This window comes from Granulicella sibirica, from assembly GCF_004115155.1.
Taxonomy (GTDB): Bacteria; Acidobacteriota; Terriglobia; order Terriglobales; family Acidobacteriaceae; genus Edaphobacter; species Edaphobacter sibiricus.
In genome coordinates, this window is the sequence record NZ_RDSM01000003.1 from 230,686 (window position 1) to 288,356 (window position 57,671).

Sequence of the window (57,671 nt, forward strand, 5' to 3'; positions counted from 1 at the left end):
CTAAGTAGCGCTGAAGCTTCCTAGATGGCTGCGTCGACTGCGATCTTCGGGATGGTGCGCTCGGGATTGAGGTAGAGCCAGCACAGGGCGGAGATGGTGGCTGCGCCAATCATGAGGTAGATGAGCGGGTTCCAGTTGCCGGCGGTTCGCTGGAGGATGAGGCCGCCGATGACCGGTGCGATGAAACCGGCGAGGTTGCCGAGCATGTTCATGGCGGCGGCTACGGTGGCCGTGTAAGCGCCGCCGATCTCGACGCAGGCGTTCCATGAGATGGGCATGGTGAGGTCGCTGCAGAAGCTGGCGAAGGCCATGCAGATCATGGCCGGAACGACGGCCTGAATGCGCGTGAAGACGAAGAGCAGGATGGCGGTTCCGAGGAAACCGAAGAAGGCCACGGCACGGCGCGGTATTCGCAGCGGCATGAGGCCCGAGATGAGGGAGCCGAAGCCTCCGAAGAGAAGAGGCAGGACGGACAGCGCGGCGGCGCGGGACGGGGACTGGCCGCGCGCTTCGCGCAGATAGGTTGGAAGCCAGGTGATGTAGAAGTACCAGACGAAGGAGAAGCAGAAGTACTGCGTGACGAGGATCAGGACTTGCGGTGTGAGGAGGAGAGACGGCCAGCCGGGGGCTGCTTCCTGATGCCGGGTGAGTACGCGTGAGGATTCGAGTAACTCGAGTTCGGCTGCGTTGACGGATGGGTGCTGGGCTGGGTCATCCTTGAACCAGAACATGAAGATCGCGCACCAGACGAGGCCGAGTGCGGCGAAGGCGACGAAGGCCCAACGCCATCCGCAGAGGGATATAGCGGCGAGGACGAGCGGTGGAGTTGCCGCTCCGCCCCACCGGGTGCAGGCCCACATGAGCGATTGGGCGGTGACGCGTTCGCGCTTCGGAAGCCAGGCGCTGAGCATGCGGGTGAGGTTGGGGAAGCAGCCTGCTTCGCCTGCGCCGAAGGCGAAACGGATGACGCAGAGGGAGACGATGTTCCAGGCCGCGCCGGTGAGGGCTGTGAAGATGGACCACGCCATGACGATCCGTAACAGGACGCGGCGCACACCGAGGCGGTCGCCGAGGATGCCCGCGGGTAATTCGAAGAGCGCGTACGAGAGGGCGAAGGCGCCGAAGACGAGGCCCATCTGCGCCTTGTTGAGGTGCAGGTCGCGAGAGATGGGACCGGCGGCCTGGGAGATGGCGACTCGTTGAATGTAAGAGAGGACGGCCAGACCGATGGCGAGGGCGACGACGTTGTATCGGGCTCGACTTGCCTGCATTCGGTATGCCTTTGGCGCATCCTCTTCAGGATGAGATGTCACTGGCTATGATGCTTGTTTGGATTTCGAGCTGATGGGAACATCGCGACTACTGTGGTTTGCGCGCGGGTGGCGGCGGAGCCTTGTAGTCGACGAGCTCGTTGATTGGTTTCTTTCCTGCCCATGCGATGCCGCGTAGGAGCATGTCCTGTAGCTGCGGGTTGGCAAAGTTGGCGTAAATGTGGCCCTGCATCCAGACGAAGGCTCGTGCGGGTTCACCGCCGGGAAGCGTGTGTTCGTAGGTCCAGATCTGCGGGGCGACCTCGCCCTTATGCGCGCCTGCACTTGGCGTTCCTGGGATGATCGCGGTCGCGAGGATATGGGGTGCGGGATCCCTGGCCCAGGTCATGTTGTAGAAGGCCTCGTCCTTAATGGTGAGGTCGGTCATGCCCTGCATGATGGGGTTCGACTTATCGACGATGGTGTAGGGGATGTCGGCGTCAAGGGTGTAGTTGACTTCGCCGTGCTTCTTCGCGCCGCCGACGAGGGTGGCGAAGTAGGCTGGGTCGGGGCCGCAGAGAACATCGTGAAGGCTGACGATGCCACCGCCGCGTTTGACGAAGGCTTCGAGCGCGGCCTTCTCGGTGTCGGTCATGTAGCCGGCGTCGCCCTTGTACATGACGATGACGTCGGTGTGTTCGAGCTCAGCGGCTGTGGGTGCATGCAGAGAGCCGTCGACGACCGCGCCGTGAGCGGTGAGGACCTTGCTCCAGTCGGCGAGGAACTGCGGGTAGTCATGCTGGCCGGCGAGATGGGACTTGAGCCCGGCGCGGATGTAGATGTGCATGCCGTCGGGGTTCTGTCCGGGAGCACGTGGCGCCCCCGGTGGTGAGGTCTGTCCCTGGGCTGATAAGACGGACATGCAGAGCATCGTGCCGACAGCGAGAGAGAGAGACCGCAACCACGGGGACGTCATAGTGTTCCTTTGATCCGTTTCAGAGGCACCGCTAGAGCCGGCCTCTGAGCAAGAAGGGTTATTCACCGCCTACCGCGTTCGTTTTCACGCTTGCGGCTGCGGGCGGGGCACTGGGTGTTGGTGGAGGAGCCAGGTTGGTGGAGAGGTAGGTGAGGATCTTGTCGTATTCGTCATCCGTGACGACGAGACCCTTGTCCTGCATCTTGGCGATGGTCTCGTCCCACGACTTTTGTGTGCGGCGCTGCGAAGCCCATACGGCGACGCTGTGGCACTGGGTGCACTTCTTCACGACGAGTGCCTTGTTAGGTGCTTCGGGAAGATCGTCCGCGGCGGCTTGCGCGTGGACGTGGGTGAGATCGAGGAGACGCGGTGCGATGGAGACTTCGAGCGCCATCATGGTTGCCGCCATCAGGATGCCCTGGATCGCCCGCTTTGTCTTGGTGTTCGCCTGGAATGCCATAAATGTGTCAGCCCCTTTTCGGGTTAATGGTACTACCAGCTCAACGCAGGACGAAGGCGTAGAGGGTATCTCCCGCCGCCGCAAGGAGATACTGCTTGCCATCGAGTTCGTAGGTGATGGGGCCGTTGTTGACGGACGCCTGGAGACCGGCGTGCCAGACGATGTCTCCATTGGCGGCGTCGAAGGCGACGAGGTTCGTGCTTGGATCGCCGACAAAGAGGAGGCCTCCGGCGGTGGTGAGGATGCCGGAGCGTGCGCCGGTGGTGGCCCAGTCGTGCGCCCACTTGATCTTGCCGGTCTGGTAGTCGATGGCGCGGAGGGCGGATTTGGCCCATCCGCCGCGATCGTTGCCGGCCCAGCCTTCGGGCTTCTCGCTATCGTCGAAGAGGTAGTAGACGCTGTAGGCGTCCTCGGCTTCGACGTAAAAGAGGCCGGTCTGGGGGTCGAAGCTTGGCGGGAACCAGTTGGCTGCGCCGCCCTGGTTGGGCGCGACGAGGGCACCGTTGACCTGGCCCATCTTGGCGGGCGACGGGATGGGCTGGCCCTTGGCGTCGACGCCGGAGGTCCAGTTCTGCTTGGCGAAGGGTGCGCTCACGAGAGCTTTGCCGTTGGTGCGGTCGAGGACGAAGAACCATCCGTTGCGGCTGGCCTGGGCGACGAGCTTGCGCTTCTGGCCCTTGAAGACGGCGTCGAAGAGGACGGGGGTTTCGACGGCGTCCCAGTCGTGGGTGTCGTGCGGGTTGGGTTGGAAGTACCAGACTAGCTTGCCGGTGTCGGGGTTTAGCGCGACGATGGTGGAGGCATAGAGGTTATTGCCGAGGCGGCCCTTGCCGTTGATGACGGGCTGCACGTTGCCGGTGCCGAGGATGTAGAGGTTCTGCTCGGGGTCGTAGGTGCCCGGGATCCAGGTGCTTCCGCCGCCATGCATCATGGCCTCGGTGTTGGGCCAGGTGGCGGCTTCGGGCGTGCCGGGTTCGGGATAGGCGTACCAGCGCCACTCGAGCTTGCCGGTGGTGGCGTCGTGCGATTCAAGGTAGCCGGGGACGTCGAGGTCGTCGCCGCCGATGCCGATGAGCACGTGGTTCCGCACGACGACGGGAGCGCCGGTGCCGAAGTTGAGGAAGTCCATGTTGCCAATGCTGCTGTGCCACTTCTCCTTGCCGGTGGTGATGTCGATCGCTACGAGATTGCAGTCGGTGGTCGCGAAGTAGAGCGTGCTGCCGGAGATGCCGGCGCCGCGGTTGCCAAGGGCCGAGCCGCCCTTGCTCTCCCAGTCGTAGACCCAGATCTCCGTGCCGGTACGGGCGTCGACGGCCCAGGCGCGGTTGGGCACGGTGAAGTAGAGGACGCCATTGACCTGGATCGGCGTGGCCGAGAGCCGCAAACGGCCCATCTGTCCGGTCGAGCCTTCGACGCGATACATCCAGGCAGGAGCGAGGGAGTTGACGGTGTTCTTGTTGATCTTGGTGAGCGGGCTGAAGCGGCGGCCGGAGTAGTCGCCGTTGTAAGTCGGCCAGGTGTCGGTGGGCTGCTGGAGAAGCTTGGCGGGATCGAGGGGAGTCTGCGCCGAGAGAGCCCCGGAGAGGGAGGCACACGCGATGAGGGTCGCGAGGATCTTGGTACCGATCATTTCAAGGTCTCCAGGTAGGTGGTCATGTTGTGGATGTCGTCGTCGGTGTAGTGGTCGAGGAGATCGACATGGCCCTGGTAGGGATCGATCGTCTTGACGATGACGCCCTTGCCGCGCGAGAAGGTCTGGGTGACGCCATCCTTGTCGCGCAGAGAGACGTTGAAGTCGTCGATGCGGCCGAGCTCGCCGCTGAAGGACTTGCCGTCGGGAAGGGTGACGGTGACCTGCATCTTCTTGACACGTGGGGCAGTGCGGGCGCCGCGTGGGCCGCTATTCGGGAAGATGAACTTCTGCTGCAGCGTGGCAGGGTCGTAGCGCTTGCCGACCCCGGCGAGGTCGCCCGTGGTGGAGTGGCACGTGGCGCAGGATGCCTGGAAGAAGGCTTCGCCGGCCTTCTTGTCGCCACTGAGCAGGTTGGTCGGCTCGTTCGAGTAACCGCTGCGCAGGGTCTTGTTCACATTCGTGACGAGGTACGCCGAAAGCTCGGTGAGCTGGTCCTTGTCGAACGTGAAGTGGTGCGTTGGGCCGGTCGAGAGATAGGGGCCGAGCTCGGAGCCGTGCAGGGCGTTCATGCGGTCGTGGAGGACGAGGGCTGAGCGGATGAGGTCGGGCGCGGTGTCGGTGCCGCGGCCCACCTTGCCGTGGCACGAGGCGCAGGACGAGGAGAAGATGGTTGCGCCACGAGTGACCGCGGTGGGGTCGATCGCTTGTGTCTGCCTGCCCTGACCGTTTGTGACGGTCGCTGCCACAAGCGTGAGAGCAGAGGCCGCAAGGGCGAAGCCTATAGGTCGACTCGACCATTTTGAAGATCCCATCCTGTCTCCTTCACCTCTTCGGGTGGTGTGTGGCGCGGGTCTAGACATCGCAGAGATTGGCTGCCTGCAGGAGCGAGGCTTTGGGATCACCCTTGGGGGAGTATTCGTGAGCGACGTAGCCCTGGTAGTTCGTGGCTGCGATGCCGCGCATGACGCCATCCCACTGGACTTCCTGGGTTCCGTCGAGGTCATGCCGGCCAGGGACGCCGCCAGTGTGGAAGTGGCCGATGTAGTCGATGTTGGCCTGGATGGTGGCGATGAGGTCACCTTCCATGATTTGCATATGGTAGATGTCGTAGAGCAGCTTGATGTTCGGGGATCCTACTTGCTTCATGACCTCGACACCCCACGCGGTGTGGTCGGCCATGTAGTCCTTGTGGTTGACCTTGCTGTTGAGGAGTTCGAGGACGAGAACGACCTTGTTGTCCTCGGCGACCTTCTTGAGGCGGTTGAGGCCGATGACGGTGTTCTTCGCGCCCTCTTCGTCCGACATTCCCATGCGGTTGCCGGAGAAGGTGATGACGTTGGGGACGCCCATCTTGGCGGCGATGGGGATATTCTTGCTGAGGCCTGCGACGATCTTGTCGTGATTTTCGACGCGGTTGAGGCCGTCCTTGATGCTTCCGCCCTCGGCGTAGCCCATGGTGCAGATGATGCCGTATTTGTGGGGGATCTCCCACTCAGTGGGCTGGAGGAGATCGACGCCCTTGAGGCCGATCGAGGCGGCGTAGGCGCAGAGTTCGTCGACGGTCATCTTGGGGTACTCCCAACGGCAGACGGACTGCTTGATGCGTCCTTTGCGCGGCATGGGCGTGGTGGAGTCGGCAGGCTTATCCTGCGCCCAGGTGGTGGGCGAGGCGGACGCGAGCGCCGCACCGGCGAGGGCTCCCTGAAGCATGCTTCGACGCGAGATGGCAGACATAATCGAACTCCGATCGTGGTGGAACCAGGAGAAGGGTTTCGTGGTCTTCAGAAGCCGGATGATGGTCGTTCGACAAACGCTTGCCGGCTGGCGAGCCGCTTGGGTGGCTCGTGCGCCGGCGTGTTTGCCGATGTGAAAAACAAGCGCTTCAGAGAGAACGTTTACGAAAGCGGAAAGCTCAACGCGGTGGACGAGGCTGCTGGTCGGTCCAAAGTTCGCGTTCCGTAAAAGAGTGATCTGTGAGGCGTATGTTCTTCTAGGCGTTGAGGGTTGCCGATGTCAAGGGCAATGTTCTAAGTGTTGCAATCGCTTACATTTGGCCATTTTTTCAGAATGGGTGAGTCCTGTTTCGCGGCTTCGCGCGGGAGAGGCGGGGTTCGTTGGGACCCGGTGCGATGTTCGCCGCGGATACTTGACAGTGACAGGTCGGACCGCTACCGTTGGTCTTCTTTATGATCTCTTGCGGTTTATAGCTGGGAAACCCGATGTTGGATGGAGCTTCATGCGAATGTTCGAAGGAAAATGTGCACGTTTTGCTGCTGCCTCGATGGCTGCTGTCTGCCTGATCGCAATGCCCAGCCTGGCGCAGACGCCCGCTGCGACTCCGCCGGCGCGTCCTGCTCCGGAACCGTATAACGGCAACCGGCCGCAGAGCATCAAGGACGGCGTGCAGATCCAGAAGGCTTATCGCGAGGACATGGTCGCAATGGAAGACGCGATTCCGACCAAGGCTCCGGCGACCCCGAAGCAGCCGCGCAAGGTTCTGGTGCTGTGCAAGGCGGCGGGGTTTGTCCATTCCTCGATTCCACTGGCGGCCGAGACCGTGAAGGCCATGGGCGAGAAGACCGGAGCGTATGCGACCACGATCAGCTACGACTCTGCCGACATTACGGCGGCGAACCTGGCGCAATATGACGCGATCTTCCTCGACAGCACCACGCTTGCTTTTCTTGATGATGCGAACGACGCCGCGGCTACCGAAGCGCGGCGCAAGGCTCTGATGGATTTCGTGCGTGGTGGCAAGGGGCTGGTCGGTATTCACGCTGCTGTCGATACGTACCATACCTCGTCCCGATCGGAAGACTCGGCGCCGACGGGGACGTGGCCTGAGTTCAACACCATGATTGGTGGCTACTTCAAGTTTCACTGGGTGTATCCGCAGGCGCTGACGGTGAAGATCGACGATCCGAAGAGCCCGCTGACGGCGATGTTCCATGGTCAGGAGTTTCAGATTCACGATGAGACCTACACCATGGTGCAGGACTCGTTCTCACGCAAGCGAGTGCATGTGCTGACGAGCATCGACTACTCGAAGATGAGCGATGAGGATAAGGCGAAGGAGAAGTTCAAGCGCACCGACGGCGACTATGCGCTGAGCTGGATCCGGCATGAGGGCAAGGGCCGAGTGTTCGTCGAGGTGCTTGGGCATAGTGAGCATATCTATGCCAACACACCGATGATGGAGCACGTGCTGGCCGGAATCCAGTATGCGCTTGGCGATCTGAAGGCGGACGACTCCCCGAGCGCGAAGTAACGGCGTTTGGTTAGCCGACTTCGGCTGGATCGTAGTTCAGGTTGGGGCCGAGCCATCGTTCGGCCTCTACCAAGCTCATTCCCTTGCGCTCACAGTAGTCTTCGACCTGGTCCAGGGCGATCTTGCCGAGCGAGAAGTAGCGCGAATTCGGATGGGCAAAGTAGATTCCGCTGATGCTTGAACCGGGCCACATGGCGAAGGATTCGGTGATCTGGATGCCGGCGTTCGCCTCGACGTCGAGTAGCTTCCAGATAGTGCCCTTTTCGGTGTGATCGGGGCATCCGGGATAGCCGGGTGCGGGGCGGATGCCGCGATATTTTTCCTGGATGAGATCGCCTGGAGCAAGGTTCTCGTCGAGGCCGTAACCCCATTCATCGCGGACGAGCTTATGGAGGCACTCGGCGAAGGCTTCGGCGAGACGGTCGGCGATCGCTTCGGCCATGATGGCGTTGTAGTCGTCGTTCTCGGCGCGATAGCGATCGCTGAGTTCCTTCATCCCGATGCCGGTGGTGACGGCGAAGCAGCCGATGTGATCAGGCAGGCCGGTTTCCTTCGGAGCGACGAAGTCGGCGAGCGAACGGCATGGCTCGCTGCCCTCGCGGTTTACCTGCTGGCGCAGGAAGTGGAAGCGGTTGAGAACTTCGCTGCGTGAGTCGGCGGTGTAGAGCTCGATGTCGTCGCCGACTGCTGAAGCGGGAAAGAAGCCGTAGACCGCGCGTGCGGTGAGCAGCTTCTGCTCGATGATGTGCTCGAGAAGCTTCTGGCCGTCGTTGTAGACCTTGGTGGCCTCTGCGCCCTGGCGCTCGTCGTCGAGGATGCGCGGGAAGATGCCTTTGAGGCCCCAGGTGTGGAAGAAGGGGCTCCAGTCGATGTAGTCGCGGAGGGTGGCGAGAGGGAAGTCGTCTAGTACGCGGACACCGGTGAAGGCGGGTGTGGGGATGTCGTCCGCGGTCCACTCGATGGGTGTGCGGCGGGCGCGTGCCGTCTCGATGGGGATGGCCTTCATGCGCGGGGCGAGGTGGGCCTTGCGCAGGGCTTCGTACTCGGCGTGATACTGCCCGACGAACTCTTCGCGGCCGTCTTCGCTGAGGAGGCTTGTGGTGACCGGAACGGCGCGGCTTGCGTCGAGGATGTGGATGACGGGTTCGCTGTAGTGCGGGGCGATCTTGATGGCGGTGTGGGCGCGGCTCGTGGTGGCTCCGCCGATCAGCAGCGGAAGCTTGAAGCCCTGGCGCTCCATCTCCTTGGCGACGTGGACCATCTCGTCGAGCGAGGGCGTGATCAGGCCGCTGAGGCCGATCATGTCGGCCTTTTCTTCGCGGGCTCGGGCGAGAATTTTTTCCGACGAGACCATGACGCCGAGGTCGATCACGTCGTAGTTGTTGCAGGAGAGTACGACGCCGACGATGTTCTTGCCGATGTCGTGGACGTCGCCTTTGACGGTGGCGAGGATGATCTTGCCCTGCGCCTTGACGATCTCACCGGCGGCTTCGAGGGCGGCCTTCTCGGCTTCCATGTAGGGCGTGAGGTGGGCGACGGCCTTCTTCATCACGCGGGCGGATTTGACCACCTGCGGGAGGAACATCTTGCCAGCGCCGAAGAGGTCGCCGACGACGCTCATGCCGGCCATCAGCGGGCCTTCGATGACGAGAAGGGGACGGCCGAGTTTGACGCGGGCCTCTTCGGTGTCGATTTCGATGTAGGCGTCGACGCCGCGGACGAGGGCGTGCGAGAGGCGCTCTTCGACCGTGCCGTGCCGCCACTCTTCGGCCTGCTTCTCGGTGACGACGACGCCCACGTTCTTGAGCTTCTCGCCGAGTTCGACGAGGCGTTCGGTCGAGTCGGGGCGGCGGTTGAGGAGGACGTCTTCAACTAGCACTTTAAGTTCGGGCTCGATCTCCTCGTAAAGCTCGAGCATGCCGGCGTTGACGATGCCCATGTCCATGCCGGCGGCGATCGCGTGGTAGAGGAACGCGGAGTGCATGGCCTCGCGGACCTTGTTGTTGCCGCGAAAGCTGAACGAGATGTTCGAGACGCCGCCGCTGACCTTGGCGTGGGGGAGGTTCTGCTTGATCCAGCGCGTCGCATTGATGAAGTCGACGGCGTAGTTGTTGTGCTCCTCCATGCCGGTGGCGACGGTGAGGATGTTGGGGTCGAAGATGATGTCTTCGGGAGGGAAGCCGACCTCGTCGACGAGGATCCGGTAGGCGCGCTCGCAGATGCGGATCTTCTCTTCGAAGGTGGCGGCCTGGCCCTGCTCGTCGAAGGCCATGACAACGACGGCGGCGCCGTACTTGAGGACCTTGCGGGCGTTCAGCCGGAACTTGTCTTCGCCTTCCTTGAGCGAGATGGAGTTGACGATGCCCTTGCCCTGCAGGCATTTGAGACCGGCCTCGATCACCTCCCACTTCGAGGAGTCCACCATGAAGGGGACCTTGGCGACCTCGGGCTCGCTGGCGAGGAGTTGCAGGTAGCGGGACATGGCGGCGACGCCGTCGATCATGCCCTCGTCCATGCAGATGTCAATGATGTTGGCGCCGTTTTCGACCTGCTGGCGGGCTACGCTGACGGCGTCTTCGTACTTGCCTTCTTTGACCAGCCTGGCGAACTTCGGCGATCCGGCGACGTTGGTGCGCTCGCCGATCATGATGTACACGCCGGGCTGCTGGGTGAAGGGCTGGGAGCCGGAGAGGCGGAGAGGCTTCGTTTCTACGACGCTCAAGCTGCTACCCCGACCTGTGTCCCGTTCGGTCCGAGCACGCGCGGAGCCTTGCCTTCCAGAGCCTTGGCGATCGCGGCGATGTGCTCGGGCGTGTTGCCGCAGCATCCTCCGGCGATGTTGATGAGGCCGCCCTTGGCGAAGTCGCCGAGGTAGCGGGCCATGTCGGGCGGGCCGAGGTCGAAGCCGGTCTCGGAGAGCGGGTTGGGCAAGCCGGCGTTTGGGTAGCAGGAGATGGCGACGTCAGCCTTGGCCGAGAGCTCTTCGAGGAAGGGGTACATGAGGTCCGGACCGAGCGAGCAGTTGAGGCCGACGGAGAGTGGCTTGACGTGCTTGACGGCGTTCCAAAAGGCTTCGGTGGTCTGGGCGGAGATGAGCGTCTCGCCGCCACGGCCTACGGCTGCCGAGATCATGACGGGAAGCTCGGTGCTGTCTTCGTCGAAGACGTCACGGATGGCGACGAGGGCGGCCTTCGCGTTGAGCGAGTCGAAGATGGTCTCGACGAGCAGGAGGTCGGAGCCGCCGGCGATGAGGGCGCGGATCTGCTCCATGTAGGCGATGCGGACTTGGTCGAAGGTGACAACGCGGAAGCCTGCGTCGTCGGCGTCGGGGGAGTTCGAGAGGGATACGGTCAGCGGGCCGATGGCACCGGCGACGAAGCGCTGGCGGCCGGTCAGGTTGGCGACGCGGTCGGCCTCCGCGCGGCACTGGCGGGCGGAGGTCTCGTTGATGTCCCAGGCGAGCTGCTGGAGGAACTTGTCTTCGATGATCGCCTGGTAGAAGGCCGGGTCCTTACGGCCGCCGTGCTCGCGGGGGTCTTCGACGAAGAACTCGCTCTGCGTGATGGTGGTCGCGCCGAAGGTGTTGGTCTCGATGATGTCCGCGCCGGCCTCGAGGAAGCGGCGATGGATGTCGGTGATCATCTTCGGCTGCGTGAGCGAGAAGAGGTCGCCGTTATTCAGCAGATCCTTGGTGGAGTCCTTGAACCGTTCTCCGCGGATGTCCGCTTCCTTCATGCCGTAGGTGCGGATGGTGGTGCCCATCGCGCCGTCGATGATGGCGATCCGGTTGGCGAGAATCTTCTGCAGAGGATGTTGGCTGGCTGTGGTCATGTCTCCCCGAGGTCGCTTTCCGCCGGGCGATTTGGCATCGCGGGCGCGCCGCTCCGAGGGGTGGCTGATTGCTCAGCAGTGGAGTGGCCACGCTGAGAGGCGCCTCGGGCGCAACCTCCATTATAGCGATTCGGCGGGCACGGAGTTACTGGATGGTCGGGGTGAGCGGGATATGCCGGGCTCCCTGCATTGGAGAACGACGTGAGATAGTGCTACGAGAGACTCAAGCACAGTATCGAGACATCCGAAATCTATGGAGATGCTGCCCCATGCCTGACGGAACGCCGTCGCAGCCCGTTTCCGGGAACCGCTTGCCTTTGCGCAGGGTTTTGCCTGCCGCGCTGGCGCTTGTCGCCTGTGCCCTAAGCGGCGATTCGGCCTTCGCGCAGACGGCCTCTGCGCATACGACTTGGCGGGAGTATGGCGGGTCGGCGGATGGGTCGCAGTATTCGGCACTGAAGGAGGTCGACCGCTCGAACGTGAGCAAGCTGCAGGTTGCCTGGACCTACCGGACCGGAGATGAGCGGAAGTACTCGTTCAATCCGCTGGTCGTCGATGGGGTCATGTACGTGCTCGCGAAGAGCAACACGATCGTCGCGCTCGATGCCGGGACCGGCAAGGAGATCTGGGTCCATGAGACGGATCCGAAGACGACCTTGATCACGAATCGGGGGATCAACTATTGGGAGAGTTCGGACCGGTCGGACCGGAGGCTTCTGTTTGCGGTCCGCAACGAGTTGCAGGCGATCGACGCGCGGACGGGTAAGTCGATTGCGACGTTCGGGACCAATGGGCGGGTGGATGTGCGTGAGGGGCTGGGGCGCGCGCCGAAGAGCCTGACGCTGGTGCAGTCGTACAACCCAGGGCGCGTGTTTGGCGACCTGCTGATCCTTGGGTCGGCGACGAATGAGGAGTACGACTCTGGCCCGGGCGACATTCGCGCCTATAACGTCATTACCGGCAAGCTGGCGTGGACGTTTCACACTATTCCGCACCCGGGCGAGATTGGCTATGAGACGTGGCCGAAGGATGCCTGGAAGACCGTGGGCGGGGCGAACGACTGGGCCGGGATGGCGCTCGATGAGAAGCGTGGGATTGTCTACATCCCGACAGCTAGCCCCAAGTACAACTTCTACGGCGGCAACCGGGCGGGCGCGAACCTCTTTGGCGACTGCCTGATTGCGCTGAACGCGCGCACGGGAAAGTTGGTGTGGTATTTCCAGATGGTGCATCACGATATCTGGGATTACGACAACGGGACGACTCCGATGCTGGCTACCGTCCGGCATAACGGGAAGATGGTCGATGTCGTGGCGCAGGCCGGCAAGGTGGGGTTTGTGTGGGTCTTCGATCGGGAGACCGGTAAGCCGTTGTGGCCTGTCGAGGAGCGACCGGAGCCGAAGTCGGATGTTCCGGGCGAGCAGACCTGGCCGACGCAGCCGTTTCCGACCAAACCTCCGCCGTTTGCACGGCAGACGTTCACGGCCGACGACCTGAGTCCATTTCTCGAGGCGGACGAGCGAGAGCAGATTACGAAGCAGATGCAGGCTGCCAGGAATCATGGGCTGTTTACGCCGCCGGGGCTCGGCGATACCGTCGAAATGCCGGGAAATAATGGCGGCGCGAACTTTGGCGGCGCGGCTGTCGATCCGACGAACGGCAACATGTACGTCATCTCAAAGGATCTTCCGGCGATGCTGAAACTTGAGCTGGCGACGGCAGTCTCGCATGCCGGGTCTCCCGAGGCGCAGGGGCGTTCGATCTTCGCAGCGAACTGCAGCATCTGCCATGGAGCCGATCGCGCGGGGAAGCCACCAGCGATTCCGTCGCTGGTCGATGTAGATTCGAGGCTGGGCAAGGACCGGATTGAGAGCGTTGTGAGGCATGGGCAGGGTCCGATGCCGGCGTTTGCGAAGCTGTCGGACGCGGACCTGCATTCGCTGCTGGCGTACCTGGCGAAACCCGATCTTGCGCCAGCCACGGAGGCTCCGGTGCAAGCTGCTCCTGCGGATGCGGCTCCGGGCAGCGCGCACTATAAAAGTGGCTTCGGCTTCATGTTCGCGAGAAGCGGGCTGCCCGTGATCGCGCCGCCCTGGACGACACTCACAGCCTACGACCTGAACACAGGGACGATCCGCTGGCAGGAGCCGCTTGGAGTGGTTCCTGAGCTTGCGGCCAAGGGCTTCACCGACACGGGCTCGCAGTTCCCGAAAGTCAACCCGGTCGTAACGGCCGGGGGCTTGATCTTCACCGGGACGCGCGACCGCAAGGTGCGGGCCCTCGACTCATCCACGGGGAAGGTGCTTTGGGAGGCCGAGGTGCCCGCCGCGCTCGAAGGGATGCCCGCGATCTACGAGGTCGGCGGGAAGCAGTTCATTGTCTTCTGTGCAGCGGCACAGGCAACCACGTACACTCACAACGTTCCTGGACATGCAGCTTCCACGGACCCTATTCCGGGCGCGTACGTTGCGTTTGCTTTACCCGGCACGTCAACCAATTAGAACGGCTTTCACCATGGGACATCGCTCATGAACATGCAGATCAAAGTTCGTCTTGGCATCATGATGTTTCTGGAGTACTTCATCTGGGGCGCGTGGTACGTCACGGTCGGCACCTGGCTCTCGACGACGCTTCACTTCACCGGGCAGCAGGTGGGCCTCATCGCGGGCAGCACGGCTGTCGGTGCCATCGTTGCCCCGTTCTTCGTGGGGCTGATCGCGGACAAGCTCTTCTCGACCGAAAAAGTTCTTGCCACGTTGCATATCGGGGGAGCGGTATTGCTGTTCTTTGCCTCGCGGCAACTGAGCTTTACCTCCATCTACGCGGTGATTCTGCTGTACTGTCTTTGCTTCATGCCGACGCTGGCGCTGACTAATTCGCTGTCGTTCCGCCTGATGAGCGACCCCAAGATCGAGTTCGGCCCGATCCGGGTGCTCGGGACGGCTGGATGGATCGTCGCCGGACTTGGTATCGGCGCGATGAAACTCGAAGCGACGACGCACCCGCTTGAGATCGCTGCTGCCGTTTCAGCGTTGATGGGCGTCTACTGCCTGTCGCTTCCGCACACGCCGCCTCTGGCGCGGGACGGCAAGTTCTCTATCGGCAGTCTGTTTCCGCGCGAGGCGATCGCTCTTCTAAAAGAGCGGTCGATGGCCGTCTTCGCGATCGCCTCGTTCTTGATCTGCATTCCACTGCAGTTCTACTACGCCTTCACGAACCTCTTTCTCAACAAGACGGGAGTCGTGAACGCGGCCGGCAAGATGACCGGCGGGCAGATGTCGGAGCTCTTCTGCATGCTCCTGATCCCGTGGTTCTTCCGCAGGCTCGGCGTGAAGTACATGCTGGCGGCCGGCATGTTTGCCTGGGTGCTGCGGTACCTGCTATTCGCGTACGGCAACGCGGGACCGGGTGTGTGGATGTTCTGGCTCGGCATCCTGCTGCACGGCATCTGCTATGACTTCTTTTTTGTCACCGGCCAGATTTATATCGATCGCAAGGCATCGTTGGCGCTTCGTGCGGCGGCACAGGGACTTATCTCGTTCATCACGTATGGCCTCGGGATGTTCGTTGGCTCGTGGCTCTCCGGTCTCGTGGTCGATCACTACGCGCAGCAGGGCGCGGACGGAGTGGTGACGTACGACTGGCGGTCAATCTGGATCTTTGCCGCGGCGACGTCAGCAGTGGTTCTTGTGCTGTTCCTTGTTACTTTCTTCGAGCGCGAGTCGGGTGAGGTGCGCTCGCCGGCGGCGGAGGGCATGGAAGGGGTTCCGCTATAAGGCAGGCAACGCGGGCCGGTTGTTGAACGCAGGACAACAGGATGAGAACAGGATACGGAGAGCGTGCATATGACCTCAGGCGACGGAGTGCGCGGCAGTCTCGACCGACGGAAATTCCTACGGGATGCCGGCGGGAGCCTGGCGGCGGGCCTCCTAGTGGCATCCTCCACGACACCCGCCGGTGCGCAGATTGCTTCCGAGCCCATCACGCATGGCGGGGCCGCGCGTCCTCTGACCGACCAGGAGAAGGTCAAACGCATCGCATCCAACAGCTACCCCATCCGCTGGATCTTCAAAACGCACAGCAATGTGGGCGATAAAGCAACTGTCGCCGACATGAAGAAGAAGTATGGCGAGATCACCATGCTCGACTACCCGGAGTTCACGAAGAAGACCTTCCCGGGTGTCACAAAGATGGATCTGTGGTCCAGTCTCTTCGGCGACCCGACAGACGACAGCCAGTATGTGAAGAGCACCATCCTTGGCTATGACGGCAAGCCGCGCGAGATCTCCGAGTTCGACCCTTCGACCATGTCAGGCAGGAAATGGCTGGAGACGATGGCGAACAAGCAGATGACGACCGGGACGCAGTGTCATCACATCTCGAACAACGCTCCACGGGATATCTGCGAACTCGATCCAGCCAAGCGGAAGGCAGGTGTCGAGGTGGCGAAGAAATGGCTCGACGGCGCTGCCTTGCTGGGTGCGAAGTCCATGCGTGTGAATAGCGGCGGCCGGCGCATCGCACCGAGCCCGGTTGCCGACCCGACAAGCTATCCGAAGAACCCCGACCTCGAGGTCTATCTCACGAACTGCATCGAGTCGTTCAAGGAGATGGCGGACTACGGTGGAAAGGTCGGCGTGAAGGTAACGCTCGAGAACCACTGGGGGCTGACGGCTAACCCGATCAACATCAAGATCATTATTGAAGAGGTGAACAATCCCTTCTGCGAGGCGTCTCCCGACTTCTGCAACTGGGAGCACAAGTACCTGATGTACCACGCACTCAACGATCTCGCGCCCTATGCCCACACCACCGTGCATGCCAAGTACTGGAATCGCTGGCAGGAGCCGGATGTGCAGCGGAATGTGCGGATTATGCTGAACAACAACTACACCGGCATCTTCGCGCTGGAGTACGAGGAAGGTCCCTGGGATGGGATCGAGGGCGCGAAGAGACTGTATCAAGAGGTCCTGGCGGCGCTCTAGCACGAACCCGCGGTTGATAGCGGTCCATGGCCCGTTTTCGCTTCGGCTCGATCCAGTTACACTGAAATCTCAAGACACTGGAGGCTCATGCGCGTGAAGACGAGATGGGTAGCCGCTGCCCTGTCGGGGTTGTTGGCCGGCTCGGCGTTCTGGACATCAGCTCAGCAGCCTGCACCCGCGGCCCCGCCACAACCGAAGCCCGCGCTGCAGCCGCAGCAGGAAGCTCCGCCGTTGCAGCCGACGACCGGTGGTTTCGCCCGGGGCCAGAAGCGCGCACCCATCGATCCTGCCCTGGCGGCACACGGGAAAGCGCTCTACGCGGTGAGTTGCCAAGCCTGCCACGGGCCAGACCTGCGTGGAGGCGATCTGGGTGGACCCAACCTCCTGCGCTCACAGGTCACGCTGGCCGACCAGGACGGCGAGCTGATCACGCCCATCATTCAAGGCTCACGTCAGGCGATGGGCATGCCAAATATCGGCCTGAATCCTGAGGATTCGAAGGCGGTTGCTGCGTATATTCGCAGCGTGATCGGCCAGATCGGGAGCCAGGGAAAACCGCCGGGCCAGGCGAAGCCACTCAACATCCTCACTGGCGACGCGTCTGCCGGTCACGCTTATTTTGATGCCACCTGCGCGAAATGCCACACGAGCGCCATGAGCCTCAGCGGGATTGCTTCGAAGATCACCGAACCGAAGGCGATGCAGCAGGCGTGGCTCACGGGGGGCGTTCGTGGTGAAAATAGCAGTGCCTCGATCCCGAAGGCTACGGTTATGGCCTCATCGGGTGTGGTTACAACAGGCGCGTTGGTCCACGTCGACGACTTCCTCGTGACACTGAAGCTCAGCGACGGCAGCGTACGAAGTTTTGGACGGCTCGGCGACATGCCGAAGGTGACGATCGACGATCCGCTGCAGGCGCACAAGAATCTGCTTCCGATGCTGACCGATAAACAAATTCATGATGTGACGGCATACCTGGTGACCTTGAAATGATTCGAACGAGATTGCTTCCAAGATTGTCTCTAGGAGCCGCATTTTTATTGTCGCCCGTTTTGCTGATGGGGCAGGGAACCGGGGTTGCGCCGGATGAGTTACTGAAGCCGCTCAAAGACTCGTGGCCGACCTATAACGGCGACTACACAGGCCAGCGCTACAGCGCGCTTGCACAAGTCGACAAGACGACCGTGAAGCACCTGACGCTCGGGTGGATGTCGCAGATGACGCCGGGCGAAGATAAGCCAACTCCGTCCGGCCCGGGCGGTGGGCGGCGCGCGAACATGGTGCCGCAGATCGTTGGCGGGGAAGGCCCGGGCGACATCGTCATTCGTGGCGGATCGATGAAGGGATCCATCCTCGCGATAGACGGCACACTTTATGTCACGATGCCCGATAACGCATGGGCGCTCGATGCCCGTGACGGGCACCAGTTGTGGCACTACTTCTGGAAGACCAAGGGCGGAACCCACATCGGCAACCGCGGCTTCGGGATGTGGAACGGCTATCTCTTCATGGAGACGCCGGACGACTATCTCGTGTCGCTCGAGGCGAAGACCGGCAAGGAACGCTGGCACAAGAAGATCGCCGACGTCGATCTTGGCTATTTTTCGACGCCCGCGCCGATCGTGATCGGCAACCATGTGCTCGTCGGCGTCGGCAACGATATCGACTCGCCGGGCTTTCTCCAGTCCTACGACCCCGAGACGGGGGAGTTGCAGTGGAAGCACTACACCGTACCGATGCAGAAAGGCGATCCTGGCGAGAGCAGCTGGGCGAGTCTCGATGCCGCGCGTCACGGCGGAGCGCAGACCTGGATTACCGGAGCCTACGACCCCGAGACGAAGCTGTACATCTTTGGCACCGGCAATCCAACGCCTGCCTACACCAATGCCCCACGCGGCGCCGATAAGGATAACCTCTTCACGTGCTCGCTCGTTGCGGTCAACGTCGACACCGGCAAGATGGCCTGGTACTACCAGACCTCTCCGCACGACATGCACGATTACGACTCCGCGCAGACCCCCGTGCTCGTCGATGGCACGTTCAACGGCAAGATGCGGAAGATGGTCCTGACGGCCGCGCGCAATGGCTACTTCTTCACCCTGGACCGTGTCACGGGCGAGCATCTTGTTACCAGCAAGTACGGTAAGACGACCGACTGGGCCAAGGGCCTGACCAAGAACGGCAACCCGGAGCATGATCCCGAAAAGGATGCCACCGTTTCGGGTTCGCTGGCTTCACCAAACTCGAGCGGTACGGTGAACTGGCAGCCGCCCGCCTTTTCTCCGCAGACCGGACTCCTCTACACTCCCGAGGTTGATTCGTTCTCCGTCTTCTATCTCACGGATACTGATCCACGCGGTTCGATGGGCCTCGGAGGCCATGAAGAGACGCAGATCGGCTCGGCCGGAAGCTACCTGACCGCGATCGACTATAAGACCGGCAAGGCGGCTTGGAGGCATCGCTACTACGGCGGCGGTATGGGTGGTGGAGTCCTGGCAACCGCCGGCGGCCTGGTCTTCAACGGAGATGGCTCCGGAAGCCTCGTGGCGCATGATGCGGCGAGCGGGGAACCGCTGTGGCACACGCGCATCGGCGACGTCTCGAACGCGCCGCAGACGTTTATGCTCGACGGGCATCAGTACGTGATTGCCGCCACCGGGCAGGCGCTTTGGGCCTTCCTGCTTTACTAGTCTGAGAACGGATACGGGGCCGCCCTACAGCCCCGCGTCGGCCTTCCACTGCTTCAGCCGCTCGACGGCTGCGTGAACGTCGGCAGTCCGTTGCGCGGTGTCTGGCTCCTCGCGCTCGATGCACAGAAGTCCCTGGTAGCCGATCTTCTTCAGCGTTTCGAGGAATCCTGGAAAGCCGACCTGGCCATCGCCGAGCCTGCACTCCGCGCCGAGCTTTCCGCCGCCCACGTTGATCGCTGTCGCGTCCTTGCAGTGCACCGAGATGACATGCGGGCTCAGCATCTCGAGCGCCACCATGGGATCGCCCGATTGATACATGATCATGTTTGCCGGGTCGAAGTTCACCTTCAGATTGTCGCGCTCAACGTTCGCTATAAACGCGAGCAGGATCTCCGCTGACTCCTGACCGGTCTCGAGCACGAAGTTCTGCCCATTCCCCGCGCAGTGATCGCATATCTCGCGTGTGAGGTCGCGCAGATCGACGTAGAGTTTTTCTGTGGGGTCATTGGGGATAAAGCCTAAGTGGCAGGAGACAGCGCCGATGCCGAGCGCATGGCCGAAGTCCGCGACCTCCTTGGTCCTTGCGATGCGCTCGGACCTGTACTCCGGCGTGGTGAAGCCGACGGAACGGTGGATCGTTGCGAGGTCCGCGTAGTCCTCGCCCTTGTAGCTGCATACGGCACTCGTCATGGCAAAGTCTCCGGCGATCAGCCCGGACGACCAGTCTTCTACCGCGCCCTTGCAGACGAACTCAGGTGGCACGCCTAACTGGCCGGCTGTAAGCCCAAATGACTTCAACTGCCCCAGAGAACCGGCGCTGTTTTGTTCGGCCCAGAAGACGAGGCCAAGCTCGAGCGGTGTTATCGCGCGCATGAAAGTCCCTTTCCGTTCTGTTCTCTCGAAGCTCTGAGAAGATTCGCGATCCTGAGCGCCTCGGCCGACTCACTCGGCATGCAGCGCTCCGGCGGGACCTGCTTTGCGCAGCAGTCAGCGAAGTAGGCTATCTCGTCGAGATAGGCGTCTTCCTCCGCTACCTCGATCTGCTCTTCTTTCCCTGCGGTGGTGCGTTGAAGCTTGTCGTCCTTGAAGCTCAGGGAAGTTTCACCGCTCGCGAGCTCGAAGCCATGGGAGAAGGGAACATCGGGCGCAAGCCATCCGCCCTCGATCGTGACGGCGAGACCATCCGCATAGCGCAACGTCCCGCGCATCGTGTCGATCTCGCCCTCGCTCACGGCACTCACCGACTCCGGCATGCCAAAGAGCACAAGCGCCTGGTCGATGTCATGGCTGAGGAGATCGACGATCGCTCCGCCACATAGCTCCTCGCGCGAGAGCCACTCGCTCCACTGCGGATAGCCGGTTCGGCGGCTCAGGGTGCATATGGTGATATTGCTGCGACCTACCTGCTCGACGAACGTGGAGGCATAGCGATACGGAAACATGAAGCGTAGGACCTGGCCGATCATGAACGTCCGTCCGCTCTTCGTGGCTGCTTCCATCATCACGTCGCAGTCTTCGGTCGTGAGCGCCATCGGCTTTTCGCAAAGCACATGCTTCCCAAGCTCGAAGGCACGGAGCGCCACCTGGCGATGCATGGGTGTCGGCAGGCAGATATCGACCGCGTCCAGTTCTGCATCGGACAGCATCTCGCGCCAATCCCCGTACCACTGGACGTGATCGGGAAGGGGGGTGCTCTTCAGATGCTTGAGGTTGCCACGCGCAGGAGCATCGGCAGACGGTCGTGTGCGCGAGGCGACCGAGGTAAGGGTGAGGCCCTGAATGCGCTCGATTGCGGCAACATGAACGCCGCCCATGAATCCGGACCCAATGACGCCTATCTTCATAGTTCCCTGAGGCACAGGCTTAGCGCTTCGAGAGGTCGCGGATCCAGAGATCCTTGAACTGCATGTTGCCCTCGCCGCCTGCATGAAGCTGCAGCGCGATCTTGCCGTCAAAGGAGCTCGGCTTCGGATCAGTGAAGTCAACCATCTGCACGCCGTTCAGACGTGACTTGTAGTGGTTGCCGACGACCTCGACGAGATAGTCGTTCCACTCGCCCATACGCACCACGCCCTCGTTCTCAGGCGACGGCCACACCACCCAGCCGCGGCCATCTTCGGCATAGACACCTGCAGTGTGATGCATCATCTTGCAGTCGATCTCGAACTGCATGCCCTGCGTCGTGTCGACCGAGTTGGGCTTGAAACCGGTATGAAAGAAGACGCCGCTATTGCCGTCGCCGACGCACTTGAAGCGCAGCGACATCTGGAAGTCCTTATAGTCATTCTCGGTCTCGAGATAGCCGTAGGCCTTGGTCAGGCCCTTGCCATGGAGAAGCCCATCCTCAACCGTCCAGCTCTCTGCGCCGATCTTCGTCCAGCCGGTGAGATCGGTTCCATTGAAGAGCTGAATCCAGTCGTTGCCCGGGAGCTTCACTCTCTGTTGCGCGATCAGTACCGCGCCCACAGCCGTCGTAGCCAGCACGAGGGCACCCGCGAGGAAGCGCTTCCGAAGCTTTGACGGCGGAGCCTGAAGTGCGGTGGCCGGCGTCTGCTCCTGGCTTGGGGAGACCTCATGGGAAGTGTGCATGTCGGGCGCTTTCCTTTCAAACAGGTGGCAATTGCTCGAATCCTATCATAGCGATGATGGCGCACTTGCTTGCGGTCGTCTGGGCTTATACCGCTGTCCGGGTGAGGGCGTGCTTCGCGGTTTGGACGGAGTAGGCCGTGGCAGCGGAGACGGTGATCTCTACCTCGGTGCCAGCGCCGGGTGTGCTCCAGATATCGAGTTTCGCGCCGATGCGGGCTGCGCGTTCCTTCATGCCGGTGACACCCCAATGGCCGGCGGGTGATCCCGCGTCGAGTTGCTGCCTGCTCATGCCCTTGCCATTGTCGCGGCAACGCACGCGCAGGTGGGTCGAGCCGTAGCTGATCTCTACCTCAATGCGGGTCGCGGCGGCGTGCCGGAGAGCGTTAGTGATGGCCTCGCGACCGACGCAGTAGACTTCGTCGTGGACGATGGTTCGCAGGGGCCTTGGCTCTCCTTCGACGAGGACCTCGATGGGAGCGGCGTTCCTGGCGCGGACCAAAGAGCTGACCTGCGCGAGGGCCTGGGGCAGGTCGGTCGCCGTGCTCTCTTCGGAACGGAGAGTGCGGACGCGCTCGCGGCCTTCATTGATGACAGCTTCGGCGCGGTCGAGGGTCTTCTCGAGAAGGGCGCGGGCGGGCAGATCGTCCGGGACTTCTTCAATATCGGAGTGGAAGCAGAGGATGAGCCCCTGCACGCCTTGCAGGAGGGTGTCGTGCAGGTCGCGTGCAATGCGGACTCGTTCCTGCGCGCGTTCTTCGAGGCGGCGCCTTAGCTGGTTGGTTGCGTAGTCGAAGCGCATGCGAAAGGCGATGCGGAGGAGAAGGCCGAGGGCGAGGAGACAGAAGGCAACAAACCACCAGCGTTGATAGAACGCCGGGAGGACGACGAACTGGAGAGGCCGGTCCGCTTCGCTCCAGATGCCGTCTCCGTTGGATGCGGCGACGTGGAAGGTGTAGGAACCGGGTTTGAGGTTGGTGTAGACGGCTTCGGTGCGGGTCCCTACGTCCTCCCATGCCTGGTCCTGACCATCGAGACGATAGCGGTAGGAGACTCGCTCCGGCGCGCTGAGATGAGCGCCGAAATAGCGAATGCGCAGAGTGTGCTTGCCGGGCTCGATGGTGGGGTGCGGTTCGTACCGGGGGGTTTCATTATCGGTGAAGGCCTGGATGGAGGTGATCGCGGGAACGGTATCGCGGTGGACACGGTCGGGATCGACGTAGACGGCTGTCGATGAGGTCGCGATCCAGATGCGGCCGTTGGGAGCGATGACCGCTGTGGGTAGCTCGTAGCCCTGGTAGGCGAAGCCGACGATGCCGTCCCCCGAGAAGTGCTCCGACTGCATGCGGTAGCTGGGCCAGGTGATTCCTTTCGCGAGCTCCTCGGAGGGGATGCGAAAGACGCCGCGTGCGCCATTGAGCCAGAGATCGCCGCGATGATCTTCAACCAGGCCGGAGACGCCCTGTACTGCGTCCGGATCGAGCGTGGCGAGAGATTGAAAGTGGTCTCCATGCAGGACGGCGATGCCGTGAGCGCCTCCGGCGACAACGCCTTTGTGCATCGCGAGGATAGCCTGCACGTTGCCGACGCCGGGGCTGGCATCGACGGGAAATGTTCTGCCCGCCGAACCGTCGAGCATGCCGATCTTGTTATCGATATAGCCCGTCCACACGCGTCCGGCGCTGTCCTGCGAGATGGCGAGAGGCGTTTCGTCGGGGAAGCCGGGAACTTCAATTTTCGTCCACGCATCGCTGCTATGACGCCATAAGCCGCTTCGCGCGCACGTGGCGTAGAGGTTATCGACGTCGCCGACCATCTGCACTACGCAGTAGAAGAGGTGAACGGGAGGCGCCGGGAAGCTGCGTTCGACGCCGTTCCTGAGGGAGACGACCTTGCCGACGCGGCTGTACCAGATGGTATTGTTGCGGTCGCAGTAGAGGCCCCAGAGTTCGCCGAGGCTGTGGTGGGTGATCCTGTCCCCGACGACGGAGACAAGGAAGTCTCCGCTGCCCATCCAGACCTCCCCGTTGGGGCAGGCGGTGACGCCGACGTCGCCCTCGATCGTCGGGTCGGGCAGGCGCGTGAGGGTGGGCATGCGGAAGCGGTCGAGGCCGCGCGTGGTTCCGGCCCAGATGGTGCCGCTTGCGTCGCGGAAGACGGTGAAGGAGCCGATGCCAGTGAGGCCGGCCTGCTGATCGAAGGTCTGAACATCGTGGCTGGTGCGCTGGATGAGCCCGGATCGCTGGAGCCCCAGGCCGGAAGCCGAGAGGCGCTGCACGCCGTTGCGACTGCTCGCGACCCAGAGGTCTCCGGTGGGGTCGAGCGCGATGCTTGAGGCTTCGACGGGGAAGGTGAGGGGCTTCGATGTGGGATGGCCGGGTACGGAGAGCCGCCGCACGGACGCGACGGGAGCGAGGACATCGGCCCAGAGGCTACCGTCCGCCATCTCGACGATCTCGGCGAGACTGCCGACGTTCTCCTGCGTCTTCCGTGGGACTGTGCTTCCCGGGGGGACAAACCAAAGCCACGATCGCGTCGCGATCCAGAGGGTGCCGGCGCGATCGAAGAAAAAATGGCTCACCTCGCCGACTTCTTCGCTATGTGGCAGCGCTTCGACCCAGCGGTCTCCAAGCTGACGGTAGAGGAGGCCGTGGCTCAGGACCCACATGGAGTTATCCGGCGCCTGCAGCATTTGAACGACGGCGACGCCGGGCAGGCCGTCCTGTCCGCCAAAGATACGGGGATGGCCGTCGCGAATGCGGATGAGGTCCTTAAGCCACGGGGCGACCCACAACGCGCCGCCACGGTCGATGTAGACGCTTCGCATCTCGATGGAGGGAAGGGTCGGGTCGCTTGCGGGCGGGAGATAGAGGCTGAAGTGTAGGCCGTCGAACTTGTAGAGGCCGCCACGTGTTGCGAGCCATAGGGTTCCGTCGCGATCCGCGGCGATACCATTCACGCCGATTGGTGCGCCATCGCGGGCGGTCCAGGCGGTATGGTCCAGTTGCTTCAGGGTCAGATCGCGCGGGAGAGAGTCCGCGCGCGCGTGACCAAGCGCCAACGCCAGCAGACAGGCGAGTTCCCGGATGCGGGTTCGAACGCGCAACACGCTGGATACCATACGGTGGCCGGGCCTTTCGATACCCAAGTATAGGTCTCGAGCCTGCGCCAGCTAGTACACGAAAGGACTACCGCACGGGGGCTCTAAAGCAGTTCTGATATCTAGCCCAGAGTCGGTAGCCTTTTCATGGATGTGGAGTATGCAGAGACTTTTTGGTACCTTTCCTGATCGAGGCGCCGGGGCGGCGCTCGTGTTGCTGCGCTTGACGGTAGCTGTCGTTCTGGTAACTCACAATTCGTTTTGTCCTTCGCCGGAGTCCGAGGTGCTGTTGGCACTCTCGCGCATCGCGGCGGGTTTCATCGTACTCGGGCTCTTCACGCCGATCGTTTCGATGGCGGCGGTCCTTCTTTCGCTCGCCGCGCTTTGGCTGTGCACAGAACCGCTTGGCAGCGCGCTGTTGATCGCTATACTGATCTCCATCGCGCTCCTGGGAGCCGGGGCTTACTCCGTCGATGCGAAGCTGTACGGGAGACGCCGGCTCGTGGTGGTCCGTGGAGACAACAAGATGGGCTGATTGCCGCGAAGCCTGCGGCGGTCTCTCCCGGTGCGCGACCACCGCTAGTTTTCCCGAGGCAAGATGCCATGAGTACGACACCTTCTCCTGCGAAAAAAATTCGGATTCTCACGGTCGACGATCATCCCCTGATCCTTGAAGGGATCGCGAACGTACTGCAGAAGCAGGCGGACATGGAAGTTGTCGGCGAGGCCGCGGATGGGCATGAAGCGATCGAAGCGTATGCCAAGCACAGGCCAGATGTGATGCTCATCGATCTGCAGATGCCGGGAATCAACGGGATCGACACGATCATCCAGATCCTCGAGAAGTGGCCGAATGCCCGGTGTGTGGTGCTGACAACGTATGCGGGGGATGTGCAGGCGGCGCGTGCGCTCAAGGCTGGCGCGAAGGGCTATCTGCTAAAGAGCATGCTGCGCAAGGATCTGGTCGACACGATCCGGATCGTTCACTCGGGCAAGACCCGCATCCCGCCCGAGATCGCTTCGGAGCTTGCGAATCACTTCAGTTCGGATGCGCTTTCAGCGAGGGAGATCGAGGTGCTCCGCATGGTCGGCGAGGGGTGCTCGAACAAGATCGTCGCCGATCATCTGCACATCGCGGAGGATACGGTAAAGGGACACATGCGCAGCATCCTCTCGAAGCTGAACGCGAACGATCGTACGCACGCCGTGATGATCGCGGTGAAGCGCGGCTTTCTTGAGGGATGATCGGCGCTTCGCTTAGGCGAGTGCGCGCAGGCCCTGCCTGAGGCTCTCGGGTTGTCCTGCGGGGAGAGTGGCTTCGACCTCTGCGTGGGTTTGCTCCCAAATAGGCAAGGCGGAGGCTAGTACATTCTTTCCTTCGAGCGTCAGTTCGAGATTTCGGCTGCGACGGTCAGACGGGTCCGGCGTGATGAGGACGAGATTGCGGCGCACGAGCGGCTTGAGAGCGGCGGTGAGGGTGGTCCGGTCCATCGCGAGCAGATCCGCGACGCCTGCCATAGGCGCGGGTTTGGGACGATTGAGCGACATGAGGATGGAGAACTGGCCGTTCGTCAGGTTCACGGGCCGAAGGGCAATATCGAACCTCCTCGCCAGAGCTCTTGCGGCTCGCTGTACGTGAAGGCACAGGCAGCAATCGCGAACCATCAGGGTTGTTTCGTAGGGGACGGTATTTGGCCTTGACATCGTCTCTAATATGTTGATATCAACGTTCAAAGTCAAGAGCGCCCAACTAAACGGAACCAGGGCATCCGTTGGAGCACACCTATGTCGTTCCTCCACGATCTGAAAATTGCACTGCGGTCTCTTGCGAGAGCTCGCACGTTGTGGATCACCGTCGCGCTGACTCTGGCTCTTGGCATTGGGGCCAATGCAGCCATCTTCAGCGTGGTCAGGTCTGTACTCCTGCGGCCACTGGCGAATCGGGATGAAGACCGCCTGCTCTATCTGCGGCAAAGTGCCCCGGGACTCGGCAATGAGAACACGACTTTCTCGGTGCCGGAGATCCAGGACCTTGGGCGTGACCTCAAGACGGTCACGGAGCTTGGAACGGTCTCCGCGATCGACTTCAGCCTCGTGGGTCTGGGAACACCCCGCGAGATTCACGCCGCAGTCGTCGACGGAAGTTACTTCGAGGTGATGGGGCTGCGGGCGGTGGCTGGCCGCCTCCTGACAACTGCCGATGACGGTCCGAATGCAGCGGGCGCAGCGGTGCTGACCTACCGTTTCTGGACGAACACGTTGCACTCGGATCCAGGCGTGATCGGAAAGACGGTACGGCTTGAAAGTTCGATGGGCGCGCGGCCAGCGGTGATCGTAGGGGTTCTGGAGCAGTCGGTGCCGTATCCCGTGGAGACGGACCTGATTGCGAATCTCGTCACGAGCCCGCACCATCTCTCCGCGACGATGGTCACGGGGCGAGAGCATCGGATGACCGAAGTGTTCGCGAGACTGGCTCCGGGCGCTACGCTCGAGGCCGCGCGTGCGGAACTCAGCACGACCCACGCGGCGATCGTCGCCGCGCATCCCGAGGTCTATAAGGCTGCGGATCGCTACAAGATCAACGTGACGCGGATTCATGATCAGATCAACTCGCGCGCCAATACGGTGCTGTGGGTGCTGTTTGCAGCAGCGGGCCTATTATTTGTGATTGCCTGCTCGAATGTTGCGAACCTTGTGCTGGCGCGAACGGTTCGGCGTGAATCGGAACTGGCGGTGCGTTCTGCTCTTGGAGCGAGTACGGCAGCGCTGCGCCGTTCGCTGCTCGCTGAGAGTTTGATCCTGTGCGGGAGTGGTGCGCTGGCGTCGCTGCTTATCGCAGCACCCATGGTGTCGGTGCTGGCGCGATATGCTTCGCGGTTTTCCGCGCGCACAGATGACCTGACACTCGACTTCAGCCTCGTATGGTTTGGCATCGCGCTGGCGCTGATTGCGGCAGTGTGCCTTGCGTTTGTTCCGAGGCTGCCGTCTGGAAGCGCATCACAGAACTTCACGCTCAGCAATGGTGTCCAGCGGGCCGTCAGTGGAAGCAGCCGGCGTCTTCGCATCTTTGCCGTAACGCAGATCGCCGCATCGTTTCTCCTGCTGATCGGGGCGTGCGCGTTGATGCGGATCCTTTTCGTGTTGGAGAAGACTCCGCCGCCGTTTGCTACGGCTAATGTGCTGGCGTTCAACCTGCCGGTGATGACGTTCGGACGGACGCCTCAGCAGGTGAATGACTTCTATCGCGAGGTGCAGCGCCGCGTCGGCAACCTGCCGGGAGTGCAACAGGCGTCCCAGGGCTTCAGCACGCCATGGCGCGATGTGCGGGGGCTCGATATCAACTTCATGTTCGCGGTCGACGGGGCGAAGCGCGCCAACGGCCAGGACGATCTGCGGGCACGGTTCCGGCCCATATCGCCTGGGTTCTTCGAGACGCTTGGAATGCCTCTGCTTGAAGGACGCAACTTCAAGGATTCCGATCGTGAAGGTTCGGAACGGGTGGTCATCGTCAGCAAGAGCGTCGCGCAGGCGCTGTTTCCTGGCCAGTCGGCGCTGAACCGGGACTTGCGGTGGACGGATGGGGTGATCAAGTTCATCGGCATCAGCGGTGAGCCGAGAAGGATCATTGGGGTCGTGCCTGATTTGGACGATGAGAACATCATTCCTGCTCCCGCCATGGCGGTGTATCAGCCGCTCGATGAGGAACAAGGGTGGAACGGCCGGCTCTTCGTTCGCACGGAACATGATCCCTACTCGCTTGTTCCGCTGATTGCTCGCACCATTCACCAACTCGACGCAGATCAGCCGGTCGAACGGGCAAGCACACTCGCGGATATCCGTGCAGAGGTCCTAACTCCGGATCGCCTGAATGCTATTGTGTTCGGTGGATTCGCAGGAGTGGCTCTGTTGATCTCCGTGGTGGGAGTTGCGGGTGTGCTCGCGTTCTCTGTGAGCGGGCGGACACGCGAGTTTGGAATCCGCATGGCACTCGGTGCTCCGCCGCGCAGCATTCTTACGGATGTGCTGCGGGAGGGCCTGATCATGGCAGGCATTGGCGTGGGAGCGGGTGTGCTGCTTGCTCTCGTGCTTCCGGTTGTGATCGGCTCGTACATTGCCGAGGTGAAGATACCGGGCGTGCTTGCTTTCGTGGGATCAGCACTGGTGATTCTGGCTGCGGCAATCATCGCGTCGGCGGTGCCGGCTGCTCGCGCAGCGAGGGTCAATGCGGTAGAAGCTCTGCGAGCCGAGTAGCTCGCTGCCGCGCAGACTTTACCACCATCGGGCTTCGTTATTCCGCTCGCGGACTCCCTCGCAGCCCTCGCATTCGTCGCACAGGGGCAAGAGCTTCAGCGGATACAGGCCCTTCGACGAGCGATGCGGATGTGAGGGGAATATCCGCATCCCGCCATATTCGATGGAACTCGTTGTAATCGTCTCTAGCCTTCGATAGATCTCCTGCCTGTTCTTCGGCCTTCGCGAGGCTTAGTCTTGCAAGAGGGCCGACGATGTAGTTCCGCGTCACACCGCGGTGGTCGAGAATGGTTCGAAAGGCCGCCGCGGCTTCGTTAGTCTGGCCGGAGGCAAGGTAGGCCTGCCCAAGGGTATAGAGGGGCACCATAGAGAGATTCCCGCTCATCATGTAAGGAGAGGCTGGGGCGAGCGCTTCGACGGCACGGCGCGCCTCCTCGTGCGACTTTCCCTTTCCCAGCAGTCCGCAGGCGTTGATCGTGGCTGCCGCGATCTGTGCGAGCGTATCGGTGGGGTAGCGCTTGCTCATATCTTCCGCGATATGCTGTCCCTCTACGCGGTCGCCGGCGAGCGCATCCGCCATGCCGGCAAGAGATTCAACGCCGGAGCTATTGGATAGGGCGAGAGCGGCTTTCGCCTTCTGTTGAGCGACTATGCTGTTGCCGGCGAGTGCCTCCTGCAACGCAGCCTCCCCGAGGTATCCGGCGGCATCCTCGGAGTTCTGTTCGCGCATCACGGCCTGCACGGCTTGATTGTTCAGCGAGCGGGCCAGGGCGAATTTGCCAAAGTAACTCGCCGTGACCGACTCAAGCTCGAGCATGTTGCCGTCCCAACCGGGCTGAGACCGGACATACGAGGCCTCAGACGCCATCGCGGCGCTGTCGTTCTGCAGGAAGTAAATCTCATAAAGGTAATAGTGATGGACCGGGCTATCGACATGATGAGCCAACGCATCCATGAGCACGGCCTTTGCTTCTTCTGTGCGATTGAGAAACATCAGGGTCGTGGCGAGCCGGGCAGCATTGCCGGTCGGCGTGCCCGGACTGTTCTTTACGATCGTTTCCACCAGGGGAAGAGCGCGCTCGTACTCTCCAGTCGTGAGATAGAGCTTTAGAAGATTTGGACCGGGATCTCCATCGTGCGGGTACGTCTCGGACCAGGTTTCGAGGATCTTGCGTGCGGCACTCAGGTTCCCGGTGGCGTATTGCTCGTAGTGCGATTCAAGGTAGAGCCTCTCACGGTCGCTCACCCGTCCACGGAGATCGTACGCCCGGCGGGTGGCATCAACGCCTTCCTGGCTGGAGTCGCAGACTCCAAGATGGCTATATGCCATCGCGAACTCAGGATCATCAGCGATCGCCTTCTTGAAGAAGGCGATCGCCGGCAGACAGTCCCCCCGAACCTGCGCTTGAATGCCGAGACCGTATGCTTCAAGCGCGTCGAGTGATCCCGTCGTGATGTCCTGGGGCGGCGCATCGTACTTTTGCAGTGATGGCAGGGATTCGCCAAGCCTGCGGCGGAGCTTGCCGGCAGCAATACCAAGTGCCCGCAGAACATGCTCCTTACTGTCAGCGGTTTCCTGGTCCTGGGCCAGAACATCACCGGTCCGGCACTGGAGTGCCCTCAGCCCAAGCACATACTGGCTGCCGAGTTTCGCGACGGATCCTTCGATCAAGGCAGCGCTGCCGGTACGTTCACAGACCTGCCGGGCCAGGTTCGGTGTGAGGCTTGCCTGCGCAGGCCGGGCCATGAGCTTCATTGTCTGCGCAATACGTGCGTCCGAGATCACCCCGAGGTTCGGGGACTGCTCCAGCTCGGCGGAAAGGCCTTGGTTCAGGGCCGCGTCGAATGCCGGATCCCCGGTGCTGTTCTCGAAGGTGGCAAGGACTACGTTGCCCAGGAGAGTCGGCTTCGGCTTTTGCCGCAGATACCAGATGCACAGAGACGCTGCTGCCGAGAAAAGGAGAGCGATGCCAACGGCGAGCAAGATTCGTTGCGGATGGGTGGAGCGTCCGACAACTTCCCAAACTGCATTCTGAACCGCTGCGCCCCCAGGAAATGCTGCGGCACTCTCGTCGACGCTCGGTCGCGATTCAGCTTGCGCCGAGACCGGAAGGGAGTCTGCAACCTCTGTGAAGACCGGGTTAGCCGCGAACTGGTATCCCTCACCAGGGACGGTGACGATATATCGAGCTTGCCCCGGTTGCTCGCTGAGCGCCTTGCGCAGGAGAAAGATGCTCTGCGTTAGGTTGGCCTCTTCGACAAAGGACTTCGGCCAGACAGCACTCATGAGTTCGCGCTTGGTAAGGAGTCTGCGCGGGTTCGTAACAAGGTAGAGAAGGAGTTGAAAGGCTTTCTGCGGGACCGGAACGGGTATGCCGGCTCGGCAAAGTTGACGCCGGACAGGATCAATCAGGAAATCGTCGAACTGATAGAAGCCCAGCTTTTCCATAGGGATACAGGCGATTGAGAACGATTGAGACAAATTGATTGGTCAACGCGGCGAATTCCGGCGAATGTGTGCGTGTCGAATGCATTGCATGCGTCGATGCACGACAACGCTACCAGCCGCCGGAGGCTCGGGCAATAGCCGAACGTGGCCGGCCCTGCCACGAAGGAGTGTCCATGAAGTCCCGCCAGTTATCCCTTTTCGCCCTAAGCCTCAGTTTGTTTCTCCCCGCCACCTTGCACGCCGCCAGGAAAGATGCGTGCAGCTTGATTGCATCCTCCGACGCCCAGGCTGCGCTCGGCGAACCAGTCGGTCCTTCAAAGGAAGAGAACCGCAGCTATGGAAAGGGCGAGGCGACCTCGTGTCAATACCGCTCCACGCTGGGATCGGCACTTCGCGGCAAATCGGTGTCTCTCGAGGTGCGCTACAGCGATGACGATCTCACCGGGAGCGCCAAGGGCATCGCCGAGAGTCTCCAGTCAGCTGGCTTCAAAGATGTCCACCTGGTCGCAGGTGCTGGATCCGCCGCTGTCTGGGGCAGCAACTCGATCCTCGGCCGGACCCAGGGCGAGCTTACCGTCATCCAGGGAAAGTCCGTGATGCTGATCATCATCATCAGCGGCATTCCCGACGAAGCGGATGCGATCTCGAAAGCGAAAGCCATGGCCCTCAAGGCATTGGCGAGTGTATGAGCACTACCCTCGAGCCCCATCGTCCATTGTTCGTCTCTAACTGCCGCAAGGATCCTCCATTCGCGGCCTCACTTACAGAAAGGATCGCTATGGCCACCTTCCCAATTACAGTAGACGCCACGGCTCTCAGTAACACGGCTTACCTGATCATTGGTCCGCCTACCGGCTTTAACATCTTCCCGCCGAACTCATCAGCATTGGGCTGGACGGCAAATTCACAGGCCTATACCGTCTCCATGGAGACGGGAGACTATCTCTTCCAGATCGAGTCTGGCGGGGTCAACAGCTTTCACTTCCAGATCTCTGCGACTGGGACAATTACCTACGCGGCGGAGTATGCTGCGTTCCTCTCCGGTGAAGGAACAAGCGAGTTGCGCGTCCTGGGTTACAAGGTGCAACTCGATGCGAGATACATCACGGGCCAGGTTTTCTGGTCCGGTAACCTGGCGATCGATAACAACAACCTCCCCATTCCTCTGGAGACTTTTAACTTGATACCCCTCGACACCTATAAGGTGTCAGCCTCGGACGAGAATGACTGGGCTTTTGGGGTCGACAATACCGGCAAGGTCTTTTACGACCAATCGTTCGACTACGCGCAGGGCGGATTCCTTCAAGGCGCAGGAACCACGAAGCTTACACTTCTTGGTTACCCGCTCCTCATCGACGCACGTAACGCCGGCGAAGCGGGCGTGAGAATCAGTTCCGATACCGGTGTGCCCTTTGCCACATCCGGAGTCACCTATGCCAACCTGTTACCCGGCTGCATCTATGTGCTCGAGTTTGAAGACGGTGTTCTGTCGAGCGCGACCTTCCGCTTTAGCGATGTGGGAGTACTTACCCTGACGCATCAACTGCCCTGGGTACTCTCGCTGGATAAGTTTCACGGTGTGCCAAGACTCACCGTGAATCGTGTGACGCTCGCACACTGAAGCGTCCGAGAAGTAGTACCCCGGCAGCATCACGATCACGTTGCTATAAACCTTGTCACTCAAACCATGAAGGAGAGTCACCATGTCCGTTCCTAACGACGCAATAAACGCCGAGAAGCCCATCCAGCCCCGCAAAGACACTGACGAGCTAAACGACAAACAGCTCGATGAGGTCTCCGGTGGTCTCAACCCGCAACCCGAGCCTCCAGGACGTCATTTCAAACACTAAACACAGAGCACAACAGTTGACGTATGACTGGCAGCCCTGCGGTGTGGCCGCTCCCGATTCGCCCGGCAGAGAAGACGGCCGCCGGGAGCCGCCGCGAACGCAGTCCTACGCGGCTTCTAACCCGGACATCGAAGGGTGGGAAATGGATGCTTTGCTTCCTCCTTTCCGGTGGCAGTGGCCGAATCTCACTGTCTCAACAGCCGCCCTGGCAAAGAACACGCGGCAAACGATCTAAGCGGCCTGCTTCAGTTGCACTATGAGAAGAACTGCAATCGGCCACCGGCCATCAACTCCGTATGAGGGAGGGTAGAAGCATTCACGGCACGGCCGTTCCAAAGCACCTTGGTAGTCAACTGACCCGGCTTCGCCGCCTCTATGTGAAGGCTGCGTCCCTGGCCGAGGTGAACCGTAGAGGAAGGGAAGTAAGCCTGACCGAGGGTGTACTCCGGCTTGCCCGGACACAGCGGATAGAAGCCTAGCGCGCTGAAGATATACCATGCCGCCATCGAACCAGTATCTTCATCTCCTGCGAAGGCGTCGGGAGTGTAGAGCTCGTTCATCACTTTATCGACCCAGAAGCGCGTGCGATCTGGCCTGCCCGCCGCCGCAAACAGGTAGAGCACATGATGCACCGGCTGGTTGCTATGGGCGTACTGCCCAAAGTGAACGGCCGCCATCTCGGACATCTCGTGGATCTCGTCTCCGTAGGAGCCTACATTGAACTCGGACGACATCGTCACCATCTGCTCAAGCGCGGCAACAACCTTCTCTTTGCCTCCCATGCCCTCAAACAGAGCGTCCATGTCATGCGGGACGTCCCAGCGATGCTGCCAGGCCGAACCCTCAACATACGGGTCGCCCCACGTGATCGGATCGAATGGCTCGAGCCATTGACCAGCCACTGTCTTGCCGCGCAGGAAGCCAGTCTTCGTGTCAAAAAGTTGACGCCAGTTCTGCGAACGCTTGAGGAACATCTCCGCGTCGTCCCGCTTGCCGAGCGCAAGTGCCACCTGTGCAATGCAGAAGTCGCCGTATGCCGCATCGACCGTCTCTGCGGCCGATTGGCTGACTAAACCAGCCGGACAGAAGCCATACTTCAGGTACTCCTCCAGGCCACGCCTGCCGTAGCCCGCGTCTGGATTGCCTCGCTCGGTCGCATGCTTCTTCAGACCGGCGTATGCGGTCGCGAGATCGAACCCTGGGAGCTTCTTCGCGGCGGCATCGCCAAAGATGGAATCAATGAGGCTGCCCGTCATGCAGGCGCGATAACCCGGGCATGGAAATTGCGGCAGCCATCCGCCTTCCTTGTACACGTTCACCCAGGCCTGCAGAATTTCCGCAAGTCGTTCGGGAAACAGGAGAGTCATCAACGGATACCACGCCCGATACACATCCCAGTACCCGTGATCCGCGAACATCATGCCGGGGATCACCTTGCCGTTATAGGGGCTGCGATGCTGCATGGTCCCATCCGCCGCTGGCTCGTGCCAAATGCGCGGAAAAAGCAGGGTGCGATAGAGGCACGAGTAGAACGTTCGCCTCTGATCCAATGTGCCGCCATTAATCTCGATGCGGCCCAGCAGCTCGTTCCACACCGTTGCGCCTTCTTTGCGGAGAGTCTCAGCGGACTTCGTGCCAAGCTCAAGCGTTAGATTGCGCCGAGCTTGCTCGAACGAGATGAAAGACGTGGCAACACGCACTTCAATCGTCCGAGCAGCGCCGCCGAAGTAAACTAACCCCGAACTCTGCCCCTTTAATGCCTTGAGCTCGAACTTCAACCAGGGTTCCGAGAACTGGAGTACATAGTAAGTCGCGAAACCCTCCGGAACTCCGCCCTGATTCTTGGTCGAGGTAAACGAGATGCTATGGCTCGACTCATCCGGTTGGCAAAGAGCGGTCTCGTCTCCCGGGATGTCGAAGAGCCATCCAGGATCAGCTTTGCTAAAGCTCGCCGTCAACAGGGCACAGCGCTCCGTCGGGATCAACTCCGCATCGATCCCATAGCGCAGGAGGCGGAGCCGCATGGAGTGCGGTGAGAGGTGCGACTCCTCCGGCCGAAACGAGCTTGCTCGCGCTCCGGGCTCCGGCTTGATGTTGCCGGAGAAAGGCAGGAAGACCGCGTGACCATAATCTCCAAGCCAAGGGCTGAGCTGATGGGTTGCGCGAAAGCCCTGGATTCTTCTTTCACCCGGTTGGAACATCCATGAGTTCCCGGCCCGAGACTGCAACGTCCAGTGCGCCATGCCAAATGGCCGCGCCGCGATGGGCAGGGTGTTGCCACGCGAGAAGACCGGCGTAGAGTCGGTACCCTGCAGAATATTGACCATCGAGACCAGGTCCGATGGCAGGGCTGCGGGATCGCGCGGATGGTCTGATGCCCTCGCATCGCGACCTCCGCTTCCTGTTACGGCGGCGGCGACGGCCAGGCCAGTGGACTTTAGAAAGGAGCGGCGTTTCAGCCGCAACGACGGAAGTGTGGACTCGTTCAAGCACCTGACCTCATGCTGCAAGCATAACGCCTCAGGCGAGACCGGAAAGAGGACCGATTCATCTCGGTCGCGCGTCGATCGAAGTCTTACCCTTCGATACAGTCATTTGGCAGCCTTAAGCAAAAAAGGGCGACCGTGTTCCCGGTCGCCCTTTCGGTTGGGACAGCGACTAGAAATCGAAGCGAAGAGCGAACTGTCCGGTACGATTGCCCGCATTCTCCGCCGTGGTCGCCGCTTGAAGAACGCCGAAGCCTGCGTTGTCAATCTGGGTTGCGGGTGGAGCGAAGTTAGTGTGGTTGAGGACGTTGGTAAAGGTACTCTCGAAGCGTATCTTCGTGCCCTCGGTGACGCGAAAAGATTTTGCGACGCCGAGTGAGACGGTCTTGGTTCCGGGGCCCTCGAGGATGCCTACGCCTGCGTTGCCGAAGCGTCCCGCGTTGGTTGGGGTTGGGGCGAAGGCTGCAAGGTTGAAGTACTGGGCGCGGCTGCGTCCGGCGGCAAAGTCATTGGAGACGAGATCGGGGCGCAGGAAGGCTCCGCGGTTCTGGACGTTGGTGTTGGATTGATCAGCCGACGGGCTGATGCTCGGGGTTAGCCATGGGCCTGAGGAGAGGAGAGTGATGGTGTTGAGGTCCCAGCCGCCAAGGATGCGATCGGTGATGCCGCCTCCATTGAGGAACTTGCGGCCCGCGCCGAAGGGAAGCTGCACAATGCCGGTAAGCAGGAAGCGGTTACGGCGTGTGCCTTCCAAGTTGCCGTAGGCTCCCGGGATGTTGAAGCGATCGGCGATTGGAATGCCGTAGTTGACCTCTCCGGCAAAGCCGCTGGGAACATCACCTTGGTTATCCGCCTGGTTTTTGGCGAGGGTGTAGTTGGCGTCGAAGTAGACGCCGTGAGCCATGTGATGCGAAGCTTCGATCTCAAGAGCCTTGTAGTTGGCCTTCCCGCCGTTGACGGTGGTGTAGAGCTCATTCCAGTTCTGATAGGGGGCGCGGCTGTCGACGTAGACCCCTTGGGTGCCCGCCGCAGCGGAGTTATAGGGAGTGGTGCTGGCGTGGATCTGGTTGAGGTCCTCGGTGATGTTAAGACGGTAGGAGTGCATGCCGACGAAGCTGACGCGAAGGGTGTCGGCGTTGGTGAGTTCACGTTCGATAGTGAGGTTGTACTGGTTGGATTGGGGGTCGCGGAAGTTTGGATTCACAGCCTGATCGAGATTGCCGCCGCCATATGTGACTCCGGTGGTGGCAGGCTTGGTGTTGGGAAACTGGATGAGGGGTTGGCCGGACGTGTTGGTGTAGGTGTGAAGGTTCGAGGTCGGGTTACCGCTGTTGTTGAACGATAGCGGTCCGAGGTTGGTCATGGTGTAGACGCCGAAGCCACCGCGAACGACAGTTTTGGTGTCGTTGAAGGGACGATAGGCGAGGGAGATACGCGGCTGGAAATCGCCTTTATACACTTCGCGAAGACCCTGCGGAAGGCCTGCCTGCGAAGCTGTCTTGTAATTCGTGCAGGGAAGGCTGGTGTAGCCGAGATTGCAGGCGTTGAAGGATTGCTGGAACGCGAGGTTCGAGGCTTGCAGGTTCTGCTTCGGAAGGTTCGAGGCGAGGGCGTCGGGAACAATAATCGAGTTGGTTGCAGGGTCGAAGTTGGCAAGGTCTCCGATGTCTTCTTTGAAGGCCGGAAGAAGCTGGTAGCGAAGGCCATAGCTGACCGTCAGGCGGCTGGTGAGCTGCCACTCATCCTGCGCGAAGAAGCTTGACTGGGTCGTGCGACCGCTGACGTCCGGGCTGGAGACCGCGAAGAAGATTGTGGTGGGTGTGCCTTCCAGAAAGTCTCCGAAGGCGTTCCCAGTGAAGGTTGGCTGGAAGGTGAAGGAGCCGAAATCGTCGGACGGGAGGAAGAGTTCGGTGTCCTGGTAGCGGAGCCGACGGATGTCTACACCACCCTTGAACGTGTGCTTGCCGGCTGTGAACGTTAGGTTGTCCGAGAACTGCAGTGTGTGAGAGGCGGTGACGCCGGTCTTGTCGCGGCCGATTGGCTCGAAGTTCGTCCCCGAGTTGAAATTGAAAGTAGGGAACGCGTTGGTAAGAGGATGCTGGCTAAGATCGACACCCAGGAGGCCGAGTTGCGTGATAGCAGCCGCACCCTGGATCGGAAAGTTGACGGCCGTGCTGACGTTGGTGATGCCGAAGCGGAACTCGTTGAGGAGACGCGGCGTGAGGGTATACGTATGCGAGACGAGAAGGCTGCGGTTGTGGATAGAGTCAGAGTCGTTGGGAAGGAAAGGGTTCGGGTAGTCTGCCGTGATGTTCTTGCGGCTTACGCGGGCGTAGATGGATTGCTTTGAGTTGATCGTCTGATCGAGGCGCGCGTCGGCTCCGTCGGTACGAGCAGGAGTGGACTGGAAGTTCTCGTAGTTATAACCCGCGTTCCCTGCGACGTTCGGCAGGGGGTAGTACTGCAACAAGGCCGCCGCGGTGGCATTGATGCTGGATGCCGGGATCACTGGGCCGCCAAGAGCGCTGAGGTCGCCGCCACGCTCTGCTGCCGTGGGGACGAGGAACTGCTGAGCGACGGAGAGCGTGCGACGATTGCCTTCGTAGTCGGCGAAGAAGAACGTGCGGTTCTGCCCGTTGTAGAGGTGCGGGATGCTAACAGGACCGGAGAGCGAGCCACCGAAGGTGTTGAAGTTCTTTGCAGCCTTGCCATTGAAACCGTAAGGGCTGGCATCAAGGGCGGAGTTCTGAAAGTATTCGAAGAGACTGCCGTGGTAGCGATTTCCACCGCTCTTGGTGGTGAAGGTGACGTCGCCTACCTGGGAGAACTCGGCCGAGTTGTTGAAAGCCGTGACCTTGACGCCCGCAATGCCTTCCTGCGAGGGATAGGCGTCCTGCAGTGCGCCATTCTGGCGGACGTTTGCGGTGGAGATGCCATCCACGGAAAAGTTGACCATGGACGAGCTTGCGCCGCCCAGCGCTATGTTTCCCTGGCTATCCTGCTGGACGTTGGCGGAGAGGCTCAGAGCGCCGAGAGGGCTGGTGGTGACGGCGCGATTGTTGAGAGGAAGCTGGGTGATGAGGGTGTTATCTTTCGAATCACCGATCGTGCCGTTCTCGGTGTTGATCTGATCGGCCGAGGAGGTCACCTCCACAGTGGTTTGCTCTGCAGCTACGTTCAGTGTGACTGCGAGACGAAGGTCTTGGCGTGCCTCGAGCGCGATGCCGGTCAGGTTTGTCAGCGAGAAGCCTTCATGCGACGCCCGGAGGGTATAGTGACCAGGCTTGAGGTTCTCGAGAACGAAGGACCCGGAGTCGTCTGTGGTGGTCGTGCGGTCGGCGTTCTCTTCGACGCTGTGAAGGGTAATAATCGTGGCCGGGACGATGGCCCCGGTGGTGTCAGTGGAGGCACCGCGAATGCTGCCGAAGGTAGACTGCGCGCGGGCTGCCAGGCTGAGCGTGAATCCTAGGGTGAGGACGAGCGATAGCTTCAGGATGCGATTCGGTAGATCGCTATAGGTTTGCTTGGTGCGGTTCATCGGACTTAGCCTCGTGGGCGGCACCTGCTTCTCGTGCCGCTACGCTTAGTGGAAAACGCAATGCGTAAGGGAGGCATCGGGCGGGAGACTTTATTTTCCTTATGCCGTCCTCATGAGTTATCGGCGGGTAAAACGAAGAGGCGCTCCCTTGCCGGAGCGCCTCTTCGCGTGTCGTGATCTGTTGTGTGACTTCGGCTGATACTTTTTATTGGGCCGGGCTGTGGTGTCTCTTGCGGACCACTCCTTGCTTCCGCTCGATTGCCCTTTGTAAATCGTAGTCGGAGAGGCATAAGGAAGACATAAGGACGGAATGAATCTGCGTACTATGGAAGAGCGATGAGAGCTTTGCAGGTTGGTGTTCGCACGATCGATTCGAAGCGAGTGTTGTTCCGCTTGCTGCGAGGGGTGCTTTGTTTCGTGCTTGGCGGCGGAGTTGCCGGGATCTCTTTTATTCTGCATTTGAACCTGTCGACGGCTGGATCGCTGGAGCTTCTGCTGATCTTGCTGATCGCTTTGCGATGGGGATTTGGCGCTGCAACCGTTGCATCGCTGAGTGCCGTGGCGGGGCTGAATTATCTCTTCACGCCTCCCTTGTTCGAGTTCACCGTCGCGGATCCGGAGAACTGGATTTCGCTGGCTACGTTTGAAGGCACAGCTTTGCTGGTGAGCGGCCTGTCCGCGAAGGTTCGGCTGCATGCGGAACAGGTTGAACTGCAGAGGGCACGGGCGGAGAAGCTATATGCCCTGAGCCGCGCTGTCCTTTTAATCGACAGCCGTAAGCCGATTGGGGAGCAACTCGTCTCGCTGATTCGTGAGTTGATCGGGGCTAAGGCGGTGGAGCTATGGATCGCTGACGACACTCCCTCGTTGCCGTGGGATGCCGAAGCCGGTTCGGCGCGCGCCACCTTCGAGAGTGGCCTGGATGACGATGAGGAAACTGTCTCGCGAAGGGTACTGCGACTTGGGATGACTCCCGTTGGGGCGATGGTACTTCGCGAATGGGAGATGGATGCCTCACTCGCGGATGCGGTGGCATCGCTTGCTGCGGTCGCGCTGGAAAGAGCGCGGGCTCTGCGGAAAGAGAATAGGGCCGAGGCGGAACGCAATACGGAGCAGCTACGGACGGGAGTGCTGGATGGTCTTGCACATGGATTCAAGACGCCGTTAACGGCTATTCAGACGGCCAGTTCTGGTCTGCTTGCGATCGGTGGCTTGAACGAGACCCAGACGGAGCTTGTCTCGATTGTGGACGAAGAGGCCACCAAACTGGCAAGGATGACGACCCGTCTGCTGCAGACAGCTTCGCTCGACGCGCGCGAGGTACGATTGACCCGGTCGTCGGTGATGATCGCTGACCTGGTGATGGATGTCATCGGACAGCTTGATGAGGCGGCGCAACGGAGAGTGGCAGTGTCGATCGACCCGGGAGTTTCGCCGATGCAGGTTGATTCGCAGATGATCGGTCTTGCAATTCTGCAGTTGGTTGATAACGCGGCGAAATACGGCGAAGTGGGAAGCAGAATCACGATCGGGATTCTGCAGAGCGACAGTGAGATAAAGGTAGAGGTAACGAATCTGGGGACGCCGATCCGGCGGGAGGAGCGGGAGAGAATCTTCGAGCGGTTTTATCGTGGTGTGGATGCCGTACATGGTCCGACAGGAACGGGGATCGGTTTGTCTGTGGTAAAGAAAGCGGTCGAGGCACATGGGGGCAGCGTTGGGGTGGAGTGTGAGGGGGGCGCAACCAAGTTTGTGCTAACACTGCCGCGGCATGTGGGGAGGGGGTAAGGCATGGAGAGTGGACAGGGAACCGTATTGCTGGTGGAAGATGACCTCTCAATCCGGCGCGGGTTGAAGACAACGCTTACTGCGCTGGGGTTCGATATCGGCGAGGCATCAACCGGAGAAGAGGCGTTGACGCGTCTGCGTATGGTGGATTATGACGCGGTGTTGATGGACTTGAATATGCCGGGTATGGGAGGCGTCGAGGCATGCCGGAGGGTGCGGAAGGAATTTCCGCATCTATCGATTCTTGTGGTCACCGTGAGGGACAACGAAGAGGACAAGATCGGGGCACTCGACGCTGGCGCTGACGATTACGTGACGAAGCCGTTCCAGGTACGGGAACTGGCAGCGCGGATACGGGCAGCGGTGCGAAGAAGGAGGACGCCGGCGAGCGTGTCGGCAGAGCCTACACTTTCGGTGGGGATCTTCGAGCTAAGCGCGGAGCGGCGGATGCTGAAGAAGCGGGGTCAGGAAATCAAGCTAACTCCGACCGAGTTCGATCTGCTGGCTTACCTGATGATGCATGCGGGGCACCCGATCCTTCACTCGAAACTCTTGAGTACGGTCTGGGGAGCCGAGTACGGTGATGAGCGGGAGTATTTAAGGACGTTCATTTTGCAGCTTCGCAGGAAACTGGAAGACGATCCGTCGAACCCTGCTTATCTGAAGACGGTGAACTACCTTGGATATCTCTTCTTTGACCCTAGCGAAGATGCCTGATTTGAGACCGCCCTTTCGGCGATCAAAACGGCCAAGATCAGCAGAGCAGAGAGATCATGATGACGATGGTAAAAGGAAAGGCTTGTTTCACCCGAGCGGCTTCTCGTTCTTGCCTTCCCGTTCGAGAATGGAAAGGTCAACGTCTGATAACGAATCTTACGTATAGCCGAGGTGCGCGGCTCGATAGAAGAGAGTTCCCAACCCGTAACTTATGGTTTCATTGGCATCTCTGTCGAAGTGCCTTCTTGGTCCTAACACGCAAACGAGTTCATCGAGGCTGCCCCATGGAGACGGCTATGTATATGTCGTTCACCTGACTGAAGCTTCCCGATGGCGGCGTCGATCTGGACAGGACCCTACTCGAATGCAGTGAGTCCTATGCTGGTCTATTGAGCGGCGCGGGGCTGTCGGGCAAACCGAAACCGTTCCTCTCAAAGAGGGTTGCGGCCTGCTTCCCTCGCAACCAGTTCAGGAACCGCAATGCACCTTGAGCATTTTCGGATGGCGTCAGGGCCGCTGCGTAGAAGACAAGGGACTCGGGATAGAAGGTTTTCTTCTCGAACGCCAACGAAAGATCGGGATGGTTTTCGTGGATACGAGGGCCGCTTAGATTCACGTCTGCGGGAAGCGTCAAAAACGGAATATTGCTGAGTCGTGTCGCTATCTTGTAGCTGCCTGCCGCATCGATCGTCCCATTCTCCAGGCCTGTTCGGACGCTTGTCCCGGGCCGCACCTGTGAGGGGTTCAAGGGGGCGCCAAGCACCTTCTCCAGGAGATCCGGCTGACCATACTTTTTTGCCGCGAGCATCATCGTGAAGAGAATGCAGCGGCCGCTTGGGTCGTCGTTGGGATTGCTTCGGGCGAAGTTGAGGCCCGGCTCCTGTAGGACCTCCCACCAGTTGCGCTTGCCCTCGGCAGCGGCGGCGAACGCAGGAGCGAACCGGCTCTTTGCGCTGTAAAGGATGACCATCTCGGTTCGTGCGATAGGGTAAGCGGTCTGTGCCCTTCCTGACTGCATCACCGTCCGCATCGGCTCCGCGGTAATGGGAATGAAGATGTCCGCGGACAGAATTCCATCGACAATGCTTCGCGCGATCGCATCGGCTCCGCCGGAGTGGGTATGCAGGTCAAGCCGAAGATCAGTCGTCGCCGCGTCTTTCAGCGGGCCGTCAAGCATGGCGCGGATCGATCCCGCCGACGCGACCTCGAGCCCAGGCAGGCTTTGTGCAAACAGGCCTTCGTGACGAGGCAAAGCCAGCGCGGTTGCGGCGAGGGTGCCGTTGCGTACCATCTGTCTTCTACTGAAGTATTTCGGGCTCACTCGTTGCGTGTCATTCCATGGCATCGGTGTCTCCAGAAGGCCCCCGTCACATTATTTCGGATGTTGAATCAATACGGATCGATTCGTGCATCTAATCGTTGCGTCCATTGTCTTCTTATGTGCCACCTCGTGTCGCTTAACACTTTTTCAGCGGCCCCTAGCCAGCGGATGACGTTCAACGTCCCGTCTGCCACTCGGAGTTTGATCTTGCGTATCCCTCATCGCCTCCCCAGCCGGTTTGCCCTTTTGAGCCTGCCCTGTGCCCTCCTGTTCCCTGCTCCCGTCCACGCTCAAACGGCCTCCGTAACCGGCACTGTCCACGACCCTTCTCAGCTCGCATTGCCGGGTGCCCAGATCAACCTTGATGGGGCCGACGTCCACCTCAGCACGGTCAGCGACAACACCGGACACTACGCTTTTCCGTCTCCCGGCTCAGGGAGCTACACCATCACGGCGCAGAAGCCCGGCTTTAACCCCGTTAGCCTCACCTTTGTGGTCCCTGCAGGCACAAGCCTCACCGAGGACCTCAACTTCACCACGCTGAACTCTTCGTCCAGTGTCACCGTGCATGCCGCCGCCTCTGGAACCTCCGCCGCGGGATACTACGTTGGCACCGTCGACCGCGGGGTACTCGGGGACTCGCCAATCCTCGATCAGCCATACACCATCACCGTGCTCCCGTCCGACCAGATCGCGAATACCCAGGTCAAGAACCTGCGTGACGCGCTCAAGTACCTTCCGCTCGTGCAATTTACCGAGCAGCAGGGCCCGGAGATCATCCGCCCGGCCACGCGCGGCATGCAGGGCTCCATCGCGCAGAACACCCGTATGGATGGCCTGGCGATGGCCATCACCGGCGGCAACCCGATGGAGCAGTATCAGGAGCTGCAGGTGGAGAACGGCCTCGGCGCACCGGTCTATGGCCCCGCGAACCCATCGGGAATGTTCGACTTCGTGCTCAAGCGCCCTACCGAAGCCCGCACCACGAGCCTCTACCTCGAGCAGGATAGCAGCACAGTCGGGACCGCGTGGCTCGATAGCGGCGGCCGTGGCGGCCCGCACAAGATGTTTGGCTATCGGACCAACCTGCTCTATGGTGACGGCACACAGTTCGTCCAGGCAAGCCGCCTGCGCCGCCGCCTCGCTATGTTCGCAGGCGATGTCCGCTTCACCGACCGCACCACGCTCGACGCGCACTACAGCGTCTACGACATCGTGCAGCGCGGCTACCCCGGCTGGTTCACCTACGGCCAGAACACGCCGGCTGGCGGAACCACGCAGAATCCTGCGCCCGACTTCATTCTGCCCAGCGCACCCGACCCAACAGTTCGCGGCTTTGGACAGGCCTACGCCGGCGTGAACCTCACGACACAGAGCACAAGCGTTCGCTTCCTCCACGACTTTTCTCCCAACTGGCATGCCATGGCGGGTGGCCTCGGCCAACGTCTCGATCGCTTCATCGACACCCCCGTCAATGTGCTAACCAACAACGCGGGAGCTTACCGGCAGTCGCTCGCTACCGGCTTCGCTCCGCGCTTCCGCGTTGAGAGCGATCTCGGCTACATCACCGGCACGGTGAACAAGTGGGGACTCCGCCAGAATGTCGTCCTTGGGAGCGAAGGCTATCGCTTCAACCAGTACGCCTACACCGCGCCCCCTGCCGCCAACGTCCTGATTGGGAATGCCAGCATCAGCGATCCTCTCGTCTTACCGGCCCCCAGCGTCGGCCTGCCGAAGAACGTGAACATCTATCAATCAGCGGTCGTTGAACAGCAGGGCTTCAACCTCGGCGACATGATCTACTTTCCCAAGTACTTCGCGGTACGCGTTGCGGCAAGTCAGGACTTCATCGGCGTCGATAACAACACGCTGAACACAACCACTCTCGCTCAAACGCGGAGCTCCGGGTCCAACAAGAATGGGGTTAGCCCTTCCGCCAGCGTGATGTTCAAACCGGTGAGCTGGATGACCGCCTACGGCACCTTCGCCAGCAGCCTTCAGCAGGGCGACATTGCGCCTGGCTCAGCCAATGTCGTTAACGCCAACCAGTCCCTCGATCCCTACCGCAGCAAGGAGTGGGAGATCGGCTACAAGACGGACGCTCGCCCCCTGGCAATCACAGCGGACCTCTTCCGCATCTCACGTCCGTTCGCGAACACCGTCTCGTATAACGGCAGCACCACGGAGAACATCTTCAAGATCGTCGGCAATCAGGTGAACTACGGGGCCGAACTCCAGGCCCAGGGAACGCTGTTTCGTCGGCTTCTGATCGATGCCGGCTTCACCGCGCTCAACGCCAGGTTGAACGACACCCAGATCGCGGCGACGAATGGAAAGCGCTTCGTCGGCATTCCGGGATACCGCACGGGAACATACTCTGAGTACCGCGTCCCCGGCGTCTCGCGCCTGAGCGTGACGGGGGCATGGGAGTTCATTGGCCAGCGTCCGCAGGACGACGAGAACCTGCACCGAACGCCGGGAAGCAGCGAGTTCGACCTCGGCTTCCGCTACTCGAGGCCGCTCTTCGAGAAGCTCGCCACCCTCCGCTTCAACTGCCAGAACATCACCGACACTCACTACTACTCGACCATCGCCGCGGGCGACATCACCGGAACCAACGCCAGCAGCAATACTGCGCACCTTGGTCTGCCACGAACGATCTCGACATCACTGCAGTTTTCCTTTTGAGATACACGGAATTTCTGAGCTCGTCCATAGGGACGAGCTCAGTGGCTCCAGAACATTTAGCACTTGCTCCGCTGCGCGTACCCGTGAAGCCGAACCAAACGGGGCGAGCATATCTCGTAGCACCTTCGCGGAACGACACCAAAGGCCTGTTCCGAATCGCGCATTGGAAGGCGTTCCAGGCCATCTTCACCGCCCAATCCTTTACTCGGTGATTGGAACGACCGGGAGGCTGATATAGCTGGCAGTTTCACCGCTGTGCCATATGCGTTGTGTGGCTTTCTGGTAATCCGCAGGTTTGGCATCGAAGATATTAGGAACGAATCTCTGGGGATTACGGTCATAGAGCGGGAACAGGGTCGACTGGATCTGGACCATCAAGCGATGACCTGGTTGTATGGTGTGATTGATCATCGGAAGCCCGAAAGTGAAGGGCAAAGGCTCATCCGGGGTCAAAGCGGCGGGCTTCTCGAAGCTGGTGCGATAACGGCCACGGAAAATGTCGGTTGACAAAGGAAGCTCATAGCCATTCATGTCGACGGGCGGTGTCCCACGATCGGGAAAGACGTCGATGATCTTGACGACCCAGTCTGAGTCAGTTCCAGAGGTAGAGGCGAACAGATGGGCGACGGGTTCACCTGAGAGCTTCATGGGTTCTTTGAGGGGTTCCGATTCGTACGTGAGAACATCAGGACGACCCTCCACGAAGCGCTGATCGGTGACAAGCCAGCTGCCCCAGGCAGCGTTGTCATCGGCGGCAACGGGCCGGGGGCGATATGGGACAGGTTTGGCAGGATCCGAAATATATTCGTCAAACTTGTTGGAACTTGCGTTTGGAGCTGCAGAGGCTGGGGCATCGAAGGAGAGTTTCCCCGACGCAGTCAGGTAGAGGCGCTTCGACGCCGTTGGGCAGCCCTTCTCGCAACTAGCAGGCCATGCTTTCGGCGTCTCCCAGTGGTCTTCCCCGGTGTTGTAAATCCAGGCGTGGGGAGTGTCTGCTTTCGGCGAACCGGGTTTCAGGTACTGGTTGAAAAACGGCAATAGGACGTCACGCCGCCATTGCGCGGTGGTATCCGTCGCCCACGTCATGGGACCCAGGGTGCGGCCCTCGCGGTTGACCTGGCTGTGTCGCCATGGTCCCATCACCAGGTGGTTAAGGTGATCCTTGTCTTTTGGCTCCAAAGCCCGAAAGGAGTGAATGGCGCCCCACATATCCTCCTGATCCCAAAGTCCCTGCTCCCACATGGTGGGGACCGTCGTGGGAACCTGGGCGATGAGCTTATCAAGCGCCTGGCTCTGCCAGAAACCATCGTAGGCAGGATGCTGCTCGACGGTGCGCCAATAGGGAAGTTGGTCTTCTCCAAGAGAGCGGGCGAAGTCTCCGGCTGAACCAGCTTCAAGGAAGTTGGTGTAGTCATCCCGGTGTGCGCGGGTCACCTTGACGCCGGCTCCGCGCATGGTGGTCTGCCCAACAAAGTAGTCAAGGTTATTTTCGCGAAAGGCACCGTAGTGGAACCAGTCATCACCCATCCAGCCATCGACCATTGGGCTTTCCGGTGCGGCTACTTTGAGAGCAGGGTGTGGATGCAGAAGGGCCATGACAACGGTGAAGCCTTCGTAAGATGACCCGATCATGCCCACGCGGCCATTCGACTCGGGAACGTTCTTGATGAGCCAATCGATGGTGTCATAGGCGTCGGTAGTGTCGTCCGCGCCGGACGGGTTGAAGCCGGAATTCACGGGTGGCGGCGTCATCAGGTAAACGCCCTCGGAACCATACTTGCCGCGAACATCCTGGTAGACACGGATGTACCCGGATTCGACGAAGCCTTCGTCGCTCAACGGCAGCGCCTCAATCATGCGCGGCGACTCGGAACGTGCGGCCCGCCCTGCGGCGTTGTAGCAGGTCCGGGTGAGGACGATAGGTGCGGACTTCGCGCCCTTTGGGACGACTATCACGGTGTAGAGCTTTGTGCCGTCCCGCATCGGGATCATGACGACACGTTTGTCGTAGTCCCGTTCGACCACAGGAGCCTTGAAGTTGGTAGCGAGATCGTCAGCCGGGAACTTTTCCGCACTTCCCTGCCCATAGGCGGAAACGGCGAGCGTGGCAAGCCCCAATGACATGATGACAGCGGCGTGATGAAGTCTCATATGCCTCTTCTTCGTTAGCAGAAATGTTCCAAATGTCCACCCGTAAGACGCTCAAGCTTGAAACAGGATTCAGCGTCCGCGCCTCTACCGCACCCTGCTACGAGGGTGCGGTCAGAAGCAATGGTTCCCCGGTTACTCTCCGAGGAATCATCTCTTTCTTTGAAACCGCCACATGGATTACTTTACCGGAGCGATCGCGTCCTTGGCAGCCTTGGCAACGCGGAACTTTACTGTTGTCTTTGCCTTGATCTTGATCGATTCCCCGGTCTGCGGATTGCGACCGATGCGGGCGGCACGCTGAGCCTTCACCAGCTTACCCAGGCCAGGAATGGTAAATTCGCCACCCTTCTTGGTCTCCTGAATAGCGGTGGATGCGAGAAGATCGAACAACGCCACTGACTGTTTTGTCGTCAATTCCATCTTCTCAGAAACAACCCGAACTAACTCTGATTTGGTCATCTTCTTAATTGCAGCCGTCTTCTTCGCTGGCACTGCCGTCGCTTTTGCGGTTACTGGTGCGACGGTCTTCTTTGCTGCTGCTTTCTTCGTTGCCATGAACCCTCGATGTCAAGCTGGTTAGTGGTTTAGGAGCGTTTTGCAGGCGTCTCCTTCACGGGAGTTCTCTTCGCTGCACCCGGAGTATCTCTTACAGCAGGTGACGCATAAGCCACGGAATGCCGGACTCACGTTTCTGCTTTGTTAACCTGCTGAGCGATTGCATCGCCCTTTGCGCAAGCTTCTTCACCCTAGAACGCGTGATCGCTGCAACGCTTCGAGCATCGCACAATTGTACGGCTCACCGTTCCCTGCTGAAAAGCTTGAGCACCACGGGCTAAAGCCCTCATAAGGCAGCACCATGCACGCAGAGCCCGCCACGCGAAATTCTGGAAGCCGTACTTCGATCGCACCTGGGAACATTTCTGCTCGCATGCGCAGAACCCCGAGGACGTTTACCAAACTTCCAGCGGAGGTCACACACGATCTTCAACGTTGCCAGGATGCCTGCCTGCTCTTACACCGAACAAACACTGCCCGAGCTCCAGTCAGAACAGTGCCCAAAAGCAAAGCGGAGGAGCTCGTGATTCGCTCCTCCGCTTGTTTATGGAAAGACGTCCTCGACGCTGCTAAAACGCGAAGCGTGCGCTCAACTGCATATTACGGCTTTGATTTGAAGTGCTTGTGATCTGACCGCCGCCGTTCGTTGTGTCGGTATTGGGCAAGCCGAACGTCGGGTGGTTCAGGATGTTGTTCACATCGGCACGGATCGAGAGGCCGATGATCTCGTTGTAGTGGAAAGTCTTGCCAAGAGAAGCGTTGAAGCTCTCGTAGCCCGGACCATAGAGGCTGTTGCGACCCACAGTACCGTAGGTGTTAGCGGCTGGCGTTGCATATGCAGCCGTGTTGAAGTATTCCTGCAGCGTGCGATGCTGCGGCATCGGGTTGCCAACGAGATTAGGCCGTAGACGAAAGTTCGACCCGCTGCTCAGAGAGTTGCTGTTGTCCAGCCCGCTGTTGATCGTCGGCGTAAACGGATTGCCATCCTGAAGCTGGAAGGTAGCCGAAACACGCCATCCGCCGATCGCCGCATCGACATAGCGATTGTTGTTGAGGAACTGCGCTCCCTTTCCGACAGGAAGGTTGTAAATAACGCTGCCCTTCCAAGCGTTCCGGATGTCGAAGTTCGACGGGCCGTAGTTTGCGCCGAAGTTGTACGGATCCTGGTACTGGAGCGTTCCAGCGCGGCTGCCCCAGCCAGATGAGTCAGCTTCATCCAGGAACTTGGACCAGACGTAGTTCGTGTCGAAGCTCAAGCCGTGCGAGAGACGCTTCGTCACCGAGAGTTGGAGCGAGTTGTAGTTTGAGATTGCGCCTGTCTGGTATCCGGTCAGGGCCTGGTACTGCGGGAACGGCCGTGCTGCCTGTCCCTTGCCGAGGTTCGCCGCTGTAAGCTGGTTGATTCCGGACGGGAAGACAAGGTTGTAACCGTGGCTGCCGACATAGGCGAGTTGAACGGCAAGATCAGTGCCGAACTGCTTCTCAACGCCCAAGTTGTATTGAATGATGCGAGCCACGGGAGTGTTGTAGGGAACATAGTTGAAGCTTTGTCCGTTCTTGCTCCCCGGATCCGTGCTCTGCAGAGCGTAGGGCAAATTCGTGCCCGTTCCAGACAGAGTCGTCACATATGCTAGCCCGTTGGTGCTGTCTGAAGCATTTCCGCTCGACAGGATGGCCTGGCCTTCCCCCTGACCATACTGGTCGAGGCTCCAGTTGTACGAGTAGAGTCCAATGCCGCCACGAAACACGACGTCCGAATGCGGGGTGTAGGCGAAGCCGACGCGCGGAAGGACGATGTTGTACTTGTTCTCCTGCAGCGCCGTACGTCCGTTTGTCTTGTTTGCGGCGAACCAGACGGCGCCAAGGGTGTTTGTGACAGGGTTGACAATGTTCGGATCGAACGTAGCCTGATCCTTCTTGGCGTCGTTCCAACCAAGCTGGACCTGATAGCGCAGGCCGAGATTCAGGGTCAGGTTCGGACGAATCTTGAAGTCGTCCTGCACAAAGACCTGAGGCGTCTTCTGACGACCGGCAAACTCAGGCTGGACCTGCGCACTCCAGTCGTGCGCCGTGCCGAGCAGGAAGTCCGCGTAGTCGACTCCCGAATTCTTGTCGGCAAGACTGCCCTTCGTGTAATCGCCCGTAAAGCCGAAGGTTCCCGGGTTCAGATTGCCCCATGCAGTCGAGTTATCTTCGTTGATCAGGAACTCGCCGCCGAAGTGGAGGATGTGACGCCCGCGAATCAGGGTCACGACGTCAGACGGGTCGAAGACGTGCTCCTTGTAGATGGCGTTGATCCCAGGCCCGAGGTCTTGAAATCCGCCGCTGAAGTTGATCTGCGGAAATCCGTCCGCCTTCGCGTACTGGAAGCCGATCTTCGCGGGGAAACCTTGGCCGAAGCTCTGCCCTACATAAAAATTGAGTTGGTTGGTATACCCGAAACGGAGCTCGTTGATGAAGTTGCCGTTGAAGCTGTGGACCTCGGTGACCTGAGCGGTCGTGCTGTCCACGTCGCCGGCGTAGCAGTTGATCGGGCAGAAGTTCTGGCCGATGAAGAACGCCGGGTTATCACGCTTCTGCACGGTAGTGGTGAGGCGATCCTTGCTGCTCAAATTGAAGTCGAGCCGGCCGAAGTACTTCTTGAACGGATTCGACTGCGTCCCCTGGTAGAAATAGTTGTTGCTGGTGAATCCCGGGGTGTACGTACCATTCACAAAGGATGGAGCCTGCACGGTACCGGTACGGTTCGGGGCCGGGAAGTACCCCTGAATTGCCTTCGCCACGGAATCGAACCGCGACTGCGGGATGATGTTTCCGGCGAATGGCGAACGTCCAAAACTCGTTCCGGTCCCATTCACTTGCGTGTTGGGGTCGTAGATGCAACCAGGGCTGCTCGCACCACCGGGGGTCGTTGCGGCGCACGTCACACCGGGAACAAGCTGCGCCGAAAAATCTCCGCTCCGCTCAGCCAGCGTGGGAACGGAAACCAATCCGTTGACAGCCGAGTTGTTGTTGATCTGGTCGTAATTGAAGTAAAAGAAAATCTTGTCCTTGAGAACCGGCCCGCCGATCGACCCACCGAAGTTATTGAAGCGGACGCGATTCTTGTTGATCGGGCTGCTGGAAAAGTTATAAGGCCTCGCGTTATACGCGTCGTTCTGGTTGTATTCGTAAGCCGAACCATGGAACCCGTTAGTCCCGCCCTTGCTGATCTGGTTGAAGAGAATACCGCCAACGCCATACTGCGCCGAGAAGGCAGAGGAGCTTACCTTGACTTCTTGAACCACTTCAAAGACGTAGGTGTCGGCGTTCGCGGAGCTTGGCAGCGTCGATTCCGCGCCGTCGGAGAGGATGGAGCTGTAGGGAAGGTTTCCGTTCACGGAGACCGACTGGCCAGGGGTGTTGCCAAGCGGCGCGGACGGCGTTGCTGCGGCTCCGGCGATCAGCGTCGTAAAGTTCTCCCAGGTAGGGCCGGTTCCGCTGCCGCCGGTGTTCGGAAGCTGTTCCAACGACTTGAAACTTAAGGTTGCGGACTGTTCGCCGCTGTCGGTCTGGATGAGCGGCACGTCTGTGTTCACGGTCACCTGTTCCGTGACGGAGCCGGTCTTCATGGTGCCGTCAATCGTAACCGTCGCCACATCGAGGTTCAGGCCTGAACGAGTGAACGAGGCGAACCCGTTCTTGGTGAACGTAACGCTGTAATTACCGGTAACGATCGGGCCAGTGTCGAACAGGCCGTCGCTGTTGGTAGTGAGTATCTTCGACACCCCCGTGCCCGTATTCAGTACGGTGACGGTTACGTCTGGCACTAAAGCTCCGGTCGGATCTGTCGCGGTGCCCCGGATATCGCCGGAATTCGCTGCCTGCCCGCGTGCGTTCGAAGTCGAAAAAAGGCATGCGGTTGCAAGAAGCAAAGCTGTGATTCTGTGTCCCATGGGACCTCCAAAAAGTTGCATATCGCGCATCGGCTAGGTCTTGACGCCACGTAGCCGCGCAGTTCCGAGACACACGATTGTCTCGCCAAGACACACGATTGTCTTGAAGGGCTGCGAGCCGTATCTAAACTCATCCGATAGATGGATGTCAACCTGGACAAAAAGTGGATCTCGCGTCAGCTTGGTCTGGGGGGCGACACGCCAGATTGCAAGGCATCGCTAGAAGACAATCGATTGTTTCGAAAGAATGCTCAAAGGTCTTAGCACTGTGGCCGAGACCGGGACCGCAACTCTTGAAAGGAAAGCCCTTAGCGAACGAGCCTGCCGGATCCAGCTCGCTCCCGAGCCCCTGCATTCACCATTCTGCTTCGATCTCAAGATCAACGTCTCTCGCGAGCAACGCCATGCCGGCGGCTAACTCGTGCTGGCTTATGAACGGAAACTCATCCGGGATTGTCTTGAGGGGAACGCGGATGTCCATGCGCGGCATTCATGGGTCGCAGGCTCAGCATCAACATCCGTCGATCGACCACGGCACTCTGCGCTTTCGGAGGGCGAGAGTTCGGGCTCTACCAGTACTCGCGCGCCAGAATAACCGGCGGGCCGAAGCGATCATCGATGATCTGGGTCCGGAAGACAATCTCGAGGTTGCGGCCAGCCCATCCTTTCGGTGCATTCGCCATAATCGAACGCGCCAGTGCCGGATCGGTCAGCAGTTGAATGCCCGCCGTCGTGCCATTCTGCCCTAGTCCGGCGACGATCAGCACCGGCTTGGCGGTCATGGTGTCCATCTCACGGGCCACCACGCCGTAGTCCTGCTGCAACGATGCAAATGGCTGTGCCAGGTCAATCGACCAGGCCGGATCGGCCTGCTTGCGATTACTCGTGATGGCGTAGGTCATACTCTCACCCCGGCGGGTGACCGAGTACGGCAGTGGCTCAAGGAAACGCATCGTCCATGGATTGTCGACTGCCCCGAGCAGGATCGCGGGACCGTGCTGCAGGTCCTCGAAGCTTGTCTCGGACGACAGAAGTGTGGTGTACGGCCGATTCCAACTGCCCAGCGTTCCTGCCAGCTTCCCGAGAGCCACGCTGTCGTTGAAGTCCACCAGCCTGTTGTCGCGGATGTGCACAAACACACTGGTATTGGCCGTCTCGCGCGCCGCCGGAAGCAGGGCTGACTTCGAGACATCGGCAAGCACCAGGGCAATCGGATTGGGACTGGTGCGGATTGGTGCCCAGACGTCGGCCGCGTTTGCCGCCCCCAAAGCGGGGCGATGCCACACGAAAACCGCCAGGGTCACCAGGAGCAATACGCCAACCAGCAAGCCCCCGCCCAGGTACCCGGCATTCCTCGTCCGTGGTGCTGGCGAGAGCGCAGGCTCAGCGACGTGATGATCCTCAGCCGCCGCCTTTTGTGCTGCGGCGGAACTGACGGCAGGAGTTTCATTCCCAGGCAGGCCGGACGGCCAGGAAAATGCCGGGACGTAGGATCCCGGATGCAACTCGATGTGCACCTCGTCGGCATGTTCGGGCTGTTTGTAGTACTGCGTCAGCCGCTTGCGCACTTCGGCTGCGGTCAGACGCACGGTCGGATCGAGGCTGGTATCGTAGCTCGGCTGTCGTCCGAATACCTCCATGCCGATCGTCCGTTCCTTCAACTCTCCGTCGGCACCCCGCAAGGTCTCCTCGACCACGTAGCGAAGAAAGGCTGGGTAGCGCCGGCTTTGCCGGAACAGTGGACTCGTCAGCAGCGCGGTCATCTGCTCCATCACCTGTTCCCGCTCTGCTTCATTGAACGGAGAAGACGAATGCTTGGCGGCTTCATCGATCGACGGCACTCGTTTCAACCTCACTGATAAGAGTAACAAATCGCTTGATACATTTGGCTAACTTATTTAGTTTCAATGCGCCGCGCCTTTGATTCCGGAACAGTACCGGTTACGGCCTTCCCAAACGACTCCAACAAAGAAGCAGCATGATCGTGTTCTGCCGAACTCCGCGCCGCACACTCACGGCTGCTCTTCTGGTGGACAGGAATGAGGTTGTACCGATGGTGATGATGTGGAATGTACTTGGCCGCGTGGGAGCGGTCGTTCTGGGACTGTCCCTGCCCTCAATGGTTCTGGCGCAGGCCGCAGTGCCGCGCCCCTGGGACGACAAAACACTCAGTCCCCAGCAGCGCGCCGAACTGGTCGTCAAGGAGATGACGCTGGACGAGAAGATCGCCCTCATTCACGGCTATGGCATGCCGATGGAGGTGACTGGCCCGAGCGAGAGCAGTGGCGGCGCCGGTGGCAATGCAGGAGTGCCTCGCCTCGGCATTCCGCGCATCGAAATGGCGGACGCTGCCTATGGCGTCACCCGCAGCGCATCCAACGGACGCTACTCCACGGCCTTGCCGAGCGTTCTGGGAGCGGCGGCGAGCTGGGACCCACAGTCGGCCTATACCTACGGCAAACTGATCGGCACTGAACTGCGTCTGCAGGGCTACAACATGACCCTCGGTGGTGGCGTCAACCTGACCCGTGAGCCCCGCGACGGACGAACGTTCGAGTACGCTGGCGAGGATCCATTGCTGGCCGGCACCATGGATGGCCACCTGATGCGCGGCGAGCAGGACCAGCACGTGCTCGGCGACATCAAGCACTACGCCATGAACGATCAGGAAGACGGCCGATTCGCCGTCAACTCCATCATCGACAAGCGCTCGATGCGTGAAAGCGATCTGTTGGCCTTCCAGATTGCGCTCGAGATTGCCAAACCAGCCGCCGTGATGTGCTCCTACAACCGCGTCAACGGCGATTACTCCTGCGAAAACGACTACCTGCTGCGCGACGTCTTGAAGCGCGACTTCCAATTCCAGGGCTTCGTCGTCTCGGACTGGGGCGGCACACACAGCACTGTCAAAGCTTCGCATGCCGGTCTCGACATGGAACAGCCAGAGGACTTCTTCTACGGCGCCGCGATGAAGGCGGCAGTCGAATCCGGGAAGGTATCGGCGGCCGAGCTGAATGACCACGTACTTCGCATCCTGCGCGCCGAGTTTGCCTCCGGCGTCGTCGACGATCCCCCACAAAAGGGAGTCGTCGATGTCGATGCGGGGAACCACATCGCGCAGGCGCTCGCCGAAAAGAGCATCGTGCTGCTCAAGAACAAGAGCAACATTCTGCCGCTCGACGCCACTAGGCCCATGACGATCGCAGTGATCGGCGGACATGCCGATCAGGGTCTGATCACCGGCGGCGGATCGGCGCAGGTCGACCCTCCGGGCGGTTCGCCGGTCCCGCCTCCCCCTCCGGGCAACGGCATCTTCGATGCCTTCATTCGCCCGGCGTTCTCGCGTGACGCCCCGTTGGCCGCGATTCGAGCCGAGTTCCCCAACGCCAGGGTGGTCTTCGACTCCGGAAGCGACCCCGCAACAGCCGCGGAGATCGCCCGCAAGGCCGACGTCGCCATCGTCTTCGGCTACCAATGGTCAGCCGAATCGGTGGACCTGAAGACGCTCGACCTCGGCCCGGACCAGGATGCCCTGATCAGCGCGGTAGGTGCGGCGCAGCCGAAGACGATCGCCGTGGTGGAATCGGGCGGACCGATCGTAATGCCCTGGCACGATAAGGTAGCCACGATCGTGGAGGCGTGGTTCCCCGGCATTCGCGGGTCCGAGGCCCTGGCTCGCGTGCTCTCAGGCGCGGTCAACCCGACGGCCAAGCTTCCGGTCACCTTCCCCATGACCGAGGCCGATCTCGCGCACCCTAGCCATAACGATGCGCCGGTCGCCTCCCAGCCGCGCATGGAAAAAGGCATGGATCTGCACGCAATCATGAAGCAGATGGGAGACGGCTATCCTGCCTTCCCGGAGAACTACAGCGAGGGCCTGAAGGTCGGCTACAAGTGGTTCGACGCGGAAGGCAAGACGCCTCTTTTCCCTTTTGGCTTCGGCCTTTCATATACCACGTACGCGTACTCCGATCTGACGGTGGAACCAGCCTCCGAAGGCTTGACCGTGCACTTTACTGTGCGCAATACCGGCTCCCGTCCGGGAGACGAGATTGCCGAAGTCTACGCCGCGCTGCCCTCGGCTGCCGGCGAACCGCCCCATCGCCTGGTGGGTTGGTCGAAGCTGGCTCTTTCCCCCGGCGAGAGCAAAGAGGCCACGATCACTGTCGACCGGCGCATGCTGTCGGTCTTCAGCGAGAAGCGTGACGACTGGGAGGTCGTTCCTGGTGCTTACCGAATCTTGGCTGGCAGCAACTCGCGCGACCTGGGCCTTGAGAAGACTGTCTCGCTGAAGTAATTCCGTGTGTACAGGCGGCGATTCGTCGCCTGTACACGCCTTTGCATGACCGGCTCCGAGCCGGCCTAAGGAACAAGTACGTCATGAAACAACTCATCCCTGCGACGGGCCGTTCTGGCCTGCATGCCACCTTCTTCGCCATCTTCCTTCTCTCCGCATGCGGAGCTTCCGCTCAGCAGAGCGATAACACCACCCCGGCCGCCGTCGCCGCCAGGGGTGAGGCCGATCAGAATCCACCGTCAACCGACTACGAACATCCCGGCGGCCGCGATATCGAGGACCTGAATCTTCGTGGCGGTTACCTGAAGCTGCCACCCTTTTCAGAGACAGTCTTCGGCCTCGAGAACCCCGTGACCCAGAACCTCGCGAAGCACGGTATAGGCCTTTACGACATCGACGACAACGACTTCACCTACAACACACTCTCTGCACCGGCGCCGCTCGCGCAACAAACGTATACCGGGCAGCGGCCAACCTGGAAGAGCTCCCACTACCCGATGCTGACCTGGGATCTGCGACAGCTCGGCGTGAAGGGAGGTCAGTTGGAAGTCATGGGCACCGTCCAGAAGATCAGCTGGAACGCCGGTGGCCCGAACGCGATTGGGTTCGGAGCACTCGCGTACTACCAGAGCCTCTTCAAAGGCCACCTGGAACTCAAGGGTGGTTACATCGATAACGACTTCGAGTACGTCGGCACCGCAATAGGCGGCCAGGCATCATCCGGTTCCCTCGGCGTCTTCGCCTCGCTGCCATTCGAAGTCGGCATGAGCTATCTGCCGATGACGACGCCAGCCTTCAACGTAAACGTTCATTATCCGCACCATGTCTACACCAAGATAGGGCTTCAACGTTCGATGGATCCCAAG

Annotated in this window: 40 protein-coding genes (2 of these 40 only partly in view); 18 read left to right on the forward strand and 22 right to left on the reverse strand. The window is 60.6% G+C overall.

Going from position 1 to position 57,671, the window contains the following annotated elements:
* Positions 1-8, forward strand: the 3' end of a protein-coding gene (locus GRAN_RS17785) for an SDR family NAD(P)-dependent oxidoreductase (RefSeq protein WP_128914400.1). It extends 748 nt beyond the left edge of the window; only the last 8 of its 756 coding nucleotides appear in the window; its start codon lies beyond the left edge, outside the window; it ends in the stop codon at positions 6-8.
* A gap of 12 nt (positions 9-20) precedes the next feature.
* Here the strand turns inward: GRAN_RS17785 and GRAN_RS17790 are convergent, their stop codons facing one another.
* From GRAN_RS17790 to GRAN_RS17815, 6 genes are all read right to left on the reverse strand, one after another.
* Positions 21-1,271, reverse strand: coding sequence for an MFS transporter (locus GRAN_RS17790; protein ID WP_128914401.1), 1,251 nt, complete (start codon positions 1,269-1,271; stop codon positions 21-23).
* 88 nt (positions 1,272-1,359) lie between these two features.
* Complete coding sequence (locus tag GRAN_RS17795; protein ID WP_206662802.1) at positions 1,360-2,172, reverse strand: ThuA domain-containing protein; 813 nt, start codon at positions 2,170-2,172, stop codon at positions 1,360-1,362.
* 112 nt (positions 2,173-2,284) lie between these two features.
* Positions 2,285-2,686 carry a hypothetical protein gene (locus tag GRAN_RS17800; protein WP_128914402.1) on the reverse strand — a complete coding sequence of 134 codons (402 nt, stop codon included), beginning with the start codon at positions 2,684-2,686 and terminating at the stop codon, positions 2,285-2,287.
* A gap of 40 nt (positions 2,687-2,726) precedes the next feature.
* A complete protein-coding gene (locus GRAN_RS17805) occupies positions 2,727-4,316 on the reverse strand; it encodes an acido-empty-quinoprotein group A (protein WP_128914403.1) in 1,590 nt (529 codons plus the stop codon).
* Positions 4,313-5,131, reverse strand: a complete 819-nt coding sequence (locus GRAN_RS17810) for a c-type cytochrome (protein ID WP_161571026.1) — start codon at positions 5,129-5,131, stop codon at positions 4,313-4,315. Before GRAN_RS17810 ends, GRAN_RS17805 begins: the two co-directional genes overlap by 4 nt.
* Before the next feature lie 40 nt (positions 5,132-5,171).
* Complete coding sequence (locus tag GRAN_RS17815; RefSeq protein WP_128914405.1) at positions 5,172-6,053, reverse strand: hydroxypyruvate isomerase family protein; 882 nt, start codon at positions 6,051-6,053, stop codon at positions 5,172-5,174.
* Between the two features lie 508 nt (positions 6,054-6,561).
* Between GRAN_RS17815 and GRAN_RS17820 the strand changes: the two genes are divergently transcribed.
* Positions 6,562-7,587, forward strand: a complete 1,026-nt coding sequence (locus GRAN_RS17820) for a ThuA domain-containing protein (RefSeq protein WP_128914406.1) — start codon at positions 6,562-6,564, stop codon at positions 7,585-7,587.
* A 10-nt stretch (positions 7,588-7,597) separates the two neighbouring features.
* Here GRAN_RS17820 and metH read toward each other — a convergent pair whose 3' ends face one another.
* Both metH and GRAN_RS17830 read right to left on the reverse strand, forming a co-directional pair.
* A complete protein-coding gene (gene metH / locus GRAN_RS17825; protein WP_128914407.1) occupies positions 7,598-10,309 on the reverse strand; it encodes a methionine synthase in 2,712 nt (903 codons plus the stop codon).
* A complete protein-coding gene (locus GRAN_RS17830; protein WP_128914408.1) occupies positions 10,306-11,418 on the reverse strand; it encodes a homocysteine S-methyltransferase family protein in 1,113 nt (370 codons plus the stop codon). The genes metH and GRAN_RS17830 overlap by 4 nt, the downstream gene beginning before the upstream one ends.
* Before the next feature lie 269 nt (positions 11,419-11,687).
* On the opposite strand from GRAN_RS17830, the gene GRAN_RS17835 reads away from it, so the two are divergent.
* The 5 genes from GRAN_RS17835 (at position 11,688) to GRAN_RS17855 (ending at position 19,093) form a co-directional block, all read left to right on the forward strand.
* Positions 11,688-13,919 carry an outer membrane protein assembly factor BamB family protein gene (locus tag GRAN_RS17835; protein WP_128914409.1) on the forward strand — a complete coding sequence of 744 codons (2,232 nt, stop codon included), beginning with the start codon at positions 11,688-11,690 and terminating at the stop codon, positions 13,917-13,919.
* Between the two features lie 27 nt (positions 13,920-13,946).
* Positions 13,947-15,194 carry a nucleoside permease gene (locus GRAN_RS17840; protein ID WP_128914410.1) on the forward strand — a complete coding sequence of 416 codons (1,248 nt, stop codon included), beginning with the start codon at positions 13,947-13,949 and terminating at the stop codon, positions 15,192-15,194.
* A gap of 69 nt (positions 15,195-15,263) precedes the next feature.
* On the forward strand, positions 15,264-16,403 hold the full coding sequence (locus GRAN_RS17845) for a sugar phosphate isomerase/epimerase family protein (protein WP_128914411.1): 1,140 nt from the start codon (positions 15,264-15,266) through the stop codon (positions 16,401-16,403).
* Positions 16,404-16,496: 93 nt separating this feature from the next.
* A complete protein-coding gene (locus GRAN_RS17850) occupies positions 16,497-17,396 on the forward strand; it encodes a c-type cytochrome (protein ID WP_206662804.1) in 900 nt (299 codons plus the stop codon).
* Positions 17,397-17,443: 47 nt separating this feature from the next.
* Positions 17,444-19,093, forward strand: coding sequence for an acido-empty-quinoprotein group A (locus GRAN_RS17855; protein ID WP_241654918.1), 1,650 nt, complete (start codon positions 17,444-17,446; stop codon positions 19,091-19,093).
* A 24-nt stretch (positions 19,094-19,117) separates the two neighbouring features.
* Here the strand turns inward: GRAN_RS17855 and GRAN_RS17860 are convergent, their stop codons facing one another.
* From GRAN_RS17860 to GRAN_RS17875, 4 genes are all read right to left on the reverse strand, one after another.
* On the reverse strand, positions 19,118-19,966 hold the full coding sequence (locus tag GRAN_RS17860) for a sugar phosphate isomerase/epimerase family protein (protein ID WP_128914414.1): 849 nt from the start codon (positions 19,964-19,966) through the stop codon (positions 19,118-19,120).
* Positions 19,954-20,937, reverse strand: a complete 984-nt coding sequence (locus tag GRAN_RS17865) for a Gfo/Idh/MocA family protein (protein ID WP_161571027.1) — start codon at positions 20,935-20,937, stop codon at positions 19,954-19,956. The genes GRAN_RS17860 and GRAN_RS17865 overlap by 13 nt, the downstream gene beginning before the upstream one ends.
* Positions 20,938-20,956: 19 nt before the next feature.
* Entirely contained in the window at positions 20,957-21,682 is a 726-nt protein-coding gene (locus GRAN_RS17870; RefSeq protein ID WP_128914416.1) for a 3-keto-disaccharide hydrolase, read from the reverse strand.
* An 85-nt stretch (positions 21,683-21,767) separates the two neighbouring features.
* Positions 21,768-24,788 carry a sensor histidine kinase gene (locus tag GRAN_RS17875; protein ID WP_161571028.1) on the reverse strand — a complete coding sequence of 1,007 codons (3,021 nt, stop codon included), beginning with the start codon at positions 24,786-24,788 and terminating at the stop codon, positions 21,768-21,770.
* A gap of 151 nt (positions 24,789-24,939) precedes the next feature.
* Between GRAN_RS17875 and GRAN_RS17880 the strand changes: the two genes are divergently transcribed.
* Positions 24,940-25,314, forward strand: coding sequence for a hypothetical protein (locus GRAN_RS17880; RefSeq protein ID WP_128914418.1), 375 nt, complete (start codon positions 24,940-24,942; stop codon positions 25,312-25,314).
* Positions 25,315-25,382: 68 nt separating this feature from the next.
* Positions 25,383-26,024 carry a response regulator gene (locus GRAN_RS17885; RefSeq protein ID WP_128914419.1) on the forward strand — a complete coding sequence of 214 codons (642 nt, stop codon included), beginning with the start codon at positions 25,383-25,385 and terminating at the stop codon, positions 26,022-26,024.
* Positions 26,025-26,036: 12 nt separating this feature from the next.
* On the opposite strand, the gene GRAN_RS17890 is transcribed toward GRAN_RS17885, so the two are convergent.
* Positions 26,037-26,483, reverse strand: coding sequence for a MarR family winged helix-turn-helix transcriptional regulator (locus GRAN_RS17890; protein WP_128914420.1), 447 nt, complete (start codon positions 26,481-26,483; stop codon positions 26,037-26,039).
* Between the two features lie 81 nt (positions 26,484-26,564).
* On the opposite strand from GRAN_RS17890, the gene GRAN_RS17895 reads away from it, so the two are divergent.
* Positions 26,565-29,030 (forward strand): ADOP family duplicated permease, encoded by a 2,466-nt coding sequence (locus tag GRAN_RS17895; protein WP_128914421.1) that lies wholly within the window; start codon positions 26,565-26,567, stop codon positions 29,028-29,030.
* A 37-nt stretch (positions 29,031-29,067) separates the two neighbouring features.
* Here GRAN_RS17895 and GRAN_RS17900 read toward each other — a convergent pair whose 3' ends face one another.
* The gene (locus tag GRAN_RS17900; protein ID WP_128914422.1) at positions 29,068-31,479 is read right to left on the reverse strand and encodes a winged helix-turn-helix domain-containing protein; all 2,412 of its coding nucleotides are present in this window, start codon (positions 31,477-31,479) and stop codon (positions 29,068-29,070) included.
* 173 nt (positions 31,480-31,652) lie between these two features.
* Between GRAN_RS17900 and GRAN_RS17905 the strand changes: the two genes are divergently transcribed.
* The 3 genes from GRAN_RS17905 (at position 31,653) to GRAN_RS25575 (ending at position 33,329) form a co-directional block, all read left to right on the forward strand.
* Positions 31,653-32,168, forward strand: coding sequence for a hypothetical protein (locus GRAN_RS17905; protein WP_128914423.1), 516 nt, complete (start codon positions 31,653-31,655; stop codon positions 32,166-32,168).
* Between the two features lie 89 nt (positions 32,169-32,257).
* Positions 32,258-33,100 (forward strand): hypothetical protein, encoded by an 843-nt coding sequence (locus GRAN_RS17910; RefSeq protein WP_128914424.1) that lies wholly within the window; start codon positions 32,258-32,260, stop codon positions 33,098-33,100.
* A gap of 82 nt (positions 33,101-33,182) precedes the next feature.
* The gene (locus tag GRAN_RS25575; RefSeq protein ID WP_161571029.1) at positions 33,183-33,329 is read left to right on the forward strand and encodes a hypothetical protein; all 147 of its coding nucleotides are present in this window, start codon (positions 33,183-33,185) and stop codon (positions 33,327-33,329) included.
* Positions 33,330-33,583: 254 nt separating this feature from the next.
* On the opposite strand, the gene GRAN_RS17915 is transcribed toward GRAN_RS25575, so the two are convergent.
* Entirely contained in the window at positions 33,584-35,818 is a 2,235-nt protein-coding gene (locus GRAN_RS17915) for a GH92 family glycosyl hydrolase (protein WP_128914425.1), read from the reverse strand.
* Between the two features lie 169 nt (positions 35,819-35,987).
* Complete coding sequence (locus GRAN_RS17920) at positions 35,988-39,353, reverse strand: TonB-dependent receptor (protein WP_128914426.1); 3,366 nt, start codon at positions 39,351-39,353, stop codon at positions 35,988-35,990.
* A 336-nt stretch (positions 39,354-39,689) separates the two neighbouring features.
* Between GRAN_RS17920 and GRAN_RS17925 the strand changes: the two genes are divergently transcribed.
* Positions 39,690-41,141: a sensor histidine kinase gene (locus GRAN_RS17925; protein ID WP_128914427.1), complete on the forward strand. Its 1,452-nt coding sequence runs from the start codon at positions 39,690-39,692 to the stop codon at positions 41,139-41,141.
* Positions 41,142-41,144: 3 nt separating this feature from the next.
* Positions 41,145-41,858 carry a response regulator transcription factor gene (locus tag GRAN_RS17930; protein WP_128914428.1) on the forward strand — a complete coding sequence of 238 codons (714 nt, stop codon included), beginning with the start codon at positions 41,145-41,147 and terminating at the stop codon, positions 41,856-41,858.
* A 376-nt stretch (positions 41,859-42,234) separates the two neighbouring features.
* Here GRAN_RS17930 and GRAN_RS17935 read toward each other — a convergent pair whose 3' ends face one another.
* Positions 42,235-43,149 carry a substrate-binding domain-containing protein gene (locus GRAN_RS17935; protein WP_161571030.1) on the reverse strand — a complete coding sequence of 305 codons (915 nt, stop codon included), beginning with the start codon at positions 43,147-43,149 and terminating at the stop codon, positions 42,235-42,237.
* Positions 43,150-43,386: 237 nt separating this feature from the next.
* Between GRAN_RS17935 and GRAN_RS17940 the strand changes: the two genes are divergently transcribed.
* Positions 43,387-45,867: a TonB-dependent receptor gene (locus GRAN_RS17940; protein WP_241654920.1), complete on the forward strand. Its 2,481-nt coding sequence runs from the start codon at positions 43,387-43,389 to the stop codon at positions 45,865-45,867.
* Positions 45,868-46,068: 201 nt separating this feature from the next.
* Here the strand turns inward: GRAN_RS17940 and GRAN_RS17945 are convergent, their stop codons facing one another.
* The 5 genes from GRAN_RS17945 to GRAN_RS17960 all read right to left on the reverse strand — a co-directional run bounded on the left by GRAN_RS17945 (position 46,069) and on the right by GRAN_RS17960 (position 54,349).
* Entirely contained in the window at positions 46,069-48,018 is a 1,950-nt protein-coding gene (locus tag GRAN_RS17945; protein WP_128914431.1) for a CocE/NonD family hydrolase, read from the reverse strand.
* A gap of 177 nt (positions 48,019-48,195) precedes the next feature.
* On the reverse strand, positions 48,196-48,573 hold the full coding sequence (locus GRAN_RS17950; protein ID WP_128914432.1) for an HU family DNA-binding protein: 378 nt from the start codon (positions 48,571-48,573) through the stop codon (positions 48,196-48,198).
* Between the two features lie 569 nt (positions 48,574-49,142).
* Entirely contained in the window at positions 49,143-52,508 is a 3,366-nt protein-coding gene (locus GRAN_RS17955; RefSeq protein WP_128914433.1) for a carboxypeptidase-like regulatory domain-containing protein, read from the reverse strand.
* A gap of 355 nt (positions 52,509-52,863) precedes the next feature.
* Complete coding sequence (locus GRAN_RS26760) at positions 52,864-52,989, reverse strand: hypothetical protein (protein ID WP_277751232.1); 126 nt, start codon at positions 52,987-52,989, stop codon at positions 52,864-52,866.
* Positions 52,990-53,077: 88 nt separating this feature from the next.
* Positions 53,078-54,349: a hypothetical protein gene (locus tag GRAN_RS17960; protein ID WP_128914434.1), complete on the reverse strand. Its 1,272-nt coding sequence runs from the start codon at positions 54,347-54,349 to the stop codon at positions 53,078-53,080.
* Between the two features lie 137 nt (positions 54,350-54,486).
* Here GRAN_RS17960 and GRAN_RS17965 point away from each other — a divergent pair, with 137 nt between their 5' ends.
* Positions 54,487-56,805 (forward strand): beta-glucosidase family protein, encoded by a 2,319-nt coding sequence (locus GRAN_RS17965; protein ID WP_241654921.1) that lies wholly within the window; start codon positions 54,487-54,489, stop codon positions 56,803-56,805.
* An 83-nt stretch (positions 56,806-56,888) separates the two neighbouring features.
* Positions 56,889-57,671, forward strand: the 5' portion of a protein-coding gene (locus GRAN_RS17970; protein WP_128914435.1) for a carbohydrate porin. 609 nt of this gene lie beyond the right edge of the window; the window shows 783 of its 1,392 coding nt (coding positions 1-783); it begins with the start codon at positions 56,889-56,891; its stop codon lies beyond the right edge, outside the window.

Bases quoted from the DNA above. Each gene is read 5' to 3' on its own strand.
- GRAN_RS17790 (WP_128914401.1), bottom strand. From the start codon at position 1,271: ATGCAGGCAAGTCGAGCCCGATACAACGTCGTCGCCCTCGCCATCGGT.
- GRAN_RS17795 (WP_206662802.1), bottom strand. From the start codon at position 2,172: ATGTCCGTCTTATCAGCCCAGGGACAGACCTCACCACCGGGGGCGCCA.
- GRAN_RS17800 (WP_128914402.1), bottom strand. From the start codon at position 2,686: ATGGCATTCCAGGCGAACACCAAGACAAAGCGGGCGATCCAGGGCATC.
- GRAN_RS17805 (WP_128914403.1), bottom strand. From the start codon at position 4,316: ATGATCGGTACCAAGATCCTCGCGACCCTCATCGCGTGTGCCTCCCTC.
- GRAN_RS17810 (WP_161571026.1), bottom strand. From the start codon at position 5,131: ATGGGATCTTCAAAATGGTCGAGTCGACCTATAGGCTTCGCCCTTGCG.
- GRAN_RS17815 (WP_128914405.1), bottom strand. From the start codon at position 6,053: ATGTCTGCCATCTCGCGTCGAAGCATGCTTCAGGGAGCCCTCGCCGGT.
- GRAN_RS17820 (WP_128914406.1), top strand. From the start codon at position 6,562: ATGTTCGAAGGAAAATGTGCACGTTTTGCTGCTGCCTCGATGGCTGCT.
- GRAN_RS17830 (WP_128914408.1), bottom strand. From the start codon at position 11,418: ATGACCACAGCCAGCCAACATCCTCTGCAGAAGATTCTCGCCAACCGG.
- GRAN_RS17835 (WP_128914409.1), top strand. From the start codon at position 11,688: ATGCCTGACGGAACGCCGTCGCAGCCCGTTTCCGGGAACCGCTTGCCT.
- GRAN_RS17840 (WP_128914410.1), top strand. From the start codon at position 13,947: ATGAACATGCAGATCAAAGTTCGTCTTGGCATCATGATGTTTCTGGAG.
- GRAN_RS17845 (WP_128914411.1), top strand. From the start codon at position 15,264: ATGACCTCAGGCGACGGAGTGCGCGGCAGTCTCGACCGACGGAAATTC.
- GRAN_RS17860 (WP_128914414.1), bottom strand. From the start codon at position 19,966: ATGCGCGCGATAACACCGCTCGAGCTTGGCCTCGTCTTCTGGGCCGAA.
- GRAN_RS17865 (WP_161571027.1), bottom strand. From the start codon at position 20,937: ATGAAGATAGGCGTCATTGGGTCCGGATTCATGGGCGGCGTTCATGTT.
- GRAN_RS17870 (WP_128914416.1), bottom strand. From the start codon at position 21,682: ATGCACACTTCCCATGAGGTCTCCCCAAGCCAGGAGCAGACGCCGGCC.
- GRAN_RS17880 (WP_128914418.1), top strand. From the start codon at position 24,940: ATGCAGAGACTTTTTGGTACCTTTCCTGATCGAGGCGCCGGGGCGGCG.
- GRAN_RS17885 (WP_128914419.1), top strand. From the start codon at position 25,383: ATGAGTACGACACCTTCTCCTGCGAAAAAAATTCGGATTCTCACGGTC.
- GRAN_RS17890 (WP_128914420.1), bottom strand. From the start codon at position 26,483: ATGTCAAGGCCAAATACCGTCCCCTACGAAACAACCCTGATGGTTCGC.
- GRAN_RS17895 (WP_128914421.1), top strand. From the start codon at position 26,565: ATGTCGTTCCTCCACGATCTGAAAATTGCACTGCGGTCTCTTGCGAGA.
- GRAN_RS17900 (WP_128914422.1), bottom strand. From the start codon at position 31,479: ATGGAAAAGCTGGGCTTCTATCAGTTCGACGATTTCCTGATTGATCCT.
- GRAN_RS17905 (WP_128914423.1), top strand. From the start codon at position 31,653: ATGAAGTCCCGCCAGTTATCCCTTTTCGCCCTAAGCCTCAGTTTGTTT.
- GRAN_RS17910 (WP_128914424.1), top strand. From the start codon at position 32,258: ATGGCCACCTTCCCAATTACAGTAGACGCCACGGCTCTCAGTAACACG.
- GRAN_RS25575 (WP_161571029.1), top strand. From the start codon at position 33,183: ATGTCCGTTCCTAACGACGCAATAAACGCCGAGAAGCCCATCCAGCCC.
- GRAN_RS17920 (WP_128914426.1), bottom strand. From the start codon at position 39,353: ATGAACCGCACCAAGCAAACCTATAGCGATCTACCGAATCGCATCCTG.
- GRAN_RS17925 (WP_128914427.1), top strand. From the start codon at position 39,690: ATGAGAGCTTTGCAGGTTGGTGTTCGCACGATCGATTCGAAGCGAGTG.
- GRAN_RS17930 (WP_128914428.1), top strand. From the start codon at position 41,145: ATGGAGAGTGGACAGGGAACCGTATTGCTGGTGGAAGATGACCTCTCA.
- GRAN_RS17935 (WP_161571030.1), bottom strand. From the start codon at position 43,149: ATGGTACGCAACGGCACCCTCGCCGCAACCGCGCTGGCTTTGCCTCGT.
- GRAN_RS17945 (WP_128914431.1), bottom strand. From the start codon at position 48,018: ATGAGACTTCATCACGCCGCTGTCATCATGTCATTGGGGCTTGCCACG.
- GRAN_RS17950 (WP_128914432.1), bottom strand. From the start codon at position 48,573: ATGGCAACGAAGAAAGCAGCAGCAAAGAAGACCGTCGCACCAGTAACC.
- GRAN_RS17955 (WP_128914433.1), bottom strand. From the start codon at position 52,508: ATGGGACACAGAATCACAGCTTTGCTTCTTGCAACCGCATGCCTTTTT.
- GRAN_RS26760 (WP_277751232.1), bottom strand. From the start codon at position 52,989: ATGGACATCCGCGTTCCCCTCAAGACAATCCCGGATGAGTTTCCGTTC.
- GRAN_RS17965 (WP_241654921.1), top strand. From the start codon at position 54,487: ATGATCGTGTTCTGCCGAACTCCGCGCCGCACACTCACGGCTGCTCTT.